Origin of the sequence: Acidobacterium sp. S8, assembly GCF_009765985.1 — a bacterium.
In the GTDB taxonomy this organism is placed as follows: Bacteria; Acidobacteriota; Terriglobia; order Terriglobales; family Acidobacteriaceae; genus Alloacidobacterium.
The window spans coordinates 1-46,057 of the sequence record NZ_LMUM01000025.1 but is presented as its reverse complement, the minus strand read 5'-3'; the positions used below and the strand labels follow the sequence as shown (position 1 = coordinate 46,057).

Genomic DNA, 46,057 nt, shown 5'->3' with positions numbered 1-46,057 from the left:
AGACCCGAAGGAAAACAGATGGTTGGATTCAGAAATTTCAACAATCCCTCGTGCATTGGTATCCCTCATTTTTTCAGGACATGGGCACCCATCAATCTTAACCGTGGGTGCCCCATGTCTCGCTTTTGAGACATGGGATCATCCCATCCCACATCTTTTCAAGATGTGGGGCACCCATGTGAGTTGTTACGTGACATTCCCGCCAGCGGCTCGCTCCCTCCGAGTAGCTGTCCATTCCGACTCAATCTCTACTGCTCCAACCTCTCCATCCAAGTGATGCCGGAAACTCGACCAGTGCCACTCATATGGTTTCTCCACCAACCCACGCTTCACCGGATTCCGATGCATATATCGCAGCTTCTCGATTCCAACGACTGCTCGAATAAATCCCGTGCCTCTTCTGTTCGCAAATAAGGCCGTCGGCCGTGACAACTGAACGTCACAAAATGCAGGTCTCCCGCTTCCTGATACCGAACCAGCCTCCTCGCCATGACGGTATCCTACAGCCCATCCCTTATATGAACGGAAAACCAAAGTACCTGGATACCGATTGCCACAATCTGCGAAGAAGAGCAAAGGTGGGAGAGCAATCCACTTAGCCCAGCATCAATCTTCGTTAGTCCGAAGCCAAAATAAATATCCACGTAAGCTATAAGGCAGAAGCCCCGGCCTTTAGGCCGGGAATAGAAACCCGGCTCGAAGAGCCGACCTCACGCAGCGACCTCACATCAACGAAGAGCTAACTCTGCCCATGAATCATCAAGGATGCGCGTGCCCCGGTCGTCCTAACGGCAAAGTTCCTATCGGGCTGGATAGGGAAAGACTGCGCAGGCGAAGGGCCGCCCCCAGCATGCAGATAGCGCTAAAACCAAAGTAGGCGCCGAGCCAAATGAAGTCTGCGTGTGACCCTGGTCCCAGCTTGATCCATTGAAATCCCAGAACATAAAAAGCCAAAGCAAAACCAACTGAGACCGCTCCGACCACGTCAAGTAGCCATCCGTTCATAACATGGCGCTCACGCCGCAGGGTTCGCGCAGCTGTAATTGCGAGAATACCGATGCTTATCGCAGCCAGCATGATCAGAAGCGCGATCGTAAGAAATTTCGTTTTGGTGCCAAAGACGCCGCTAAAGATTAGCCCCATCGCCCCCAGAGCAAGACCATGCAACACCAAAGGCCAGCATTTGCCTTGAGAGGATCGCCACACGCCGCCTGCGACTGCGCAAACGCCTGCCGCGACGGTGAGCTTGCCCATAAACGCAACCGCTGCGAACGAAACGAAACCCGTGCTTAACTTGCCTAAGTAAATAACTGAAATGATCGCGTCAAGGACGCCACACAAGGCTAGCAGCCACCAGTTCTTGATCAACGTCTGGGCCAAAATACACCTCCCATCTCGCGATACACGCCCTGCTCAATGGGCATCGAGGAGCTTCGGCCCAATCATACGCCGGAGAGCGGTAGATTGGCCGGCATCTCAGATGCTATGGATGGCGCGTGGTATATCGTTTTCTCTCAGGAAATCAATTCTTGCGCATCCACACGTCCCACGTAAGCGGCCCGACTTCCTGATCCACCATCGGAATTTCCGCCGCCTTGAGTGCCAGCTTGATCTGACCATGGTGGTAGCCCTCGTGCCAGATCATATGCTGTAGCAGAAGGATCGGGTGGTCGTAGTGAAGATTCATCTCCTGCCCCGTTTCCACCCGGCTCTTGACCGCCTCGCGCACCGCGTTGGCGCTCTCGTTCAGCATCTCAGCGATGCGGCCGGAATCGCGTTCGTCCACCCACTCGTTCTCGGGCAATTCTTTGGCGAACTCAGGTGCATCCTCGGAGAGAAACACCATTCGCACATAATGGATGTGCGTGAACAGCTCCGCAACCGAGGGGCTGTCCACCATCACCCTGGCCTCCAGTCCACCCACGGGCAGGGCGTGGAGCAGGTTGAGCAGGATGGTATTGTTCCGATCCCAGGAATCGAGCAGCGCTTCAAGCAGACTCTGGTCGGGTGTTTTCGACATCACAACCTCCATTCGCAGCCATCATAAACGCCGGCTGCTATCTCTCCTCCAGACATTCACTGAAGGCCCATTCTTACATCCGAAATCCCTGATATACCCTGAGATACAAGTAGTCCTTAAACGAACGGAGCTCCCAAAGATTGACAGATGCTTTAGAACGTCTCGTCGTGCAACTCGACAACGACGCGTCGCTTCTCGAACCGACTCAGCTCCGCCAGCGCCTCGAGACACTGGACATCCTCGACGCTCATTTCCCGGATATTCATCACTCGGAATCAGTCATCGAGCCGAAAACAGCTGCGCTCCATCGCCGGGCAAGCGCCATTCGCATCAGGCTCGAGTCCGCGAATCATGATCTCTACAAAGCCATTCGTAGTGAAATTCTGCGCGGCAGCCAGCCACACACTCTGCTTCGCTGGGCACGTTCATCCGTGGCGATGGAAGACGCAATTGAGCCGCTCAACGGAATCGGCTATGACTACCTCGACGAGCTGATCAGTGGAGTTTTTCAGTTCGAGGAGCCCAACGTCGCGCCAGTTCAACGTGATTCAGAGATAGTCTTTTATCAGCCCACCCCGGCGCGCCATATCTTCAGTCTCATCAGCCTCACCACGCTCAGCCCCGCCGATGTTCTCATCGACCTCGGCTCTGGACTGGGCCATGTGTCCTTGCTGGTATCGGTTTGTACTCTCGCTCGTTGCATCGGCATTGAGATAGAGGCAGCCTACGTCGAGCGCGCCCGACAATGTGCGCAGCAGTTGAATCTAAACCAGGCTACCTTCCTTCACCAGGATGTACGCGATGCTGATCTCTCCATCGGCACAATCTTCTATCTATACACGCCATTTACCGGATCCATTTTGCGCCAGGTGCTCAACCACCTCAGACGTGAAGCTGCGACACGTCCCATCCGAATCTGCACATATGGTCCCTGTACTTCTGTCATCGCTGAGGAATCCTGGCTTGAGGCCGCAGCAGCGCCCGCGACAAACCGGATAACACTCTTTCGTTCTCGCTCCTGACCCACCCTTATACCCGTCAGCGCCGGGTGCCCCCGGTTCGCGAAGCTAACCTGGGTTCTCAGCATTGCTCCCAGCGAACCAGCGATGCATGATGGAGACACACCATGAAGGACGCTCCGAAACACCTGGAACCTCGCTGGCCAGCCATGCTTGCTCTGTTTGCGGTAGGCGGATTGCGCCTCGCCCTGCCCGAATCCCTGTCTGTAGGCCCGGCGTGGCTGCTCATCGTCCTTGTCGCCGTGCTGATGATCCCCACGGTATGGGCGCGCTATCGCGGCATGGACAGCATAAACAGGATTCTGGGATACGTGCTGACCTCCATCGTGACGCTCGACATGGTCTGGTCGCTTTATCTGCTCATCGCCGCGCTGCCTTCTCATAAGGAAGCGCCGCCGGACCTGCTGCGTTCGGCAGCGGCGCTCTGGCTGGCGAACATCCTGGTCTTTGCCTCGTGGTATTGGCGGCTCGACGCTGGAGGACCGCGCGCCCGTGAGCTGCGCGGGGTCCATACCGATGGAGCTTTCCTCTTTCCACAAATGACGCTTAACCAGCAGGCCAAGCGCGAAATGGGTGAGCAATGCTGGAGTCCCGGCTTTGTCGATTATCTGTTTCTGGCCTTCAATACCAGCACCGCCTTCTCACCGACCGACTCGCCTGTTCTATCGCGGTGGGCCAAGCTGCTCATGATGGTGCAGGCGCTCATTTCATTCGCTACCGTCGCTCTGCTCGCGGCGCGAGCCGTGAATATTCTTTGAGAGAAGAGCATTCCCATCCAACCCTGCCCGAACGCAACAGACTCATACATGGCGATGCAGAGAACGTCTAAAATCTCTGCGTTGCGTCAAATTGGATGTTTGGAGGTTTTCTCTTGAAATCGTTCATTGGATCGCTGATCGTCGCCTCGCTTACCTTTCTCCCGGTCACTGCATCTGCCCAGGAGCACCCCCACGGCGACGCTCATCCCGCTCCCAGCCACGGCCCTGAGGAGTTTCACGGTACGCCAGACAACCAACATCCCCGTAACTTCGCCGACCAGCCCGGACACCCCAATGCCCCGCACGTCGACAACGATCACTGGGTAGGCCATGACACCGGCCACGACGATCCTCATTACCACATGGATCATCCGTGGGAGCATGGACACTTCAATGGCGGCTTCGGCCCCGAACACCGCTGGCATCTCGAAGGCGGCGGCCCATCACGATTCTGGTTTGGTGGTTACTACTTCAGCGTGGCGCCGTATGATCTCGGCTACGCCTCAGGCTGGCTGTGGAATTCCGATTACATCGTGCTCTACGAAGATCCCGACCATCCGGGTTGGTATCTCGCCTACAACACGCGCCTGGGAACTTATGTTCACGTCATGTATATGGGCTGAGGTCCATGCGAGTCCGCCGATTCTGGCGGACTCGCATCTGGCTTCACAAGTAACACGGCTTCTTTTACTTGGCTGGAGTAATCGTTGACGTCTTAGTTGTCACGCACGCCGGTGCTATTGCTGGCTCTGCCTTTACAGGCACAGCATCGCCTACTTCGTACGGTCGTTTTTGTTCGCGGTTCTCGCGTGATTTGGTGGACAAATGACGATGTACATCGGACTTCTTGATTAAGGTCATAAAAAGCTCCAATCGTTGACGGTGCCCCATGGATGGAATAGGAGTGAAAGTACAGCCCGTCTGGAGCGAGTTCAGATCTTGCCTGAGACGAGGAAGATGGCTGATCGAAATGTCAGCTCTCATCCGGCCGGCGGCCTAGGGAGCGAACCTCGGCCCGGAATAATATTCTTTCTGCACCAGCATCGGCCTTTCCCGTCGCAGGTAAGACACGTGTCCGTCTTCTGCGACAGAGAAGTCGAAGATCACATAGCAATCGCCGCATAACCAGAAATGCTGTATCTCAACATTGTCATCCACGTGTTTGATCGTGCGTATCACGCGTCCGTTATCGAGATAAAGGAGAGGCTTCCTGCAATCTGCGTTACTGCACTGCGAAATCATAATTTGCCTTGGCTCAGTTATTTTCCTTGTAGAGGCGATCGACCTGAAACAATATCAATCGGTACGATCGGGCCGCCGCCGGGTCGTGATCTGGCCTCCGTATCGCGAGGAATAGCGCCCACACTGCCGATTACCGGTTGCCGGCGAAATGCAAGTACGTTCTTTCCGGACTTGCTGACATGCTGTTTCCTGACGATTCCCATAAACACCACTCGTATGACTTGTTTGCTTGAAAGTTGCTCTCTGGTTGCAGCAATTCGAGCGGCTGGAGGCAGGGGAAATCTGAGCTACTACCTATAAGCATACGCTCAAAAAATCATATTTAGTACGTTCGAAGACTGGGTCTAAGTATTCTGAGGATCAATACTTTTGAATCCATACGTCTCATATCGAGTTGAAAGTTTTCCGCCTTTTACTTCAACCACGGTGAAGCCTTCCGGTGTGCCCATGCGCGTACCACGCCACCAGTTGCCGCTCACTGCCCCGCTCGTGATATAAGGCACACTTTTCCAGATTACCGTCTCGTTGATATGAGTGTGTCCCTGCAACACGCCAAGCACGTTGCGGCCTTCGAAAAGAGCGATCACTTCATAAGCATTGGCGACGCTTCCTCCGTGATGCTTCGGAGCGGTGGCGGGCACAGGCACATAGGAATCGAATGCTGTCACCAGCGGAATATGCACCGAGACAATGATCGGAGTCGCCGCTGGCAGCGCCTTCAGATCGGAGGCTAGCCATTGAAGCTGCGCTGCATCCACGCGGCCTTCATAGGCGCGGTCACTGGTGATTCCGATCGAATCGAGAACGATGAAGTGCACACCCTTGTGATTAAAAGAGTAGTAAGTCTTGCCGAAGCGGTCTTCAAATATCTTCTTGCCATAAAGCGAATCCGTCTCTGCAACACCGCTCGCCGGATAGACGCCCAGGCAATCGTGGTTGCCGATCGTGTGATAGAGCTTCACGCCGAGATCCTGCTCTGTTTTGCCATAGAGATCAAAGAGGCTCGTTGCCCGTTCGCGGCTTACAGCCAGCGAGTCGAAGACATGATCGCCTCCTTGAATCGCGAAGTCGCTCTTGATGTTTCGCGCCTTCTTGAAACACATGTCGCAGCCTTGTGCAGCATTCAACTCCGGTTGCAGATGCGTATCGGTCAGAAACAAAAAGGTGAAGTCAGCGGTCTTCTCTGCCATCGCTTCTCTTAAAAGCGACGAAGGGGCCAGGGACCCCAAACCAGCTGCGGCCGCCAATCCAAGAAATTTTCTGCGATTCAAAGAGGTCATTACTTCAGAATTTACTCCGCTCGCCCTGGCTGATTCATCAATATCCGTTGAACGAAACTCAGGATGTAATTTCCCCCGCCTGTTCCTCGACCTTCACCGCCGAACTCTTCGTGCTGTAGGCCGACAGCAACCGCGAGATCAGAACTGCAAGAAAGAGCACTCCAAGTAGCGTCTCGATGATGGTGAACAGCCGTGCTTCGCCGGAAACGGGCGTGATGCCAGCCGCCCCGAGTGATGTCATCGTGCCGAAACTGTAGTACACCGCATCGAGCCGATTGAGCACCTGATGATCGCTGACCACAGGATCCAGATAAAAAGCATGCGGCTCAAAATGGGTAAGCAACAGAAAGATGCTGGCGAAGCTGAAGCCAACGAAGAGATAGATGCACAGCGCTCCAAAGATAGACTCCGAGTCTGCATGTGTCTTGCTGAAGATCCGGCGGAAGATAACCACAACAATGAATATGTCGAAGGCCAAAGCAAGAAGTGAGTTCACCACGCCGATGGGACTCTTAGGATCAGCGACATAGACGGTGTGCTGAACGACGGAAGGCACAGCCAGCACCAGAGCGACGACCAGCAGAGACCGCCGCATACTAAGAGCGTAAACCGTAAAAAGAATGACCAGGCAGAACATCGCCCGATAGGAGTAATAACGGAAATTGCTGCCGAGCGAGTATGGATAATAGATCAACACGCACAGCATAAAAATGAACAGCCACATGAACTTGTTCTGATACCACACATGGCCGCCCTTGTAGGCCGCGCGAAGGAATCGGGCTTCTTTATCCATAGGCTCGCAAATACGCGCCCATGCTAGCACGATCGGAAAAGACGGTCAGTTTATTCTTTGGGGCGCATTACTGAATCCGGTGCAGCGTTCTACTCCATCGCGTCTTGTCGAAAAGGTGCAGCATCTCGTAAGCCATGGAAGTCACCTGCTCTGACAAAGCGGGCTTCAACTCATCGTTCTCCGCTGCCCCAAACGACCAGTACACAAACAGCGGCGATCCGATAATGTTCTCCCGCGGCACAAACCCCCAGAAGCGGCTGTCCATGCTGTGATCGCGATTGTCGCCCATCATGAAGTAGTGATCGGGAGGCACGACAACATCGCCGTTCTGCAGTGACTCCTGCAAAGTCAAAGTCCATGTCGCCTTTACATCGGGATGGCCATCTGGCGGCGCTGAGGGAAAGTCATCGACATAAGGATCGTAGAGGTCTGTGATTGGCTTTGCAGCGTAAGGCTCGCTCTGCGCCACACCATTCAGGCATACGACACCGTTGCGCAGGTGGATGCGATCCCCGGGAACGCCGACAACACGCTTGACCAGAAGAGTGTAGTCGCCGTCAGCCTCCACAACCGGCTTGTAAAATACGACCACGTCGCCCCGCTTTACCTCGCGATACGGCATTAGGGGCAACCGATGAGAGCCTGGCGCAAGCGATTCCCGATCCACCATGACATGGTCGCCGACCAGCAGAGTGCTGGCCATCGATGACGACGGAATCACGCAATTCTCGAAGATAAATGTCAGCGCAAAAAGACCAGTCACCAGAACGCTGCAAATCGATGCGAATCCTTCAAGCCGGGTCTCGTTCGGCTGCTTCTTCTTCATGGAAAGAATGATATCCGACGGCGCTTTACCTTCATCTATTTCCGATTCTGCGGAAGCGTTTTTCATCGCCGTCTCCCCATAAGAATGAGACAATGGCCGCTCAAATGGGCCTTCTGTGAAAGAGGTTCGACGATGAAGATCCAACTGCGCTCCTTGGCCGTATTGGCAATCTGCCTGCTCATCAGCATCCCTCCTGCAAATGCCTGGAATTCGATCGGCCACATGGCCGTGGCCTACGTGGCTTGGCAGCAGCTCACTCCGGCAACCCGGCAGCGCGCCATCACGCTGTTGAAGAAGAACCCCTTTTATAAGAAGAAATGGCTGACATACATTCCCAAGGGCACATCCGTCGACGACCAGAATCTCTATATTTTTATGATGGCGGCCACATGGCCCGACGAGATTAAAGCCAGCAATAGCGGCTATAAGCTCGACAGCGACACGCCCCCGAAAACCAGCGAAGCGACCAGGAATACCGGTTATGGCGATAAGTACATGCACAAGTACTGGCACTTCATCGACACGCCATTCAGCACGGACGGAACGCCGCTCCCGGCGATCCCCACACCGAATGCCGAGACCCAGATTGGTGTCTTCAGACAGGTGCTTAGCTCAAATGCAAGTGACTCGCTCAAGTCCTACGATCTTGTCTGGCTCATGCACCTGGTGGGCGACGTCCACCAGCCTCTCCACTGCGCAACTCGCGTGACCTCGGCAGATCACAATGGCGACGCCGGTGGCAATGACGTGAAACTTACGAATGCTCCCGGCGAATTGCACGCCTACTGGGACGACATTTTAGGAATGGGAACAACTCAGGACTATAAGATTGGGCTGACCGCAGCGCAATCGCTTCCCGCCGCCGGCTCAAACTCGAGCGATTCCAGTGAGGCGGACTGGGTGAGCGAAAGTTTCCATCTGGCGCAATCCAATGTCTATGTTGCACCTGTCGGCCCGGCTGCCGGCCCTTATACGACGGATGCGGCCTACCAATCAGCAACCCGTACTACTGCTCAACAGCAAATCGCGTTAGCCGGAGCACGTTTGGCCAATCTGCTGAATGCCGACTTGAAGTAATGTCCTAATTTGTCCCGGATGCACCAAAAGATCGCTCCAGAATTTCAAGAATCATCTGAGGCTCGTGGCTCGGAATGACGTAGTTCGCGCCCAGCGGGTCTTCATCAGGATGAGGGGACAACAGAATCACCGGCATATCTGGAGACTGCTCTTTAATTTCTCGGATGATTTTTTCAGCGCCCTCGCCATCCACGTGGCGATGCACGACAACTACATCGACATTCGGAAAGCGCTTAAGAAGTTCGACGCCGTAATCCCCGGAATACGCAGTTATGACGTTGTGTTTCGCCGTCTCAAGCACCAACTTGCGAGCGGAAAGTCCTTCCGGCTGCTCGACTTCGATCATCAGAACTATCAATTCCACGCTCAAGAAAAATTCTCCTGGTTATAAGATGCCGCAGACTCGCGGCGAAACCCGTCTCGCTGTCGGATTTCGCCCCTCGATCTTGATATAGGACTAAAAATGTCGTACTTTTAAGGAAGACGCATAAATTTCATCGAATATTCGATGGTCTGCAACAGAAAACCCCGTGACCAGTCTTTTGGCGAAGCGGATCGCGGGGCTCTCGTTTGACCGACAACCTGGCAGGCTGGCGATGTGCCTATAGCATAGGGCGCGCCGTCGGCTGCTTGCAAGAAAGGCATGACTGCATGGCTCGACCCTCTACCTCATTTCTGGTAGCTTTTTTTGGCTTAGGACTGTTTTTTTCGCCCGGGCATAAGGCTCTTGCCGACGATTCTCTACTTTTTGACAGCGAATGCCACGTGGACGCTTCCGCTCCCTCGCTTTCCTTCCGGTTGGCTATAACGGATAACTCTGGGGCCGCGATTCCCCAGGCTGCCATTGAATTGAGCTGCGGCTCTGCAACATTTTCCGCGCAGACAGGTGGCGATGGAGCGACAACGATTCGCCTTCATCCCGGGACTTACCATGCATCGGTACGCGCAGTGGGATTTTCTACCGTGGAGCGGCTGGTCACGGTTGATTCGGTGCAGAATGCGACAACAACAGTTGCATTGAACGTTGGCTCGGCGGCGGAGACAGTCAGCGTTACGGCTGATACGGGCTTTGTTCCCTACAGCAGCGATACGGGATCAAAAACCGATGCACGGTTGATTGAAGTGCCGCAATCGATTTCAGTGATCAATGAGCGAGAGCTGGAATCACGCAATGTGATTACCGTGAATGAGGCTCTGCGGTATACGCCCGGCGTGGAAGCCGATGAATACGGCGTGGAGCAACGCTACGATTGGATGAAGATTCGCGGCTTTACCTCCGACACCTACGGCGTCTTCCGCGACGGCATGCGCTGGAACTCTCTCGCCGGCAAGATGGACCCCTATGAGCTGGAGAGCATTGAGGTTCTGAAAGGACCCAGCTCCGTTCTCTATGGGCAGGCACCTCCAGGAGGGTTGGTGAACCTTGTCACCAAGCGTCCGACGTCCGAAGCGCACCGCGAGGTGGAAGCGCAGTTCGGCAGCTATGACCGGCGGCAGCTGCAGTTCGATTTCGGCGGTCCTATCGATGCGAATCAGGTATGGCGCTATCGTCTGCTTGGGTTGCTGCGCAACAGCGACACGCAGACCGATTACACGCCAGACAATCGTCGCCTGATCGCGCCGTCGCTCACCTGGCATACAAGCGAAAAGACCAACATCACCGCAATGGGCGACTGGCAACATGACAAGACGCGCTGGAGCCAATTCCTGCCGGCATCGGGCACGCTCTATAACAACAATCCGGACGGCATTATTCCTGTAAACACCTTCGTTGGCGAGCCCGGATGGGAGCATGTCTATCGCGATCAGGCGTCGCTCGGCTACTCTGCCGATCACGTCTTCGGCGATGGCTGGAATATTCATCAGAACTACCGTTACCAGCATGTGAACTTTGACGGCAGTACTGTATATGGCACCGGCTTTGTCGACGGCAGCAACGACATGCTGACACGGCTGGCGTACACGATGCCGAAGTGGGATGACATCAACACCATTGACACGCGCGCGGTACAGCGCTACTCGACTTTGAACTGGGAGCATACGATTCTGGCGGGCTACGACTTCGTTCACCTGAACGAGCGAATCAAAGGCGCGTATGGAGTTGTGGCTCCGATCAATGTGTATCAGCCGGTGTATGGAGCAGCCATTCCGGAACTGACTCCGGATACAAATACGAACGAACTTTCGCAACAACATGGCGTGTATCTGCAGGATCAGGTGAAGTACAAACGGCATCTGGTAATGACGCTTGGAGGACGTGAGGATTGGGCCATTGACGATCTCGATAATTTTCTCGTCTCGAATACGGACCACCAGAATGACTCGAAATTTACAGGGCGCGCAGGCGTGACCTACGTGACGGACATTGGAATCGCCCCGTATTACAGCTATTCGACTTCATTCCAGCCCACGACCGGCTCAACAACCTTCGATGGCAAGCTCTTTCTGCCGTCACTGGGAACCCAGCATGAAGCTGGCTTGAAGTTTCAGCCGCGGACGTGGAGCAGCTTTATTACGGCTTCGTATTTCAATATCGACCAGACCAACGTGTTGACGACGGATCCGGCGCATCCGCTGTACTCGGTGCAGACGGGCGAGGTTCGTTCGCGCGGCGCGGAGCTGGAAGGCGTGGCAAACCTCAGCCGTGGCTGGAATCTGCATGCCGGATACAGTCTTGTTTCGACCGCAATCACGAAGGCTTCGGCAGCGGATTCGGCTGAGCTTGGCAAGTGGTTTCCGCAGACGCCGCGCAACCAGACTTCGTTCCTCGCCGACTACACCGTGCCGGGCGGCAAGCTGAGCGGGCTGGGCGGAAACTTCGGTGTGCGTTTCGTTGGCGAGTCGGCGGCCGACACGCTGAATACGATCTTCATTCCCAACTACACCCTGCTGGATGGCGCGCTTCGCTTCAACTGGCGGTCAGCGTCGCTTGCAGTCAATGCGACAAACCTGACTGACAAACGCTACGTGGCTACCTGCACGGGGTTGGCGTATTGCGGCTACGGTTTTGCGCGGAATGTGATTGGGACAGTGAAGTACAACTTCTAATCATGTCGCTGGCTCGGAATTTCCTCCATCACCCGCGAAAACTATGGTTGCGCAGAGCGCTCTTCCAGGTACATCTCTGGGCGGGCGTCCTGCTGTCGCTGTACGTGATCGTGATCGGGCTTACCGGCTCGCTGCTGGTCTTCGAGGACGAATTCACAGAGATGGCTTCACCGCGCGTGGCGAATTACGATCCTGCGCATGTCGCCGGAATTCCAATTGTGCTCAAAACCGCGCAGGAAGCTCTTTCCACCAGCAAAGTCTTCTTCATCACGGTGCCGACAGCGAAAGAGCCGCTCTATCGTGTCTACATGCAGGACGCGGCAAAACATCGCACCATCCTCATCGCCGACCCTGCGACAGGTGCCGTCTTTCCGCGACACGGCAAACTCTGGATCGACTGGGTGCAGGACTTACACATTTACCTGCTGATGGGAGACTCGGGACTGATCGTGAACGGTATTGGCGCCACGGTTTTATTGCTGCTCGCAGCGTCGGGGCTGGTGCTGTGGTGGCCTGGCATCCGCATCTGGATGCGTGGGCTGAAGGTGAGTCTTCGGCACAACTGGCGGCGTATTAATTTTGATCTGCACAGCGCCGTCGGCATCTGGATGCTGGTGCTCATCAGCTGGTGGGCCATCTCAGGTGTGTATTTCACGTGGCCGTCGCAGGTGGCGCATGTGGTGCATACCTTCTCTGCCATTGAAGGTATGCGCGCGCCGATGCTGCCTGAGCAAAAGCCGGCTGAAGCTATGGCCCCCGTTGATCCGATGATTGAGAAGGCGCTTCAGCTTTCCGGGCGTGATTCTTTCAGCGGCATCGCTATACCTACAGACAAGACCGACAATGTGATCGTGTATGTGGACAGTCGCGCGCCGGGAGATTTTTCGCATCGGGACATTCACTACTTCAGCCAGTCGAGCGGCCAGTGGCTGGCGACGTGGCACTATGGGCAGAACCGCACCGTCGGCGACTGGATATTGTGGTCGATGCATCCGCTGCATTTCGGCACATTATGGGGATGGGGCCCGAAGGTGCTGTGGTTTTTGTTCGGGATGAGCCTCCCGGTGCTCAGCGTGACGGGATTGCTGATGTACTGGAACAGGTTTTTGTGGCAGCGAGTGAAGCGGGCTTAAGGATTGGGCTTTCTATCAGCATTCAACCGCCGTCATTTTGGCGACCGAAGGATCTACTTTCTTGTGATCTCCAATAGGGCAATGACTCGGAAAGAAAAGACAGGATCTTTCGCTATCAAGGGTAGAAGCACCGGGCTTCAGCCCGGTGAATACGAGCTTCATCCTGAAGGGCTTTAGCCCTGGGCTGTTCCCTGCGCCCGGTTTCTGAAAACCGCTTTAAGCACAGGATAACGGCATAACAAAAAGGGCGTGCGGATGACCGCACGCCCTTTGTTTTTGATTCAACGATGAAAGACTAGCTGGCGGTCAACTCTGCCGCGACCTTCTCAGTAACGAAGGCTTCGATAGTGTCGCCTTCCTTGATGTCGCTGAAGTTCGACAGCCCAACGCCGCACTCCATACCGTTGGTGACTTCCTTCGCATCGTCCTTGAAGCGCTTGAGCGAAGTCAGCTTGCCCTTGTAGACCTGCGCTCCATCGCGCATCAGGCGGACTTCCGCATCACGCCGCAGCACGCCATCGAGAACACGGCAACCGGCGATCGTGCCAACCTTCGGAATTCTGAAGACGTTGAGCACTTCGGCGCGGCCAAGGTAATTCTCCTTGAAGACCGGCTCGAGCAAGCCCAGCATGGCCTTGCGAATCTCGTCCTGCAGCTCGTAGATGATCGAGTGCAGACGAATTTCCACGCCTTCCTGCTCGGCCAGATCGGCCACCTTGCGCTCGGGGCGAACGTTGAAGCCAATGACGATGGCGTTCGATGCCGAAGCCAGCAGCACATCGCTTTCCGTGATCGCGCCCACGCCGGAGTGGATGACCTTGATGCGCACCTTCTCGGTCGACATCTTCTGCAGCGAATCGGCCAGCACTTCGACCGAACCGGTGACATCGCCCTTGAGGATGAGCGGCAGCTCCTTCATGCCGGCCTGCTTGATCTGCTCGGCCAGGCCTTCAAGAGAAACGCGTGAGGACTTCGCCAGCTGCGCCTCGCGCTCCTTCATCCTGCGGTACTGCGCAATACCCTTGGCCTTATCGCGGTCAGCGGTGACGAGGAACGTGTCGCCCGCATCGGGCATGCTTTCGAGGCCAAGAATTTCGACCGGCGTCGAGGGCCCGGCTTCTTCAATGGCGCGTCCGCGATCATCGAACATGGCGCGGATTTTGCCGAAAGTATTGCCGACGATGAAGCTGTCCTGGTTGCGAAGCGTTCCGTTCTGCACTAGGACGGAGGCGACAGCACCGCGTCCGCGGTCGAGTTTTGCTTCGATGACCGTACCAACAGCCGAGCGTCCCGGCGTTGCCTTCAGGTTGCCGAGATCGGCGACGAGGCAGATCATTTCGAGCAGCAGGTCAAGGTTCTGGCGCTTCTTTGCAGAGACATCGACGAAGACCGTCGAACCGCCCCAGTCTTCGGGAACGAGTCCGCGATCGCCTAGCTGCTTCTTCACGCGGTCGGGATTTGCATCTGGCTTGTCGATCTTGTTGACGGCCACAATGATCGGCACATTGGCCGCTTTAGCGTGGTCGATCGCTTCGAGTGTCTGCGGCATGACGCCGTCGTCGGCGGCGACCACGATGACAACAATGTCCGTAACCTTGGCGCCGCGTGCACGCATGCGGGTGAAGGCTTCGTGACCCGGCGTATCGAGGAAGACGATTTCGCGGCCAAATGCCGGAGAATCCTGCTTGCCGATGCGTACCTTGTACGCACCGATGTGCTGCGTGATGCCGCCGGCTTCGCCGCCAGCTACATCCGTCTCGCGGATGGCGTCGAGCAACGAGGTCTTTCCGTGATCGACGTGGCCCATGACGGTGACAACGGGAGGACGCGATACTTCGAGTTCGTCCGGGTTCTCCTGCTGAAGCATGCTCTCGATGGCTTCGTTGGCCATCTGATCTTCAAAGGTGATGAACTGCGTGTCCGCGCCGAACTGGTGCGACACATCCTTCACCAGCTCCGCATCGAGCGACTGGTTGACGGTAACGAAGACGCCGCGCATCAGCAAGGTCGCGATGAGATCTTTTCCGCGAACGCCGAGCTTTTCCGCCAGATCCTTCACGCTGATGCCTTCCGTCACGGTAATCGTGCGGGTGATCGGCAACGGCTCCGAGGGAACCTGCGCACCGCCGAAACGTGATGGCGGCGCAAAGCCCTTCATCGGGCCTTCCTTGGTCTTCGGATACTGCTGACGGCCACGGCGCTGCTGTCCACCTGGACGCTGCGGACGCGGTGCCTCACCTGGAGGCGGAACTAAACCGGGTGCTCCACCTGGACCGGGACGCGGGCCGCCAAAACCGGGGCGAGCGCCGAAGCCCGGACGCTGACCAAAGCCGGGACGCGCTCCACCTGGAGCTCCGCTGGGCTGGGTGCGCGTCGGGTGCATGGGACGGCGTCCACCGGGGAACTGTCCCGGAGGACCTCCTTGGGGTCGCGGCCCACCCGGCCCACCCGGCCCACCGCCGGGGCGGCGATCAAAAATTGGCCGACCGCGTTGCAAGCCACCCTGTGGTTGGCTGCCGGGCGCTGGTGGTGGAGGCGGCGGAGGTGGCGGTGGCGCGGTATAGACCGGGCGCGGGCCAGTCTGCGGCATAATCACGCGACGGGCGGGTGTAACCGGGGCAGTTGGGAGTGCCGGCGCAGCTGCCTTTGAAGGAGACGGTGTCGCTGCTTGCGGAGCGGCAGCAACTTGCCCGTAAGCCACCGGAGCCGACGGTGTCGGAGAGGTAGCGGCAGGCGACGGTGCTGATGGTGCCGCAGAGACTACAGTGGGTGCCGCTGGAGTAGCGATTGTCGGAGCGGCAGAAACTGGCGTAGCGGGCGGCTTCACCGCAACCGGAATTCCCGGCACAGCAGCCGCAATCGCCGGTTTCGCCTCAGTGGGAGGAACTGCTGACGGCTTGGCAACAACCGGACCCGCCGGGGGCTTGGCGGCAATTGCCGGAGCGGGAGGAGTCTGGGGTACGATGGCCGGTGCGGGACGCGGCAGGGGCACAATTCTGCGAGGCGCAGGCTTTGCGGCATCCACCGGAGGCGTCTGCTGCGCTGGCGCAGGAACAACCGGCGGCCTCGGGGGAGCAGGCGCTGTCACGGGAGCCGTTGTGACTGCGGGTCTGGTAGGTGCCACCGGAGGAGCGGGCGGCCGGCTCGCTGCGAGCGCTTCCTGTTCCTTGCGCTCTTGTATAGCCTTCAACACATCGCCTGGCTTCGATACGCGAGACCAGTCAATCTTTGGCTTATCGGCATCGCCGCGGGAGGTGTTCGCACCGCCGCCAGTCTTACCGCCACGGTTAAAGTGTGCACGCACACGCTCGGCCTCATCCCCCTCCAGTGAACTGGAGTGGGTCTTCTTCTCGGTTACGCCGACATCGGTCAATACGTCAAGAATCGCCCTGCTCTTAACTTCGAGTTCGCGCGCTAAATCGTTGATTCGAACTTTGCTCATCCGCCCCTTTTGCTTCTTTCCCAAGCGCTCAGCTGTTCATAGCAACCTCATGCCGATGGGAGTCAATCCTGTTTGTATTATCCCCTGAAATGGTGCGATATGCGCCCCCCATCTCAGGCCAATTCGTTTGCTGGCGGCGCATATTACGCGCCGCCCTCGTCATTCTTTCCGTTTTCGACTGCTTCATCCTTCGGCTCGTCGACGTTGCCTTCCAATACCGCATTGCTATCTGAATTCGGATGGTGCTCGGCTAATATTTCGCTGGTGTCTTCGCGGCCGGGAACGATGGCTTCAGCGCCTTCATCTTCCAGCGCGGGGCCATCTTCCGTGACCTCGGCCAACCGCTCTTCCGCCAACTCATCGTCGATCAACCCGGAACCGTCTTCGCTGGGCCGCTCTTCGCCAGCCTGCGTCAGATCCTGCTCGAGCGCGTCGATCTCTTCTTCCGCCTGGGCATCGGCGATGTGTTTCGCTTCGGCCAGACTGGGTTCCGCAGAGGCAGGTCGCTCTTCGCCTTCTTCGTACTGTCCAAAGTAGTGGCGTACCGCTGTTCCGATCTTTTCCAGGGTCTTTTCTCCAATTCCCGGGATCTCTTCCAGCTGTTCCGGCGTCATGTCGGCCAATCCTTCGACCGTAGTCACACCAGCCGCGACCAGCTTCTGGATGATCGATTCACCCAGTTCGCTGACCTGTTCGATCGGTGTGGACGGGCCGCCAGACATGGCCTGCATCTGCTGCTCGACTTCCTGGCGCTTCTCTTCCTCGCTCTTGATATCGATCTTCCAACCCAGGAGTTTCGCGGCAAGGCGAACGTTCTGGCCCTTCTTGCCAATAGCCAGCGAGAGCTGCGTGTCATCGACGATGACCTCCAGCTGCTTGTCGCCGAGGTCCGTAATGCTGACACGACTTACCTTGGCGGGTTGCAACGCCTTTTCGGCGAAGGTTGTGATCTCTTCGCTGAACTCGATGATGTCGATCTTTTCGCCGCGCAATTCACGGATGATCGACTGCACGCGCATGCCTTTCATGCCCACGCAGGCGCCGACGGGATCGACGTCCTTGTCGCGTGACATGACAGCGATTTTGGTGCGCTCACCAGCTTCGCGGGCAACGGCGCGGATCATGACCGTACCGTCGTAAATTTCAGGTACTTCACTCTGGAAAAGGTTCTGCACCAGCTCCGGCGCGGCGCGGGAGACGATTACCTGCGGGCCCTTGGCGGCGCGATCCACGCGCTGCAGAACGACGCGCACGCGCTCGCCTACGGCAAACTGCTCCAGCCGGGACTGCTCACGTTTGGGCATGCGTGCTTCCGCCTTGCCCAGGTCAAAGATCACATCCTGTGGCTCAAGGCGCTTTACCGTTGCATTGATCACTTCATTGACGCGGTGGTTATATTCCTGGAAAACCGTGTCTCGTTCCGCTTCGCGGACTTTCTGGAAAATGACCTGCTTGGCCATCTGCGCGGCAATACGGCCGAGCACATCGGTAGGCTTGTAATAGCGAATTTCGCCGCCCACTTCGACTTCAGGCGCAAGTTCGCGTGCCTGCTCGAGAGCGATCTGGTTCACCGGGTCTTCAATCTGCTCCGGCGCTTCCACTACCGTTTTGTAGACATAAGCGCGAATCTCGCCGCTTTCCTTGTCCAGCTCGGCGCGCATGTTTTCCTGCGTCTTGTAGTACTTGCGGGTCGCCAGCGCGATCGCATCTTCCACCGCGTTTACGACGACGCCGGGGTCGATGCCTTTATCACGGCTCAACGCCTCAATGCTCTGATACAGCTGACTTGCCATAGCTCTCTCTTTCCCTCTCCCTGGCGATGACGCGATCGCCTCAAATTTCGGGGACGAGGTTGGCTTTCTCAATGTTGGCGAATTCAATCTCGACGGTCTCGTTCGCCGAATTCTTTTTTTTGCCCTTCTGCCGTACCGCGGACAGATCGAGCGCTATCGCATGCTCTTTTACTTCTGTGAGCCTGCCCTGCCAGTGGCGGTTGCCCGCGACCGGGTCAAAGGTCTGCAACTTTACCATGCTGCCGGCAAAACGTCGGTAATCCGTTTCGCCGTAAAGCTTGCGATCCAGGCCCGGTGAGGAAACTTCCAGCGTGTACTCGGAGCCGGGAATCAATTCTTCGACATCGAGGACAGTGCCAAAGTCCTGGCTGAACACCTGGCAGTCATCGTGGGTGATGCCGGCCAGCTGATCAGTCCCGATCCCAGCAGGTACCGGTGTCTCCGAATCCGTACTTTTTTCAGCTAATTTTGTGCGTTCAGCTGCGTTTTTCTCGATAAAAACACGCAAAATGCGATGCTTTCCGCCGCCTTGATGCTCGAGTTCGACCACATCAAGGCCGTGCGAAGCGGCTACGCGCTGCGCGGTGGCGCGAATTTGGTCCAGATTCAAGGCCATATGCGATTGAATTTTGCAGCAAAAGAAAAGTGGGCTTTCGCCCACTCATTCCTTCCGTGCCCCGGCTGATTCACGACAGGCACGGACAAACTCGTCTGCTATTTCAGAATACTCCTCTTCCACCACGATTTCAAACAGAAGGCTGGAAGCAATTCTTTCTCTAGGGTTTGCAATCCCCGGCAAAGGCATCTACCATCGAGCCAGATGGCGCGAATCCTCACCATCGCCGTGGCTCTGCTCTGTGTAATCTGTGTGCTCGCGCTGTGTATCGCCCCTTCCGTCGATATCCCCCAGACCGTTCTCAAATCGCTCCAGGTGATCGCTCTTTTGATCTTCAGCCTGGTTGCCGGCACACTTTTGCTGGCCGATCTGGTGCGTTTGGCCTTTCTTGTCCGTAGTTTAGAAGACAACCGCGTAGTTGCTTCTATCCTGGGCCCTTTACTTCCTCTCGAGATAAGCTGCGTCCAGCAGTGCTAATTCTCTGCATTTCTTGTCGATTTCGTTGCGTCCTGGTTAAACGTCGATAAAAATGGCTTCCCCAAATGGGAGCATCAGAGGAATACATGAAGGCACAAGAACTGCTCCACTCCTGGTCCACCATCCTCAGCGGTCGAAAGCCTCTGATGTCCATTGAAATCACAAGAGAATGCCCCCTGCGCTGCCCCGGATGCTACGCCTACGATGACGCCCATCTGGGCGGAAACGGCGTTACTCTCCGCGTTCTCTCCGACTACAAACAGGATGAACTGGTCGTACGGATGCTCGCTCTTGTCGACGAACATCGCCCTCTCCACGTGTCCATCGTCGGGGGCGATCCCATGGTCCGTTACAGGGAACTAGAAAAAATCTTGCCAGAACTCGATGAGCGCGGTATTCATGTTCAGCTTGTAACTAGCGCGTTTCGCCCGATCCCAATGCATTGGACGAAGTTCACTCGACTCAACGTCGTGGTTTCCATCGATGGACTTCAACCCGATCACGATGAACGGCGCAAACCTGCTACTTACGAACGTATTTTGAAGAATATCCAGGGCAGCAGGGTGACGATTCACAGCACCATTACCGGCCAGATGATGAAGCGCGAAGGCTATTTTGAGGAATTTCTTGCCTTCTGGAGCAAGATACCGGAGATTAAACGCATCTGGATGAGTATTTTTACGCCCCAGCATGGCGCTGTAGGACCGGAAATTCTGACACCTGAAGAGCGCGTCCGGGTCATTGGAGAGTTGGGCAAGCTGCGCACCCGCTTCCCCGTGCTCGATATGAGCGAGAGGGTGCTGCGCGAATTTCTCCATCCACCTAAATCTCCCGACGAGTGCATCTTTGCTCGCACCACCGAGATCGTCTCCGCCGATCTTAAGACCCGCGTCACTCCCTGCCAGTTCGGCGGCAATCCTGACTGCTCGCAATGCGGCTGCATGGCATCGATGGGATTAGCGGCGGTAGGACATCTCGAAATCGGCGGTATCGGCCTAGGTAAGATCTTTCGCGCCTCCGAACGTATCGGCAGGGGCGTAGATAAGCTCAGAAATTCTCAAAAAGAGGTTGCGTAAATGACGTCCCAGCCTGCAATGACTCTCATGGAAACAGCTGCTCCGGCTCGTCAGGGCTCAGTCGTCAACATTGAGCGATCGGAACGTGAACTCCGACGGCAGCTGACTCGCTTCTCCAAATGGATGTATCGGCTGGGTTTTGCTCCTGGCACCTCAGGCAACCTCTCGGTGCGGCTTGATGAGGAAAGCATCCTGGCGACGCCGACCGGCTGCAGCAAATACCTGCTGCGTCCTTCGGACATGGTGATCGCCAATCTCAACGGCAAACTGCTTTCGGGCACACGCAATGTCACGAGCGAAATCGGTATGCATGTGGCGGTATATGCTGCCCGCCCGGATGTGCAGGCAGTCGTTCATGCCCACCCACCGATTGCAACGGCGTTCGCCTCCTGCGGAATGGCACTCGACCAACCATTGTGCGCGGAGCTGCTGATGACTCTCGGCAAGATTCCCCTTGCGTCCTATGCCACGACCGGGACAGACGAAGTGGGCGCAAGCCTGGAGCCTTACCTGCTCGATCATGATGCGATTCTGATGGCCAACCATGGGCTTGTTACCTATGGCCAGGACCTTCTCGACGCATTCATGAAGCTCGAAACCACGGAGCATTTTGCGCAGGTGTGTCTGGCCGCTCATCAACTGGGCTGCGCGACTCCGCTGGGCGAAGAAGCAATCGGCAAGCTGCAGCAAGCGCGTCTACGCTACCGTTCGAATTGCAGGATGTAATCCGGCCACAAAGACTGCTTTGAAAGTGTGTTACAACGGGGTAACCCACTCAGGCGGTGACTGTGCTGAATCCTTACGCAACATTTCTCGGTGACCGGGACCCGCAGGAAGTGCTCTCTTCCACTGCGGCAAGACTGGCTGAGTTCTACAAACAATTGGGACCCACGGGACTGGAAAAGTCTCCGGCGCCCGGCAAGTGGAGCCCGCGCGAAATCTTTGCGCACCTCGCCGATTGCGAAATCGCCTTTGCCTTTCGCCTGCGGCAGACGCTGGCGGAAGACAATCATGTCATCCAACCCTTCGATCAGGAGCACTGGGCACGCACGTATGCGTCGTATGATGCCAGCGCGGCAGTCGCCACTTTTTCAGCAGTGCGCCGCTGGAATCTTTCGCTCATCCACGGTCTGTCCGACGACGATCGCGGCAAAACTGTGAATCATCCAGAACGCGGACCGATGACTTTTGCCACAATTGTGGAGACGATGGCTGGTCATGATTTGAACCATCTGCAACAGCTGGAGAAGATACAACAGGCGTGATGAGGATCACTCCTGCACGACGTTCACATCGCCGATGCCCACAGTAGCGTGCAATTTATAGGGACCCTGCAATGAGATGCGCTTCGTGGCTGGAAAAAATCCATCGGAGCTCTGCCGGGAAATGGCGTCCCTCGCATCACCGATCTTTGTGCCGGTAGTGATTTCGTTGTATTTCGCTCCGTCGGTGACACCCACAACCAGATCACCGATGCCGACGTGCAATTCTTTATTCCCCTCAATTCCCTTTACCGACAGATCGCCGATGCCGAGATCGAGCTTTAGATTGGTTTGCGCGGGAAGACTGATGGTGACACTCGCGCCCTGATGGTTGCCTTCATGCTTCGGCAACTTCAAATCGATCGTGGCACGGTCGCCTGCGACATCGAAACGATGCACCCACGATTGCACGGTTGCGTCGTCGTAGAACGAACGCGGGTCGATGGTGAGGCGAATCGTCTTTTCGTCGTCGCTGTGCACCACGTGTACCTCACCGACATTCATCTGCATGACCAGGGTGCCGTTTGCAGGAAGGCTCTTGCTCACTACGAATGGCGCCGGTTTGGGCAAGTCAAGTTTCTGTCGCGGCGCCGTCTCCTGCGCGTGCAAAGCGCCTGCGCCAGCAAGAATGATGACCGACAAAGCTGCAAATTTCATAGTGCCTCTATTCCTGCGAGATATCCATGCTGCCCATGCCGACATTGACTTCAAGCGTGCCGTCGCCTGCGCCGCTGTAGTTTCTGCTGACGATAAAATGCCCGTCGTGGCCACCGGGGCGGTGATCATGCAATGAGCCCATGCCGATATTTACCTGCATGCTTGCATAGCTTTTGTCGCCTTCAACCAATAGCTTGGCGTGACCATAGCCGACGTTGATGTTGCGCTGTCCCGCGCTGCCAATCGCGTTGAAATTCAGATCGCCCTTGCCGAGGTTGAACTCGCTGTTCAATCCTTTGTTCATCGGAACGGTCAGCGTGACCACAGCGTGAGAGCCGTTCGGAAACTTCAGGTGAATCGCGGCATTGTCTGGCGTAACAACCAGCTTCTGAATGTACTCGGGAGCGGGGCTGGCGGTTTTCTCTTCCAATTCGACGGAGAGCTTCAGATCTTTGGCATCGGGTCGTGTAAGCACCCGCAACTGTGCATTGCAGACGTTTACGCTCAGTGTGCCAGCTCCCGAGAATGTTCGCGCAATTTCAAGATGGCGGGCGTCGAGCACATCTCCTGGCTGTTGCTGAAACTCGCGGTTCGTTACCGGTTCGCCATTGCAGTTCGAATCGTCCGCCCGAAGCGCCGTACAAGAGGCCAGCAGGGCAACAGCCAGCAAACATAACGTCCGGCGGATCAATACATAAGGGATGCGTTGGGCCATTTCGGCTCCTGATTTTCGTTCACTGGAGATACGGTTCGAGACAGGGCGCGGTTCCCCTAAAGTTTGCCCAGTTTCCACAACCCCACTACAATCGTAGGAACCATTTAGGAAATTGCCGTATACCCGGCCTCTAGCCCGCGAAGAAGCATCTTCGCACACGGAACACAATGATCGAACATCCCGTCCCCGAAGCCTTAACGTTTGACGACGTTTTGCTGGTACCCGCCTATAGTGAAGTTGTTCCTGCACTGGTAAGCACACAAACCAAGCTCACCAACCGTATCCTGTTGAATACACCGCTTTTAAGCGCTGCGATGGACACCGTGACCGAGTCGCGTCTCGCGATCGCCATGGCGCAGCAGGGCGGTATCGGCATCGTGCATCGCAACCTGACTATCGAACAGCAGGCCGGGGAGATCGATAAGGTAAAGCGCTCGGAAAGCGGCATGATCGTCGATCCGGTGACGATCACTCCCGACCAGCTCATCTCAGACGCGCTGGATGTGATGCGGAAGTACAAAATTTCGGGCGTGCCGGTAACGAAGGATCGCAAACTGGTGGGTATTCTTACCAACCGCGACCTTCGTTTTGAAACACGCACCGATATTCCTATTGCCGACGTGATGACGAAAGAGAACCTCATCACGGTTCCGGTGGGGACCACATTGGAAGAGGCCGAGCTGATTCTGCACAAACACCGCGTGGAAAAGCTTCTCGTCGTCAACGACCAGTACGAGCTCAAGGGCCTCATCACTGTTAAGGACATCCAGAAGAAGCTGAAATATCCGAGTGCTGCGAAAGACGATCAGGGCCGCCTGCGTGTAGGCGCTGCCATTGGTGCAACCGGCGACTTTCTGGAACGCGCCGCTGCTCTGGTGCAGAACCGCGTCGATGTGCTGTCAATCGATTCCGCCCACGGGCATTCTTCGCGCGTGCTCGAAGCCGTCCGCGAGGTCAAAAAGCGCTTTCCTGACGTAGATTTGCTTGCCGGAAATATTGCCACCTATGAAGGCGCAAAGGCGCTGATTGACGCTGGCGCGGACGGCCTCAAGGTCGGCATCGGTCCCGGATCCATTTGCACCACGCGCATGGTTACAGGCGCAGGCATGCCGCAGATCACTGCCATCAGCGAAGCCTACAAAGCTGGCCGCGAGCACAATGTTCCCGTGATCGCCGACGGCGGCATCAAGTATTCCGGCGACGTGGCCAAGGCGATTGCTGCAGGCGCCAGCAGCGTGATGATCGGTTCGCTTTTCGCGGGCGTGGACGAGAGCCCCGGCGAAACCATTCTTTACCAGGGACGGTCATTCAAGGCCTATCGCGGCATGGGATCGCTCTCCGCTATGTCACAGGGATCGGGCGAGCGTTATTTTCAGAGCAGCCGTGATCTTGAAGAAGCTCCGGCGAGCACCGAAGGGGTGGTCGCGCGGGAGCGCAACGGCCAGAACCGCCTGGCGAAGTTCGTTCCGGAAGGCATCGAGGGTCGCGTGCCGCATCGTGGACCGCTGGAAGCGATGGTTTATCAACTGGTTGGCGGACTGCGCTCCGGCATGGGCTATTTGGGTTGCGCAACCATTGAGGAGCTGCAGACGAAGTCGCGCTTTATCCGCATATCGAACGCTGGCCTGCGTGAAAGTCATGTCCACGATGTCATCATTACCCGCGAGGCCCCGAACTACCACGTCGAGTAATCCGGATGACTTCTCAAACTCTACAGCGTCTGAAGATCATCTTCAGGCGCTGTTTGCTTTCCGGCATAATTTTCATCATCGGAGCGTGAAGCCTTTTCGCATCATGGGCCGTCTTTCAGCCGTGTTGATACTTCGTCTGCTGCTATGCCTCTCGCTGTGCTGCCTGCCCCTGGCGGCTCAGGATGATGCTGCACCGCAACAACAGCAGACATATCCGGTGCGCGGAATTGTCATCAATAAATTCTCGGGGCAGCCGATTGCCCGCGCGCTGGTTACGATGCAGGGGCAGTCCTCCGATGCAGTGTTTACGGACAGCGAGGGGCACTTTGAGTTTCCACATGTTCCCGCTGGCTCCTGTCTTCTGACGGTCATGCGTCCCGGCTTTACCGGTTCCGCATCGGGGAGCCAGCAGGAGACGCAACATGTGCAGGCTGGCCCCAACGCGGAAGACGCGACCCTCGCACTTCTGCCTACCGGCGCGATCAGCGGCCAGATCACGCTCTCCACTTCCGATTCGGCTGAGAACATTCAGGTCCACCTGCTGAAAAAAGATATCCAGAATGGCCGCTCATTCTGGCAGCAGGGGCAGAGCCGCATGACGAACAGTGACGGTGGCTTTTTCTTCGGCAACCTGGAGCCCGGGGCCTATCGCGTCTACACGTCTGGTTCAGTCGATCCGGATCCGGAACCGATGGGAGACCATCCGCATTGGGGATATCCGCCTGAGTATTTCCCCGGCGGGGCGGATTCAAGCGGAGACGCAGCTCTCACAGTGCGCCCCGGACAGCATCTTCAGGCGGATATGCTGCTGACGCACGAGCCTTTTTATTCTGTAACCGTTTCAGTTTCAAATAGCGGGCGAGGTGCGAATGTGCAGATATACGACCTCGCTGGGCACCCTCTGCCCTATCCTTCGCGATACAACCAGCGCGACCGGGATGTGCATTTGAATCTGCCTAAAGGCATATACCGGTTGGAGGGAGAGTCGTTTGGATTGACGCCTCAATTCGGCAACGCGCAGATCACGGTGCAAAATGGGCCTGTAAGCGCAGGTCTGGTGCTGCTTCCTCTCAATTCGATCCCTGTGACTATCCACCGTGAATTTACAAACCAGAATCACACTACGGTGACTTTTGCTGACGGCAACCCGCCAGAGTGGTTCTCAGCGGGAGTCAATCTGACGCTGCAGCGTATCAGCGGAAACGTAGCCAACTTTGCAGGCGGCAATCTGCGTCACGCGCCCAACAGCACGGACAGCTCGGCTTTTATTCTTGAAAATGTTCGTCCCGGCAGCTACTGGGTGCAGACCAACAGCTTCCAGGGCTACGTCGCTTCTATCACCAGCGGCGGAGTCGATCTTACGCAGCAACCGTTGGTTGTGGGCCCAGGCGGCTCGTCGTCGCCCATTGACATTACGCTTCGCGACGATGGAGCCACTCTGAGCATCGCACTGCAACAGCCTGCGGGAACGGCTGGAAACGCCGAGCCTACGGCATATGTCTCCCTTATTCCCGAGTCTTCTGTAGCTGCGCAGGTGCCGCAAAACATGCGCATCACACAGGCGACGCAGATATCGAATCTACCTCCGGGATCCTATCGGGTGATCGCATTTGATGCACCACAACAACTGGACCTCAGCAGCCAGGATGCCGTTCGCGCACTGGTAGGCAAGGGTCAGACGGTCACTCTTGCCGCAGGAGCTTCAGCGCAGATCACGCTAGATATCACCGCCGCAAATGGTGGGAGCCAATGATCCGGATTGGCATGAGGCATCTTCTGCTCGCCTGTTGCGCGGCGATTGCGTGCTGCATCGGCGCGACCGCGCAGACATCCAGCAGTATTACGGGAAAAGCGGTGAATGCAGCTACCGGCTCGCCGCTCTCCCACGCTACCGTGTCACTGGAGCAGGCAAAGGACGGTTCTCTGTTCGCCTCTGTCACAACTGACGAAAACGGGAACTTTCAGTTCCTCCGTATACCTGCTGACAGATACATTCTGTGTGGCTCGCACCGCGGCTATATTACGACTGCCTATGATGCGCATGATAATTTCACGACGGCGCTGGTGACAGGCGCAGGTCAGGATTGCTGCGCGAATCTTCAACTGAAGCTGGTTCCTGGCGGTGTTATCGCCGGAACTGTGGCGGAAGATACCGGAGATCCGGTTGGACATGGAGTGGTTACACTTTACCGCGACAGCAATCGCACCGGCGAAGAGCGTGTACAACGAGTACGCGCGGCGAATGTAGACGAATCCGGAGCCTATGAATTTGCCGGTCTGGAGCCGGGGAATTACTTTGTGTCTGCAACCGGGCAGACCTGGTATTCGGTGCGTGCACGAATCCGCTCTATGGCTGCAAATCGAGACTCGACGGGTGGGAATACCAGCCTGACCCTTTCACCTATGGACCTTGTCTACGCGACGGAGTTCTATCCGGACACAACAGATGAAAAATCTGCCGCACCAATTCCAATCAAAGGCGGAGAACACTTAGTCATTAATTTCTCGCTGCACCCCATCCCTGCCTTGCACTTGACGGTGCAGACACCGCAGACGCCGGAGGGCGGACGATCCGGATTCTCTATGCCTCCGATCGAGCACCAAGTCTTCGGGCTAACCGAACCGCTTATCTTCTCGCCATTCATCGGGGCTCGGCGAGGAATGGAAATCAGCGTGCCTCCGGGCCAATATGAGTTGCGCGTACCTGAAAGAGATGGCAATCCCGGCAAAGTCGTTACTGTCGATGCGAGTACGGATCAGGCAATCGATCTTTCTACCGGCTCGGCGCTGGCGGACGTTTCGGGCAAGCTGGCACCAGCTTCCGGTGGTACGTTGCCAGATAATCTGTTCGTCTCCCTAGTGACGCTAGAGGATCGTGTCAGCGGTGGCACCCGACTCGAAAACGATGGCGGCTTCACCATCCACGGCGTTGCGCCGGGTGTCTACCGGTTGAATATCGCAGGCGGCGGCAAGCGTTTTCACGTATCAAAGATGATGGCAAATGGCGCACAGATTGGACATCGCCAGATAACGATCGGCAGCGGTTCGGCAACGCTGGCGGCAACTATCTATGAAGACCTCGGGCTGTCCGTCTCAGGCTTTGCCAAGCAAAACGGCGTCGTTACACCCGGAGCGATGATCGTCTTGATGCCGGCCGATCCGGTGCGCGACCGCGATTATTTCCGCCGCGCTCAATCCGATTCCGACGGTAACTTCGTGCTGAAGAATGTCGAACCGGGAAAGTACACTGTCGTCGCCATTCAGGATGGTTGGTCACTCGACTGGGCACAGCCGGATGTGATCCGGCATTACGCGCAGCGAGGACAGCAGGTCAGCATCACCGAGCAGAATCCACAGACGACCCAGTTGAGCGAAGCGCTGGAAGTCCAGCCCAAATAAAAACGCACCTCAGTATCGAGGTGCGTCGTGTCCGCGAACTTACGAGCGGAATTAAGCCTGTTCGTTGCCTTCGCCGCCAGCTGCCTGCTGCTCTTCGGCCATAGCCTTCTGCAGCTCTTCACGGCGCTTGGTGCGGGCTTCTGCGCGCTTCTGACGCTTCTCGTCGAGAATCGCCTCCGCTCCGAGCAGCTCGATGAATGCCTTCTCGGCGCCGTCGCCCTTCTGGAAGCCACGGCGCACAATGCGCAGGTAGCCGCCATTGCGGTCGCCGTAGCGCGGGGCCACGGTGTCAAACAGCCGCGTGACTGCATCGCGGGTCTGGAGGTAAGAAAGAGCCTGACGCCGTGCATGCAGGTCGCCCTTCTTGCCCAGGGTGATCAACTTCTCTACGTGAGGCCGCGCTGCCTTCGCCTTGGCGATGGTCGTCTCGACGCGGTCTTCCAGAATGATGGACGTGACCAGGTTGCGCAGCAGAGCGCGGCGGTGGCTGGTGTTGCGTCCGAGTTTGTATCCTGCATTGCGGTGGCGCATGGCAAATCTCTCTTATCTAATTCAGGTCTCAGGAGTCAGGTCACAGGGCACAGTCTTGAATCTGAGACCTGTGCCCTGAGCTCTGTGCCCTGTTAAAAGTTTTCCGTTTCAGACGGCAGCGGAAGATCCGCTTCGTCCAAACCTTCATCATCGTCGTCGTCGAAACGGCCGAAGCTGGCAGCTGCAAGCGTGGCCGAGGGCAGAACGCTCGTCGGTCCCGGCACCGCATTGCCATGTTCGTCAATCTTCATGCCGAGCGAAAGACCCATCTGCGCAAGGATTTCCTTGATCTCGTTCAGGCTCTTGCGTCCGAAGTTCTTGGTCTTCAGCATTTCGGCTTCGGTCTTCTGCACCAGCTCGCCGATGCTCTGGATGTTGGCGTTCTTCAGGCAGTTGTAGCTGCGAACGCTCAGTTCCAGTTCTTCCACCGAGCGATTGAGATTGTCGTTCCGCAGCAGCGGACGGCCATCTTCCGCCTGGGCTTCGGTCTCGATCTCTTCCTCGAAGTTGATGAAGATGCTCATGTGGTCCTTGAGCAGCTTCGCCGCGAGGCCAATCGAATCTGCCGGAACAACGGTACCGTTGGTCCAGACTTCGAGCGTCAGCTTGTCGTAGTCGGTGATCTGACCCAGACGGGCTGCCTCGACCGTGTAGTTCACCTTGCGCACAGGCGAGTGAACCGAATCGACCGGAATGAAACCAATACCGAGGTCGGAGTCGAAGTTCTTGTCAGCGGAGATGTAGCCACGGCCGCGCTTCAGGCGCATTTCCATGTCCAGCTTGCCGCCTTCGCTGACGGTTGCGATATAGACATCCTTGTCGAGAATTTCCACGTCGCCATCGGCTTCGATCATGCCCGAAGTCACCACGCCCGGCTGGTCCGCGCGCAGATACAGCGCCTTCGGGCCTTCGCCGTTCAACTTGAAGGGGATCTGCTTCAAGTTCAGGATGATGTCGGTTGCGTCTTCCACAACTCCAGTGATCGACTGGAACTCGTGCAGTACGCCTTCGATCTTGACTGCGGTCACGGCCGCGCCTTCGATGGACGAAAGCAGCGTGCGGCGCAGTGCATTGCCAATGGTTGTTCCGAAGCCGCGCTCAAAGGGCTGAGCGCTAAACTTCCCGTATTTCTCAGTCAGCGTTTCAGTATCAACCGCTAACCGTTTTGGCTTTTGAAATCCTCTCCAAAGCATATCGATTCGCTCTCCTGACACCGGGCCGCGAAGCATTTTGCAGCGTCGGCGTCTGTTATCTCCGTTGATTAAATTCACCGCATTCGGCGGTGTACATCTTTCGAGTCAAGGACTCGAAAATCTTTTATCCCGAGGAGCTATCTGAAACCCACGTTAGCTTCCGAACGTGGGGCACCCAGATTATGCCCCTCCAAAACTTGATTACTTGCTGTAAAGTTCGACAATCAGCTGCTCGTTCACCGGCAGGTTCACATCCTCGCGCTTCGGCAGCGACAGAATCTTGCCTGACAGGTTCGCATGATCCACTGAAAGCCATGCAGGAGCCGGCTGGTGGCTGGCGAACTCACGCGAGCTCTCGAGCACCGTCATCTTCTGGCTGTTCGGACGAATCTTGATCTCATCGCCAACATTCACCTGGAACGAAGGAATGTTCACCTTGCGGCCATTCACTTCGATGTGTCCGTGACGGACGATCTGGCGGGCCAGACGGCGCGAAGTGGCAAAGCCGAGACGGTAGGCCACGTTGTCCAGGCGGCGCTCAAGCTGCTGAAGGAGCAGTTCGCCGGTGACGCCCTGGGCGCGCGATGCTTTCTCGTAATATGCGCGGAACTGGCCTTCGAGGGTGAAATAGATGCGCTTCGCCTTCTGCTTTTCACGCAGCTGCAGGCCGTAGCCTACGATCTTCGCCTTGCGGTCACGGCCATGCTGGCCGGGGGCGAAGTTGCGCTTCTCAATGGGGCATTTATCGGAAAAGCACTTAGTGCCTTTCAGAAAAAGCTTGGTGCCTTCGCGGCGGCAAAGGCGGCATACTGGTCCGGTGTAACGTGCCAATTCATTTCTCCTAGATTTTCAGGGGCCGACTGGTTTACGCGCTGGCTGCGCTTCGTCCCAGTCCAAACCTTCTTATTTTAACGCATTTTCACCGCGCAGGCGAATACCTGCGCGATGAAGGCGAACTTACACTCTGCGGCGCTTCGGCGGACGGCAGCCGTTGTGCGGAATCGGAGTCGTATCACGGATCGAACGAACTTCAATTCCTGCTGCGGCCAGTGCGCGCACTGCCGATTCGCGGCCCGAACCGGGTCCGGAGACGCGGACATCGACCGAACGCAGACCATGATCGCGCGCCTGGTTGGCGGCATTGATCGCTGCCTGCTGCGCGGCAAACGGAGTGCCCTTACGCGACCCGCGGAAGCCGAGCGAACCCGAGCTCTTCCACGAGATCGTGTTGCCCTGACCGTCGGTGATGGTCACGATGGTGTTGTTGAACGAAGCCTGAATGTAGACCAGACCGTACGGCACATTCTTGCGTTCGCGCTTCTTGAATTTCTTGTTCTTGGTGGCTGCCTTGCCGGCGCCCTGTGCTTTTGCCATGACTAGGTCTTCGTCGCTTTCTTCTTGCCCGCAATCGTGCCCTTACGCGGTCCCTTGCGGGTACGCGCATTGGTGTGGGTACGCTGTCCGCGCACCGGGAGGCTGCGGCGATGCCGCAGTCCACGATAGGACTGGATGTCGATGAGACGCTTAATGTGCATCGAGACGTCTTTGCGCAGGTCGCCTTCGACCTGGCCTTCTTCCTCGATCACCTGGCGGATGCGGTTTACCTCGTCTTCGCCGAGATCCTGGATCTTCTTGAACGGGTCAACGCTCGCAGCTCCAAGGATACGCAGCGCACGCGGGTTCCCGATCCCGAAGATGTAAGTGAGCGCGATTCTTGCCTGCTTGTTGCGGGGCAGATCGACGCCAGCAATACGTGCCATGCTTGTCCTTCTTAAGGTATTCCGGGCAGCTTCACCGCTCGGAACGGTTAGGCTGGACTTGCTTCAGTCCAGCGGTTTTGACAGGCTTTTGTGAATCCTGGGGTTCATCGCAAGCCTTTATGGCTAACTAGCCCCACCACTTGCAGATTCTCGCCTGTCCGTATCAGACGCCTGAGCTTTAGCCCTGGCGCTGCTTGTGTTTTGCGTTCTCGCAGATCACACGCACCACACCACGGCGGTGAATGACCTTGCACTTGTCACAAATCTTCTTTACTGATGCACGAACCTTCATTTGAACTACTCCAATCCTACTTACTTGTAGCGGTAAACGATGCGCCCGCGCGTCAAATCATACGGGCTAAGTTCTACCGCAACCCGGTCTCCCGGGAGAATGCGGATAAAGTTTTTCCGCATGCGGCCTGAGACGTGCGCCAGAACCTGGTGCTTATTCTCAAGCTCAACCTTGAACATGGCATTCGGCAACGTCTCAAGGACAGTTGCCATTACCTCAATCGCGTCTTCCTTCGACAATCCGTATCCCGATTCTGCCCGCCTCTGGCAGGCTTCGCCTCAAAACTTTACTGCGTCAATACCACAGCACCGTTAGCGGTCACTGCCACCGTGTGCTCAAAATGCGCGCTCAAACTTCCGTCTTCCGTGACTGCAGTCCAGCCGTCGCTCAGCACCTGCACACCCGGTTTGCCCGAGTTCACCATCGGCTCAATACAGAAGACCATGCCTTCCCGCAGCTTCAAACCCTGTCCCCGGCGTCCGTAGTTCGGCACCTGCGGATCTTCATGCAGCCTGGTACCGATGCCGTGCCCAACAAACTCCCGCACTACGCTGAAGCCGTCAGCTTCGACCACTTCCTGCACCGCAGCGCCGATATCGCCCAGGTAAGCGCCAATTTTTACAGCGCGGATACCGCTTTCGAGCGATGCCTTCGTCACATCCAGAAGGCGCTGCGTCTTCGGCGCAATCTTCTCACCTACCGGCACGGTGATCGCCGAATCACCATAAAACCCATCGATAATCACGCCCGTGTCAATCGAAACAATGTCGCCATCGCGCAATACACGACTCGCCGACGGAATTCCGTGAACCACTTCGCTATTCACCGACGTGCACAGCACCGCGGGATATCCGTGATAACCCTTGAATGCCGGTGTTGCTCCCAACTCAGCGATCTTTGCTGCAGCTTCATTCTCAAGATCCATCGTGCTTGCACCCGGCTTCACGAAGCCACGCACATAATCCAGGATCTCTCGAACTACCGCTCCGCTACGCCGCATCTTCTCTACTTCCTGCGGCGTTTTAATCATGATCGCCATCAGCCGGTTATCCTCTTAAACGCAGAACAGCAGCCATCACTGCGGCTGCAACTGCGTCCACCGGCTGTTCTCCGTCCACTTCGTCAAAGCGTCCCAGAGCACGATAATGCTCCACGACCGGAGCCGTCAGCGACTCATAGGTCCGCATCCGCTCCTCAAAAACTTCTTCTGTGTCGTCTGAGCGCCGCGTCAAAGGCGTACCGTCGAGGTCACAAAGCTCGTCAACCTTCGGCGGCTGCAAGTAGATGTTGTAAATACTCTTGCAGACTGGACAGCTGCGCCTGCCGGTAATACGGCGCAGTAATTGAGTATATCCTACTTGGATGCTTACAGCAATGACCGGTAGGCTGCCCCTCTGCGCGGCAAGATGGCCATCCAGCCACTCAGCTTGGCCCAAAGTCCGCGGAAACCCATCCAGAATGTAGCCGTTAGCTGTATCCGGCTGCAAAAGTCGCGCCGCAACCATCTCATTCACAAGCTCGTCCGGAACCAGTTCGCCGCGATCCATGAGGATCTTAGCCTTTTTCCCCAGCTCAGCCCCGCCTGCGACGTTGGCGCGGAGAATATCTCCGGTTGAGATCTGCGGAATCGCCCAGGCGGCCATAATTTCCTTAGCCTGAGTACCTTTACCAACTCCGGGAGCTCCTAACAGAAGAATCGGACCGGGGACGATGCGAATGACTTTTCCGTCCTCGGTCCGTTTCTCGATGACTGCTACTGCCACTTACCAGGCCCGCCTTCCGCGAATACGTCCGCTGCGCGGCGAGAAGCCTTCATAGTGGCGCATGATCAGCTGAGATTCCACCTGGTTGACCGTATCCATGGCTACGCCGACCACGATCAGCAGCGACGTTCCACCGAAGTAGAAGTTGAAGCCCAGACCGTTCGTCACCCACAACGGCAGGCGCTCGAACATCGGGCCTACCAGGAATAGATGGTTCAGATGGATACCGCTGATAAGAATCTGCGGGATGATCGAAATGATGATCAGGTACAGTGCGCCGACCAGAGTAATGCGGGTCAGAATGTCGTTGATGTAATCCGAGGTGCGCTTGCCGGGACGGATACCGGGAATGAAGCCGCCGTACTTGCGCATATTGTCTGCAATGTCATCCGGACGGAAGACAATCGAGATATAGAAATATGCGAAGAAGACAATGGCGACAATGTACAGCAATTCGTACCAGGGCTCGCCTGCATGCAGCGCGTCAAATACGCGCGTAAGGAAAGCGCTGTTGCGCACAAATGCAGCCTGTGAAAAGAGCAGCGGGGCCGACAGCACCGAAGCCGCAAAGATAACCGGCATAACGCCGCCGGAGTTGACCTTGAGTGGCAGGTGCGTCGATTGGCCGCCCATCAGCCTGCGTCCGACAATGCGCTTGGCATACTGCACCGGAATGCGCCGCTCGCTGCGCTCGACGTAGACGATGAAGGCCACGACAGCAATCATGGCTACGACAAGAAGAACCAGCGCTGGAACCGTGAATGCGCCAAACTTCTCGGTGCGTGCCGTCTCAACCAGCTCCTCAATAGCGCGTGGCAAGCCTACGACGATACCAGCGAAGATCAGCAAGCTCATGCCATTGCCGATGCCGCGATCGGTGATCTGCTCACCGAGCCACATGATGAAGGCCGTGCCAGTCGTCAGCGTCAGGACCGTCATGATGACGAAACCGGGTCCAGGGTTAAGTACCAGCTGTAGTCCGCCCGAGCCGTGCAACAGGGTCAGCGCAATGGCCAGCGACTGCACGATGCCGAGGACGACGGTTACGTAACGTGTCCACTGCGTAATCTTCCTGCGGCCCAGCTCACCTTCTTTTTGAAGGCGGGCCAGCGGCTCATAGACCACGGTCAGCAACTGGAAGATGATCGACGCCGTGATGTACGGCATAATACCCAGCGCAAACACGGTCAAGCGGCGCAGGTTGCCGCCGCTGAACAGGTTGACCAGGCCCAAGGCGCTGCCACTCTGTGAATCGAAGAAGTGCTCAAGTGCCGTCGCGTTGACACCGGGGGTAGGAATAAAGGCGCCAAGACGGTAGACGGCAAGCATCGCCATCGTGAAGAGAACCCGCTTACGCAGGTCAGGAACGCGGAAGATATTGGCGAATTTTTCAAACATGAAGAGTCGGATTCCCGGATGGCCCTCTTCCCGAGGGCCTCTCGTCTTACGCTACCAGAATAGCCTTGCCGCCGGCCTTCTCGATTTTCTCCTGTGCGGATTTCGAGAATTTGTGCGCATGCACGGTGATCGCCGCGGTGAGCTCGCCATTACCCAGAATCTTAAGCAGCCCTTCGTTCTTCTTCAGCAGCCCCTTGGCGGAAAAGAATTCGATGGTCAGCTCGTTCTCGCCCAGCTCGGCGAGACGGTCCAGGTTCAGGACGGTGTATTCCGTGCGGAAGATGTTGGTGAAGCCGCGCTTCGGCAAACGGCGGTGCAACGGCATCTGGCCGCCTTCAAAACCGCGCATCAGGCTCGAACCCGAACGGGACCCCTGTCCCTTGTGTCCACGGGTGGAGGTTTTGCCGTGTCCGGAGCCCATACCACGGCCGACGCGCTTTTTGTTCCGATTCGCCTTCTTCGGCGCTCTAAGACTGGAAAGATTCATGATGTCCTCGCTATACGCCGGTCAGGCTTGCCCTGACCGACTCGCATTTATGACGGCTGTGCCGCTTAAGTTTTACGCCGAAGGCGTCGCCGCCTGAACGGCTAGTTCTCTACAATTCTAACAAGGTGGGGAACAGTCTTCACCATGCCGCGAATCGAGGGAGTATCCTCACGCTCGACGATCTGGTTCAGGCGCGTAAAGCCGAGGCCCTTGACGACCCTCTTGTGCTTGAACGGAGCCTGAATGGACGAGCGGTAGTACTGAATTTTGATCTTCGCTTGAGTTTCTGCCATGACTATAACTCCTGTACCTGCTTGCCGCGAAGCGCCGCCACTTCCGCGCGGTCGCGCAGTTGGACGAGAGCGTCAAACGTAGCCTTGATGACGTTGTGCGGATTCGCCGTGCCCAGGCTCTTGGTCAGAACATTCTGCACACCAGCCGAGGTCATTACCGCGCGCACTGCGCCGCCTGCGATCACGCCTGTACCTTCGGGAGCCGGCTTCAACAGCACGTGGCCCGAACCGAAGCGGCCCAGCACCTGGTGCGGAATCGTGGTCTGCGTCAGGTTGATGCGGACCAGGTTCTTCTTGGCCGCTTCAATACCCTTGCGGATCGCCTGCGGCACTTCCTTCGCCTTGCCCGAGCCGTATCCCACCACGCCGGCACCGGGATCGCCTACGACGACCAGCGCGGCAAAGGACATGTTCTTGCCGCCCTTGACCACCTTGGTCACGCGGTTGATCGCAACAACCTGATCCTTCAGGTTGAACTGCCCGGCATCCAGTTTCTTTTTCAGTGTTGCCATTCGCTTCCTGATTTCCTTCTGGCCGGCCTTACGCCGCGCCTAAACACTTAGAATTCGAGACCTGCTTCGCGCGCCGCATCGGCCAGAGCCTTGATGCGTCCGTGATACAGATAGCCGCCGCGATCGAACACAACCTTCTTGATGCCCTTTTCCTGCGCGCGCTCAGCCACCAGCTTGCCGACTTCCTTGGCCGCGGAGACGTTGCCGCCGGTCTTCAGCTTCGAAGCCTTGCTCGATGCCGATACCACGGTGATGCCCTTGCCGTCGTCAATAACCTGGGCATAGATGTGGTTCAGTGAGCGGTACACATTCAGGCGCGGACGCTCTGTTGTGCCAGCAACCTTGGCGCGGATGCGGTCATGGATGCGCTGGCGAATTTCATTTCTGTTTCTCTGCGAAATCATTCTCGTCTTCCTTCCTAATAGCGGAGCCGCCTTGCGGCCCCGTTCGGTTTCAATTCGTTTTGTCCAGAGATCCTTCGCGCTAGGCGCTCAGGATAGCCGCGCGAGGCTCAGACGCCTCGCAAACGCGGCTACTTCGCTCCGGTCTTACCAACCTTCTTCTTCAGCTTCTCGTCGGAGTAGCGCACACCCTTGTTCTTGTAGGGATCCGGCTTGCGCAGCGAACGCATATCGGCGGCCACCTGGCCGACCTTCTGGCGATCGATGCCGCTCACCGTTACGCGCGTTTGCTTCGGATCGATCGTTGCCGTAATGCCGGTAGGCAGCGGGAACTCAATCTGATGCGAATAGCCAAGAGTGAACACGACCGTATCCTTGCCCTTGAGCTCGGCGCGGTAACCGATGCCGACAATATCCAGATCCTTAGACCAGCCCTTGGTCACGCCTTCGACGGCGTTGAAAACCAGTGCGCGGGTCAAGCCATGCACGGCAGCCTGCGACTCATTCTCACGGCTGGCGATGATGTGGCCGTCCTTGGTCTCAAGCTTGATACCGGAAGGAATCACCTGCTCGACCTTGCCCTTCGGGCCTTCTACGACGATGGTGTTGCCGTTGACGGTGTACTTCACACCCTGCGGCAACGGAATCGGCTGTTTTCCAATACGCGACATTTCTAATCCTTTATGGCTTGCGAGTCCCGCCCGGAATTTCAATTCCGTAGCGTTCCACTGCAGCCCGCGAGTTTTTGCTCGCATATTTCAGCACTACATACGCGCCAACGGCGCGGCTAAAACATCCGCGATCGGCAGGTATGGCGCCAAAGGCGCGCCCGCCCGATGCGGCCAGCATCACCAGACTTCGCAGAGAATCTCGCCGCCTACGCCTTCTTTGCGAGCCTGGCGACCGGTCATGACGCCGCGAGGCGTGGTCATGATGCTGATGCCAAGTCCACCCTGCACACGCTTGATCTCATCGCGGCCGATGTAAACACGGCAACCGGGGCGCGATACGCGAGAGAGGTCACGGATAGCAGCTTCGTTATTGGCGCCATATTTCAGGTAGACGCGCAGCACGTTGCGGCCATTCTCTTCAGCGGCCTTGTAGTTGGCGATATAGCCCTCTTCCTTCAGAATGCGGGCGATCTCGGTCTTCAGTTTCGAGGCCGGAACATCCAGCTTCTGGTGGCGCGCACGGATGGAGTTGCGCAGGCGCGTCAGGAAATCTGCTACTGGATCGGTAAAGCTCATCGTTTCTCCTTCATCCCCCGTTCGCTCTGCTTCTCAGAGAACCTGCGGGAATGTCTATGCGTTGCGCATGGTGCAGCAACGCGAATTTGTTAGGCGCCGAAGGCGCGAGTCGCTGGACGCGTATTCCTTACCAGGAAGACTTCACTACGCCGGGGATCTCTCCCTTGAGCGCCAGCTGACGGAAGCACAGGCGGCAGACGCCAAACTTGCGCAGATAAGCGCGCGGGCGTCCGCACAGCTTGCAGCGATTGTGCTGGCGGCTGGAAAATTTCGGCTTGCGGGCGTCTTTTACCCTTTTTGCTGTCGTTGCCATAATCTAAAGTCCTCTAACTTCCTTACGCCGTCTGGCGGAACGGGATGCCGAACTGCTTCAGCAGCGCGCGCGCCGAGTTGTCGTCCTTGGCCGAAGTCACAATCGTGACATTCATGCCCTTCAGCTTTTCGACCTTCGAATAGTCGATCTCAGCAAAGATCAGCTGATCGCGCAGGCCAAGCGTATAGTTGCCGCGTCCGTCAAAGCTCTTGGTCGAAACGCCGCGGAAATCACGCACGCGGGGCAGCGCCACAGAGATCAGGCGGTCAAGAAATTCGTACATCGCTTCGCCGCGCAAAGTGACCATCGCGCCAATCGACATGCCTTCGCGCACTTTGAAGGCGGCGATCGACTTCTTCGCCTTCGTCAGTACCGGCTTCTGTCCGGTGATCGAGGCGAGATCGCCAACGAGCGGATCGATCAGCTTGTTGTTCTGCGTCGCTTCGCCCAGACCCATGTTCAGAACGATCTTTTCCAGACGCGGAACCGCCATCGTGTTCTCAAGGCCCAGCTCCTTCTGGAGTGCCGCCCTGATTTCCTGGTTGTACTTCTCTTTCAGTCTTGCTGCCATTGCCTTTTCTCTTTTCTTCTCCGGTCTTCGGAGTGGCTTGTGAGCCGTGTACCGTTACGGAGGGGATTCAATTTGGGACTTGCCGTCCAGGCAATCGCGCCTTGCGGCGCAAAAGCTTATTTCTTCTTCGTTGCCAGCGTCTGATCGCACTTCTTGCAGAAGCGAACTTTCTTGTCGCCCTCAAACTTGAAGCCGATGCGGGTAGGCCCACAGTCCGGGCAGACCACGGCAACATTCGAGATGTGCAGTGGAGCTTCCTGTTCTGCAATGCCGCCCTTGATGTTCCGCTGCGGATTCGGGCGGACATTCTTCTTGATCATCCGCACATGCTCGACCAGTACGCGGTTCTCGTCTGCCAGGACACGCAGAACGCGGCCACGCTTGCCCCTGTCGCTGCCTGCGATCACTTCCACCGTGTCATTGCGCTGTATGTTCAAACTCATAGGATTCCCTTTACCTGCCGGGCCGAATTAAAGAACTTCGGGAGCCAGCGAAACAATCTTCAGAAACTTCTTCTCACGCAGCTCGCGAGCCACCGGCCCGAAAACGCGTGTTCCCACCGGCTCACCGGCTTCGTTGATCAGCACGGCAGCGTTCGAATCGAAGCGGATGTAGGTTCCATCGCGACGGCGCGTTTCCTTGCGCGTGCGAACCACCACAGCCTTCACCACTTTGCCCTTCTTCACCTGGCCATCCGGCGAGGCTTCCTTCACCGCAGCTGTGATGACATCGCCAAGACCGGCCTTCTTGCCGCTTGCGCCACCCAGCGGCAGAATCATTTGCAGCTTGCGGGCGCCGGAGTTATCGGCTACCTCAAGCATAGTTCTCATCTGCACTGCCATCGTAATCTCTACCTTTCAGGGCCCCGCGGTAAACCGCTCCACCCTCTTGCTATGCTCGCGCGATTCCGGCGCTCGCTCCGCAATTCACCCGCACAAAATTCGTGCGGCTATTACTCAGCAACCGGCGCGGCAGCTGCTTCTGCCTGTGCCAGCGCAGAGCGGCGGACAATCTCTTCCAACTGCCAGCGCTTCAGCTTGCTCAACGGACGAGTCTCGCGGATGCGGACCACATCGCCCACGCGCGCCGAGTTCTGTTCGTCATGCGCATAGAACTTCTTGCTGCTCTTCACGATGCGCTTATACTTCGGGTGCGCCTTGCGCATCTCTACTTCCACCACGATGGTCTTCTGCATCTTGGTCGAAACGACCTGACCGACCTTCTCGTTGCGGCGCGATTCTACTGTGGCTTCGCTCTGTACATCTGCCATGGCTTAGCGAGCCTCCTTCTTCTTTGTCGTCTTCTTGGCCTTCGCGGACTTGACCGGCGCAGCGGATTCAGCCTTCGGGGCCTCGCCATGCAGCTTCAGCTCGCGCTCGCGCGTGATCGTCTTGATGCGGGCAATGTCCTTCTTCAGCTCGCGCAGCTTCTTCACGCCTTCGTTCTGGCCGAGCTTGATCTGAAAGCGCAGGCGAAACAGCTGTTCAGCCGCCTTGTGCTCCTCGACATTCAGCTCGCTGTCGCTCAGGTTGCGAATCTTTTCCAGTTCCATCTCTTCTTCTCTCCGGGACAGCGGTCACAATCTGCAACCGAGTCTCCCTGAATATCTCTCTCGCCTTACTTCGCCGCGACTACGGCCTTCACCGTATGACGCTGCACGAAGCGCGTCTTGAGCGGCAGCTTGTTTGACGCCAGACGCATGGCTTCCTGCGCCACTTCCGGCGCTACGCCTTCCATCTCGAACAGGATCTTGCCCGGACGAACGACCGCGGACCAGTGGTCGAGCGCGCCCTTGCCGGAACCCATTCGGACTTCGGCCGGCTTCTTCGTGACTGGCTTGTCCGGGAAAACCCGCAGCCAAACCTTGCCGCCGCGCTTGATGAAGCGCGTCATGGCAATACGGCTGGCTTCGATCTGACGGTCGGTGATGTAACCGCACTCCATGACCTTCAGGCCGAAGTCGCCGAACGACAGCTCGGAGCCGCGCCATGCCTTACCGCGCATCTTGCCCTTCTGCTGCTTCCGATACTTGACCTTCTTTGGCATCAACATAATGAAACCCTCAATCGTTGCCGGCTTTTGAGCCGGCTCAATTTCTTACTTCGGCCGTCAGTTTAGAAAACCGACGTGCCCACCGCAGCCTGGGGCTCGCGCCGTTTCTGCTGGTAAATATCTCCGCGATAGATCCACGTCTTCACGCCGATGATGCCGTAGGTGGTGTGTGCTTCGGCAAAACCGTAGTCGATGTCCGCGCGCAGCGTGTGCAGCGGCAGACGTCCCTGCAGATACCACTCGGAACGCGCGATTTCGTTGCCGTTCAGGCGGCCCGAAACGCGAACCTTGATACCCTTGCAGCCGAAACGCAGAGCCGAATCCACAGCCTTGCGCATGGCGCGGCGGAAGCCGACACGCTTCTCAAGCTGCAGAGCGATGTTCTCGGCCACCAACTGAGCGTCAAGCTCAGGCTTGTTGACTTCGAGAATATCGATGAAGACTTCGCGGTTGGTGCGCTTCTGCAACTCAACCTTGAGCTTCTCGATCTCGGCGCCCTTGCGGCCGATGATGATGCCCGGACGCGCGGTGCGGATGATGATCCGAAGCTTGTTGCCTGGACGCTCGACTTCAACTGAGCTGACGCCGGCGGCCTTCAGCTTGTCCTTGAGCTCGCGCTTCAGGTTCACATCTTCGATAAGCAGCTTGTCATAGTCGCGCTCAGTGAACCAGCGTGAGCGCCACGGCTTGTTGATGCCGAGCCGAAATCCGTAAGGATGGACTTTCTGTCCCATAGTTTCCTCTAATCCCCTACTTCGCTGCCTTCTTGGCAGGCGTTTTCTTTGCCGCAGGCTTCTTGGTTGCAGTCTTCTTGGCTGCGGCCTTCTTTGCGGGAGCTTTTTTCTTGGCAGGCTTGGTCGCTGCAGACGCTTCCGCGTCTACCTTCTGGACCAGGCCTTCCTGCGAACGCTCGGCCACAGAAATGATGATGTGGGCCAGACGGCGCTGATACCGGTACGCGCGACCCATCGGAGCCGGGCGAATACGCTTCATGCGCGGGCCTTCGTTCGCGATCGCATTCTTGACGTAGAGATTGTCCACATCCACGTCGAGCCCTTGTTCCTGGCTCAGATAGTTGGCGTTCTGGAGCGCCGAGCGCAGCACCTTCTCGACCAGCGGCGCGACCGACTTCTTGGTGAACGCCACCGTGTTCAGTGCTTCTTCCACGCGGCGGCCCTTAATCAGATCGAGCACCAGCCGCGCCTTTTGCGGCGATACCCGCTGAAACTTGGCTTCAGCCCGAAATTCCCGTGTGTCCAATTGCATTGGCTTGCCTCAAATCCTTCTAAAAAACTCTATGCGCGCCACACTGGAGCGCAAAATCTCTTACCGCGGCTTTGCCGAAGACTCGGCAGCCTTCGCCGAGTGGCCCTTGAACGTGCGCGTTGCCGCAAACTCACCCAGCTTGTGCCCCACCATGTTCTCGGTCACATAGACCGGCACAAACTTCTTGCCGTTGTGTACCGCGATCGTGTGCCCGACAAAGTCGGGGTGGATCGTCGAGCGGCGCGACCAGGTGCGGACAACTTTCTTATCGTTCGCCTGGTTCAGCGCATCAATCTTCACCGTCAGGTGCGTATCAATAAACGGGCCTTTTTTCGTCGACCGTGCCATCAGAGATCCTCTTAATCCTTATTTGCTGCGGCGGCTGACGATGAATGCGTCGGTCCGCTTGTTGTTACGCGTCTTGTAGCCGCGTGTCGGCTGGCCCCACGGAGTCACCGGGTGACGTCCGCCTGAGGTCTTGCCTTCACCACCGCCGTGCGGGTGATCGACCGGGTTCATGGACACACCGCGGTTGGTCGGGCGGATACCCTTCCAGCGGTTGCGTCCGGCCTTGCCGATGGTCACGTTTTCGTGATCGGTGTTGCCCACCTGGCCAACCGTCGCCATGCACTCTACCAGCACCTTGCGGGTTTCGCCGGAAGGCAGCTTCAACAGCGCGTAGTCGCCTTCTTTTGCAACCAGCTGCGCCGATGAACCGGCCGAGCGCACCATCTGCGCACCCTTGCCCGGACGAAGCTCCACATTGTGCACCGTCGTACCGGCAGGAATATTCTTGAGCGGCAGCGCATTGCCGACGAGGATGTCGGCCTCAGGGCCGCTCATCACCGTCTGGCCAACCTTCAGGCCAACCGGCTGAATGATGTAGCGCTTCTCACCGTCCTCGTAGCTGATCAACGCGATCCGCGAAGAGCGGTTCGGATCGTATTCGATCGTCGCCACCTTGCCCGGCACGCCGTACTTGTCACGCTTGAAGTCAATCAGGCGAAGCTTCTGCTTGTGGCCGCCACCGTGGTGACGGATGGTCAGGTCGCCCGAGTTGCGGCGTCCGCCGGTACGCTGCTTAATGGTCAACAGCGGTTTATACGGCTTATCCGTCGTGATGTCGTCATTCACCAGCGTGGTCTTGAACCGCAGCGATGGTGTGATCGGTCTGTATGTCTTGATCGGCATCGTTATCTTCTCTCTCGCCGCCGGCTCACTTTCACCGGCGTTTGCCCAGATAATTTATTCCTGAGCAGCAATCAATCTTCTTACTGAACCTGGGTCCGTCTTCCGACTACAGGTTGTTCACGTAATCCGGCATCTTCTCGCCCGACCGGAGGCGCACATACGCCTTCTTCCAGTCCGGACGGAAACCGGCAAACTTACCGCGACGACGCTCTTTTCCAACAACGTTCGCCGTGCGTACCGCGGAAACCTTCACCTTGAAGAGAGCCTCAACCGCCTGCTTCACTTCGGTCTTGGTCGCCTTGGCGGCCACTTCGAACACCAGGGTGTTCTCGGTTTCCTTGACGCCCAAACCTTTTTCGGTGATCAGCGGGCGGCGAATGACTGTATAGGTTGTCGGCATTAGGCCACCTCCGCCTTTCTACGCTTTGAAACCGTCTTCTTCAGAGCTTCCTGCAGCTGCTCGAGTGCGGGCCGTGAGAAGATCGCGCGCTCGTAGCGCAGCAGATCGTACGGATGCACTTCGTTGTTCAGCATCAGCTCGACGCCCTTCAGGTTGCGTGCGCCCAGAACAACATTCGGGCTCAGCTCCTTGCCATTCTCGACCAGCAGAGCGGTCTTCTTGACTTCGAGCTTGTTGAGCGCCTGACGGTACAGCTTCGTCTTCGCTTCCTTCAGCTCAAAGCTCTCGACCACTGTCAGCTTGCCATCCTGCAGCTTTGCAGCAAGCGCGGAGCGCAGCGCGCCCAGCAGCTTCTTCTTGGGGAAGGCATAGTCATAGGAGCGGGGCTGCGGTCCGTGAACCGTGCCGCCATGCCGCCACAGGGGCGAACGCACTGAGCCGACACGCGCACGGCCTGTGCCCTTCTGCTTCCAGAGCTTCTTGCCCGAACCGGAGACCAGCTTGCGATTCTTGGTCGCAGCCGTTCCCTGCCGCAGCGCCGCACGGTAGTGCTTCACCGCTTCCCACAGAAGCGCCTCGTTTACCTCGCTCGGCGCAAAGACTTCGTCAGCCAGCTCAAGCGAGCCAACCTTCTGTCCACCGAGATCGAATACGTCAATGTTTGCCATCGTTTTTCTCTTTCAAGCCCGAGACTCTCATCCCAGCTCTCAATACCTGTAAACCGCTAACCATGATTTGGCGCCTGTTAGGGCGCGTATCGCTGGACGCGCAGTCCCTATTTCTTCTTACCCGAAGCCTTCTTCGAAGCCTTCAGCGGATCGACCGTGCCCGAACCAGCAAACCCACGACGCTCGCGCGGCGGAGCCTTTGCCTTCGAGATCAGCACATAGCCATCGCGAGGACCGGGTACTGCTCCCTCGACCATGATCAGGTTCTCGTCGAGATCAATCCCGCGAATACGCAGGTTGCGAACCGTCACGCGATCCACGCCCATGTGGCCCGGCATGCGCTGCCCGGGAAACACACGCGAAGGAAACGACGATGCACCGATCGAACCCTGCACCTGGAACATGTGTCCGTGCGACTTGGGACCGCCACCGAAGTTATGGCGGCGAACAACACCGGCAAACCCACGGCCCTTGCTCGTTCCCACCACATCGACATACTTCTCATCAGAGAAGATATCGACCAGAACCTTATCGCCAGCCTTCACCACGCCATTCGAAGCTTCTTCGCCGTCTCCGGACTTCTTCGCGGCTCTGAGCTCGACCGGAACTTCCTTCACAAGCTTGACCGGAGGAACATTGTTCTTGGCGAAGTGGCCAGCCTGCGGTTTGGTCACCTTCGAGGCCTTCACAAACTCGACCAGGCCAATCTGCGCCGCGTCGTAGCCGTCCTTCGCAGCCGTCTTCAGCTGCGTAATCACGCAAGGACCAGCCTGCAGGACAGTGATCGGGTGAACTTCACCCTTCTCATCAAACACTTGCGTCATGCCGATCTTCTTGCCTAAAATCCCTGTAACTGCCATCGTCTTCTCTCCCCATCATGTCTGCGCTGTTTCCGCAGCCACTGAAGGTTTCTTACTAGCCGTTATTCTCGAGCGCCGCAAGGCGCAATCGCCTGGACGGCCAGTCCTACTTCTCGAAAGCCTTGATCTCGACATCCACACCGGCGGGAAGATCGAGCTTCATCAGAGCATCGACCGTCTGCTGGGTCGGCTCAAGGATGTCGATCAGCCGCTTGTGCGTGCGAATCTCAAACTGCTCACGCGATTTCTTGTCGACGTGCGGCGAACGCAGCACGCAATACTTGTTCTTGATCGTCGGCAACGGAATCGGCCCGGCTACCTGTGCACCCGTACGCTTCGCGGTATCTACAATCTCGCCCGTCGAAGTGTCGAGCACCCGGTAGTCATAAGCCTTGAGCCGAATGCGAATTCTCTGTCCAACCATGAGCTTCGTTTCTTTCTTCGCCGGAGAACCTCAGTTCTCCGGCGAATTAAATTTGTCCTTAGTTCAAAATCTCAGTGATGGTGCCGGCGCCTACGGTGCGTCCGCCTTCAC

The 46,057-nt window shown here is 57.1% G+C and carries 56 protein-coding genes; 13 read left to right on the top strand and 43 right to left on the bottom strand.

Annotation, left to right across the window (positions count from 1 at the left end; genetic code table 11):
- Positions 1–759: 759 nt before the first annotated feature.
- Entirely contained in the window at positions 760–1,380 is a 621-nt protein-coding gene (locus GSQ86_RS09490) for a hypothetical protein (RefSeq protein WP_158749714.1), read from the bottom strand.
- 142 nt (positions 1,381–1,522) lie between these two features.
- A complete protein-coding gene (locus tag GSQ86_RS09485; protein WP_158749713.1) occupies positions 1,523–2,020 on the bottom strand; it encodes a DinB family protein in 498 nt (165 codons plus the stop codon).
- A 140-nt stretch (positions 2,021–2,160) separates the two neighbouring features.
- Between GSQ86_RS09485 and GSQ86_RS09480 the strand changes: the two genes are divergently transcribed.
- The 3 genes from GSQ86_RS09480 to GSQ86_RS09470 all read left to right on the top strand — a co-directional run bounded on the left by GSQ86_RS09480 (position 2,161) and on the right by GSQ86_RS09470 (position 4,420).
- Positions 2,161–3,042: a class I SAM-dependent methyltransferase gene (locus tag GSQ86_RS09480; protein WP_158749712.1), complete on the top strand. Its 882-nt coding sequence runs from the start codon at positions 2,161–2,163 to the stop codon at positions 3,040–3,042.
- Between the two features lie 104 nt (positions 3,043–3,146).
- On the top strand, positions 3,147–3,797 hold the full coding sequence (locus GSQ86_RS09475; protein WP_158749711.1) for a hypothetical protein: 651 nt from the start codon (positions 3,147–3,149) through the stop codon (positions 3,795–3,797).
- Between the two features lie 113 nt (positions 3,798–3,910).
- Complete coding sequence (locus tag GSQ86_RS09470; RefSeq protein ID WP_158749710.1) at positions 3,911–4,420, top strand: hypothetical protein; 510 nt, start codon at positions 3,911–3,913, stop codon at positions 4,418–4,420.
- Positions 4,421–5,383: 963 nt separating this feature from the next.
- On the opposite strand, the gene GSQ86_RS09465 is transcribed toward GSQ86_RS09470, so the two are convergent.
- The 3 genes from GSQ86_RS09465 to lepB all read right to left on the bottom strand — a co-directional run bounded on the left by GSQ86_RS09465 (position 5,384) and on the right by lepB (position 8,004).
- Positions 5,384–6,229 carry a metallophosphoesterase gene (locus GSQ86_RS09465; RefSeq protein ID WP_254062271.1) on the bottom strand — a complete coding sequence of 282 codons (846 nt, stop codon included), beginning with the start codon at positions 6,227–6,229 and terminating at the stop codon, positions 5,384–5,386.
- Positions 6,230–6,377: 148 nt separating this feature from the next.
- Positions 6,378–7,112: an ion channel gene (locus tag GSQ86_RS09460; protein WP_158749708.1), complete on the bottom strand. Its 735-nt coding sequence runs from the start codon at positions 7,110–7,112 to the stop codon at positions 6,378–6,380.
- Between the two features lie 67 nt (positions 7,113–7,179).
- Complete coding sequence (lepB, locus tag GSQ86_RS09455; protein WP_254062270.1) at positions 7,180–8,004, bottom strand: signal peptidase I; 825 nt, start codon at positions 8,002–8,004, stop codon at positions 7,180–7,182.
- 66 nt (positions 8,005–8,070) lie between these two features.
- Here lepB and GSQ86_RS09450 point away from each other — a divergent pair, with 66 nt between their 5' ends.
- A complete protein-coding gene (locus GSQ86_RS09450) occupies positions 8,071–9,015 on the top strand; it encodes a S1/P1 nuclease (protein WP_158749707.1) in 945 nt (314 codons plus the stop codon).
- 4 nt (positions 9,016–9,019) lie between these two features.
- Here the strand turns inward: GSQ86_RS09450 and GSQ86_RS09445 are convergent, their stop codons facing one another.
- Complete coding sequence (locus GSQ86_RS09445) at positions 9,020–9,379, bottom strand: hypothetical protein (RefSeq protein WP_158749706.1); 360 nt, start codon at positions 9,377–9,379, stop codon at positions 9,020–9,022.
- 287 nt (positions 9,380–9,666) lie between these two features.
- On the opposite strand from GSQ86_RS09445, the gene GSQ86_RS09440 reads away from it, so the two are divergent.
- Together GSQ86_RS09440 and GSQ86_RS09435 are read left to right on the top strand one after the other, a co-directional pair.
- Positions 9,667–12,063, top strand: coding sequence for a TonB-dependent siderophore receptor (locus tag GSQ86_RS09440; protein ID WP_158749705.1), 2,397 nt, complete (start codon positions 9,667–9,669; stop codon positions 12,061–12,063).
- A 2-nt stretch (positions 12,064–12,065) separates the two neighbouring features.
- Positions 12,066–13,196 (top strand): PepSY domain-containing protein, encoded by a 1,131-nt coding sequence (locus GSQ86_RS09435; protein WP_158749704.1) that lies wholly within the window; start codon positions 12,066–12,068, stop codon positions 13,194–13,196.
- Between the two features lie 295 nt (positions 13,197–13,491).
- Here the strand turns inward: GSQ86_RS09435 and infB are convergent, their stop codons facing one another.
- The 3 genes from infB to rimP all read right to left on the bottom strand — a co-directional run bounded on the left by infB (position 13,492) and on the right by rimP (position 19,047).
- Positions 13,492–16,638, bottom strand: coding sequence for a translation initiation factor IF-2 (gene infB / locus GSQ86_RS09430; RefSeq protein WP_158749703.1), 3,147 nt, complete (start codon positions 16,636–16,638; stop codon positions 13,492–13,494).
- Positions 16,639–16,781: 143 nt separating this feature from the next.
- Positions 16,782–18,431, bottom strand: a complete 1,650-nt coding sequence (gene nusA / locus GSQ86_RS09425; RefSeq protein ID WP_158749702.1) for a transcription termination factor NusA — start codon at positions 18,429–18,431, stop codon at positions 16,782–16,784.
- Positions 18,432–18,471: 40 nt separating this feature from the next.
- On the bottom strand, positions 18,472–19,047 hold the full coding sequence (rimP, locus tag GSQ86_RS09420) for a ribosome maturation factor RimP (protein WP_158749701.1): 576 nt from the start codon (positions 19,045–19,047) through the stop codon (positions 18,472–18,474).
- Between the two features lie 204 nt (positions 19,048–19,251).
- Between rimP and GSQ86_RS09415 the strand changes: the two genes are divergently transcribed.
- The 4 genes from GSQ86_RS09415 (at position 19,252) to GSQ86_RS09400 (ending at position 21,865) form a co-directional block, all read left to right on the top strand.
- The gene (locus tag GSQ86_RS09415; protein ID WP_158749700.1) at positions 19,252–19,524 is read left to right on the top strand and encodes a hypothetical protein; all 273 of its coding nucleotides are present in this window, start codon (positions 19,252–19,254) and stop codon (positions 19,522–19,524) included.
- Positions 19,525–19,610: 86 nt separating this feature from the next.
- Positions 19,611–20,600, top strand: a complete 990-nt coding sequence (locus GSQ86_RS09410) for a radical SAM protein (RefSeq protein WP_158749699.1) — start codon at positions 19,611–19,613, stop codon at positions 20,598–20,600.
- Positions 20,601–21,326 carry a class II aldolase/adducin family protein gene (locus GSQ86_RS09405; protein WP_254062269.1) on the top strand — a complete coding sequence of 242 codons (726 nt, stop codon included), beginning with the start codon at positions 20,601–20,603 and terminating at the stop codon, positions 21,324–21,326.
- 62 nt (positions 21,327–21,388) lie between these two features.
- Positions 21,389–21,865 (top strand): DinB family protein, encoded by a 477-nt coding sequence (locus tag GSQ86_RS09400; protein ID WP_254062268.1) that lies wholly within the window; start codon positions 21,389–21,391, stop codon positions 21,863–21,865.
- 6 nt (positions 21,866–21,871) lie between these two features.
- On the opposite strand, the gene GSQ86_RS09395 is transcribed toward GSQ86_RS09400, so the two are convergent.
- Both GSQ86_RS09395 and GSQ86_RS09390 read right to left on the bottom strand, forming a co-directional pair.
- Positions 21,872–22,519 (bottom strand): hypothetical protein, encoded by a 648-nt coding sequence (locus GSQ86_RS09395; RefSeq protein WP_158749698.1) that lies wholly within the window; start codon positions 22,517–22,519, stop codon positions 21,872–21,874.
- Between the two features lie 7 nt (positions 22,520–22,526).
- Complete coding sequence (locus GSQ86_RS09390) at positions 22,527–23,234, bottom strand: hypothetical protein (RefSeq protein ID WP_158749697.1); 708 nt, start codon at positions 23,232–23,234, stop codon at positions 22,527–22,529.
- A gap of 167 nt (positions 23,235–23,401) precedes the next feature.
- Between GSQ86_RS09390 and guaB the strand changes: the two genes are divergently transcribed.
- The 3 genes from guaB to GSQ86_RS09375 all read left to right on the top strand — a co-directional run bounded on the left by guaB (position 23,402) and on the right by GSQ86_RS09375 (position 28,324).
- Positions 23,402–24,925, top strand: a complete 1,524-nt coding sequence (gene guaB / locus GSQ86_RS09385; protein WP_158749696.1) for an IMP dehydrogenase — start codon at positions 23,402–23,404, stop codon at positions 24,923–24,925.
- Between the two features lie 103 nt (positions 24,926–25,028).
- Complete coding sequence (locus GSQ86_RS09380) at positions 25,029–26,678, top strand: carboxypeptidase-like regulatory domain-containing protein (protein ID WP_158749695.1); 1,650 nt, start codon at positions 25,029–25,031, stop codon at positions 26,676–26,678.
- An 11-nt stretch (positions 26,679–26,689) separates the two neighbouring features.
- On the top strand, positions 26,690–28,324 hold the full coding sequence (locus GSQ86_RS09375; protein ID WP_158749694.1) for a carboxypeptidase regulatory-like domain-containing protein: 1,635 nt from the start codon (positions 26,690–26,692) through the stop codon (positions 28,322–28,324).
- Between the two features lie 51 nt (positions 28,325–28,375).
- Here GSQ86_RS09375 and rplQ read toward each other — a convergent pair whose 3' ends face one another.
- The 32 genes from rplQ to rpsJ all read right to left on the bottom strand — a co-directional run bounded on the left by rplQ (position 28,376) and on the right by rpsJ (position 45,946).
- Positions 28,376–28,855: a 50S ribosomal protein L17 gene (gene rplQ / locus GSQ86_RS09370; protein ID WP_158749693.1), complete on the bottom strand. Its 480-nt coding sequence runs from the start codon at positions 28,853–28,855 to the stop codon at positions 28,376–28,378.
- 92 nt (positions 28,856–28,947) lie between these two features.
- On the bottom strand, positions 28,948–30,048 hold the full coding sequence (locus tag GSQ86_RS09365; protein WP_158749692.1) for a DNA-directed RNA polymerase subunit alpha: 1,101 nt from the start codon (positions 30,046–30,048) through the stop codon (positions 28,948–28,950).
- Between the two features lie 201 nt (positions 30,049–30,249).
- Positions 30,250–30,879, bottom strand: coding sequence for a 30S ribosomal protein S4 (gene rpsD, locus GSQ86_RS09360; RefSeq protein WP_158749691.1), 630 nt, complete (start codon positions 30,877–30,879; stop codon positions 30,250–30,252).
- A 126-nt stretch (positions 30,880–31,005) separates the two neighbouring features.
- On the bottom strand, positions 31,006–31,422 hold the full coding sequence (gene rpsK / locus GSQ86_RS09355; protein ID WP_158749690.1) for a 30S ribosomal protein S11: 417 nt from the start codon (positions 31,420–31,422) through the stop codon (positions 31,006–31,008).
- 2 nt (positions 31,423–31,424) lie between these two features.
- Positions 31,425–31,808 carry a 30S ribosomal protein S13 gene (gene rpsM / locus GSQ86_RS09350; RefSeq protein ID WP_158749689.1) on the bottom strand — a complete coding sequence of 128 codons (384 nt, stop codon included), beginning with the start codon at positions 31,806–31,808 and terminating at the stop codon, positions 31,425–31,427.
- Positions 31,809–31,986: 178 nt separating this feature from the next.
- The gene (gene rpmJ / locus GSQ86_RS09345) at positions 31,987–32,100 is read right to left on the bottom strand and encodes a 50S ribosomal protein L36 (protein ID WP_013581269.1); all 114 of its coding nucleotides are present in this window, start codon (positions 32,098–32,100) and stop codon (positions 31,987–31,989) included.
- Positions 32,101–32,120: 20 nt separating this feature from the next.
- Positions 32,121–32,339 carry a translation initiation factor IF-1 gene (gene infA, locus GSQ86_RS09340; RefSeq protein ID WP_026442745.1) on the bottom strand — a complete coding sequence of 73 codons (219 nt, stop codon included), beginning with the start codon at positions 32,337–32,339 and terminating at the stop codon, positions 32,121–32,123.
- A 47-nt stretch (positions 32,340–32,386) separates the two neighbouring features.
- A complete protein-coding gene (gene map, locus GSQ86_RS09335; RefSeq protein ID WP_158749688.1) occupies positions 32,387–33,139 on the bottom strand; it encodes a type I methionyl aminopeptidase in 753 nt (250 codons plus the stop codon).
- A 7-nt stretch (positions 33,140–33,146) separates the two neighbouring features.
- Complete coding sequence (locus GSQ86_RS09330; protein ID WP_254062267.1) at positions 33,147–33,863, bottom strand: adenylate kinase; 717 nt, start codon at positions 33,861–33,863, stop codon at positions 33,147–33,149.
- Entirely contained in the window at positions 33,864–35,261 is a 1,398-nt protein-coding gene (gene secY, locus GSQ86_RS09325; RefSeq protein WP_158749687.1) for a preprotein translocase subunit SecY, read from the bottom strand.
- Positions 35,262–35,307: 46 nt separating this feature from the next.
- Complete coding sequence (gene rplO, locus GSQ86_RS09320; RefSeq protein ID WP_158749686.1) at positions 35,308–35,748, bottom strand: 50S ribosomal protein L15; 441 nt, start codon at positions 35,746–35,748, stop codon at positions 35,308–35,310.
- Between the two features lie 101 nt (positions 35,749–35,849).
- Positions 35,850–36,041, bottom strand: a complete 192-nt coding sequence (gene rpmD / locus GSQ86_RS09315) for a 50S ribosomal protein L30 (protein WP_158749685.1) — start codon at positions 36,039–36,041, stop codon at positions 35,850–35,852.
- 2 nt (positions 36,042–36,043) lie between these two features.
- Positions 36,044–36,553: a 30S ribosomal protein S5 gene (gene rpsE / locus GSQ86_RS09310; RefSeq protein ID WP_158749684.1), complete on the bottom strand. Its 510-nt coding sequence runs from the start codon at positions 36,551–36,553 to the stop codon at positions 36,044–36,046.
- Positions 36,554–36,600: 47 nt separating this feature from the next.
- Positions 36,601–36,957, bottom strand: a complete 357-nt coding sequence (rplR, locus tag GSQ86_RS09305) for a 50S ribosomal protein L18 (RefSeq protein ID WP_158749683.1) — start codon at positions 36,955–36,957, stop codon at positions 36,601–36,603.
- A gap of 128 nt (positions 36,958–37,085) precedes the next feature.
- Positions 37,086–37,625, bottom strand: coding sequence for a 50S ribosomal protein L6 (rplF, locus tag GSQ86_RS09300; RefSeq protein WP_158749682.1), 540 nt, complete (start codon positions 37,623–37,625; stop codon positions 37,086–37,088).
- Between the two features lie 10 nt (positions 37,626–37,635).
- On the bottom strand, positions 37,636–37,803 hold the full coding sequence (locus GSQ86_RS09295) for a hypothetical protein (RefSeq protein WP_158749681.1): 168 nt from the start codon (positions 37,801–37,803) through the stop codon (positions 37,636–37,638).
- A complete protein-coding gene (gene rpsH / locus GSQ86_RS09290) occupies positions 37,803–38,201 on the bottom strand; it encodes a 30S ribosomal protein S8 (RefSeq protein ID WP_158749680.1) in 399 nt (132 codons plus the stop codon). Before rpsH ends, GSQ86_RS09295 begins: the two co-directional genes overlap by 1 nt.
- 127 nt (positions 38,202–38,328) lie before the next feature.
- Positions 38,329–38,514, bottom strand: coding sequence for a type Z 30S ribosomal protein S14 (locus GSQ86_RS09285; protein ID WP_158749679.1), 186 nt, complete (start codon positions 38,512–38,514; stop codon positions 38,329–38,331).
- 22 nt (positions 38,515–38,536) lie between these two features.
- Entirely contained in the window at positions 38,537–39,085 is a 549-nt protein-coding gene (gene rplE, locus GSQ86_RS09280) for a 50S ribosomal protein L5 (protein WP_158749678.1), read from the bottom strand.
- 116 nt (positions 39,086–39,201) lie between these two features.
- Entirely contained in the window at positions 39,202–39,528 is a 327-nt protein-coding gene (rplX, locus tag GSQ86_RS09275; RefSeq protein ID WP_158749677.1) for a 50S ribosomal protein L24, read from the bottom strand.
- A 27-nt stretch (positions 39,529–39,555) separates the two neighbouring features.
- Entirely contained in the window at positions 39,556–39,927 is a 372-nt protein-coding gene (gene rplN / locus GSQ86_RS09270; protein ID WP_158749676.1) for a 50S ribosomal protein L14, read from the bottom strand.
- Between the two features lie 110 nt (positions 39,928–40,037).
- Entirely contained in the window at positions 40,038–40,355 is a 318-nt protein-coding gene (rpsQ, locus tag GSQ86_RS09265; RefSeq protein WP_158749675.1) for a 30S ribosomal protein S17, read from the bottom strand.
- Between the two features lie 3 nt (positions 40,356–40,358).
- The gene (gene rpmC, locus GSQ86_RS09260) at positions 40,359–40,637 is read right to left on the bottom strand and encodes a 50S ribosomal protein L29 (protein ID WP_158749674.1); all 279 of its coding nucleotides are present in this window, start codon (positions 40,635–40,637) and stop codon (positions 40,359–40,361) included.
- Positions 40,638–40,702: 65 nt separating this feature from the next.
- Positions 40,703–41,137 (bottom strand): 50S ribosomal protein L16, encoded by a 435-nt coding sequence (gene rplP / locus GSQ86_RS09255; protein WP_158749673.1) that lies wholly within the window; start codon positions 41,135–41,137, stop codon positions 40,703–40,705.
- 62 nt (positions 41,138–41,199) lie between these two features.
- Positions 41,200–41,871, bottom strand: coding sequence for a 30S ribosomal protein S3 (rpsC, locus tag GSQ86_RS09250; protein ID WP_158749672.1), 672 nt, complete (start codon positions 41,869–41,871; stop codon positions 41,200–41,202).
- A gap of 16 nt (positions 41,872–41,887) precedes the next feature.
- The gene (gene rplV, locus GSQ86_RS09245) at positions 41,888–42,403 is read right to left on the bottom strand and encodes a 50S ribosomal protein L22 (RefSeq protein WP_158749671.1); all 516 of its coding nucleotides are present in this window, start codon (positions 42,401–42,403) and stop codon (positions 41,888–41,890) included.
- Between the two features lie 60 nt (positions 42,404–42,463).
- Positions 42,464–42,751: a 30S ribosomal protein S19 gene (gene rpsS / locus GSQ86_RS09240; RefSeq protein WP_158749670.1), complete on the bottom strand. Its 288-nt coding sequence runs from the start codon at positions 42,749–42,751 to the stop codon at positions 42,464–42,466.
- Positions 42,752–42,769: 18 nt separating this feature from the next.
- On the bottom strand, positions 42,770–43,594 hold the full coding sequence (gene rplB / locus GSQ86_RS09235; protein ID WP_158749669.1) for a 50S ribosomal protein L2: 825 nt from the start codon (positions 43,592–43,594) through the stop codon (positions 42,770–42,772).
- A gap of 106 nt (positions 43,595–43,700) precedes the next feature.
- Positions 43,701–43,994 carry a 50S ribosomal protein L23 gene (locus tag GSQ86_RS09230; RefSeq protein WP_158749668.1) on the bottom strand — a complete coding sequence of 98 codons (294 nt, stop codon included), beginning with the start codon at positions 43,992–43,994 and terminating at the stop codon, positions 43,701–43,703.
- Complete coding sequence (gene rplD, locus GSQ86_RS09225; protein ID WP_158749667.1) at positions 43,994–44,662, bottom strand: 50S ribosomal protein L4; 669 nt, start codon at positions 44,660–44,662, stop codon at positions 43,994–43,996. The genes GSQ86_RS09230 and rplD overlap by 1 nt, the downstream gene beginning before the upstream one ends.
- Positions 44,663–44,769: 107 nt before the next feature.
- Positions 44,770–45,522 carry a 50S ribosomal protein L3 gene (rplC, locus tag GSQ86_RS09220; protein WP_158749666.1) on the bottom strand — a complete coding sequence of 251 codons (753 nt, stop codon included), beginning with the start codon at positions 45,520–45,522 and terminating at the stop codon, positions 44,770–44,772.
- A gap of 106 nt (positions 45,523–45,628) precedes the next feature.
- Positions 45,629–45,946 (bottom strand): 30S ribosomal protein S10, encoded by a 318-nt coding sequence (gene rpsJ, locus GSQ86_RS09215; protein ID WP_114209006.1) that lies wholly within the window; start codon positions 45,944–45,946, stop codon positions 45,629–45,631.
- Positions 45,947–46,057 lie beyond the last annotated feature (111 nt).

Coding starts and splice junctions, on each gene's coding strand:
- rplX (WP_158749677.1), bottom strand. CDS start 39,528: ATGAGTTTGAACATACAGCGCAATGACACGGTGGAAGTGATCGCAGGC.
- GSQ86_RS09410 (WP_158749699.1), top strand. CDS start 19,611: ATGAAGGCACAAGAACTGCTCCACTCCTGGTCCACCATCCTCAGCGGT.
- map (WP_158749688.1), bottom strand. CDS start 33,139: ATGGCGATCATGATTAAAACGCCGCAGGAAGTAGAGAAGATGCGGCGT.
- GSQ86_RS09295 (WP_158749681.1), bottom strand. CDS start 37,803: ATGCTGGCCGCATCGGGCGGGCGCGCCTTTGGCGCCATACCTGCCGAT.
- rimP (WP_158749701.1), bottom strand. CDS start 19,047: ATGGCCTTGAATCTGGACCAAATTCGCGCCACCGCGCAGCGCGTAGCC.
- infB (WP_158749703.1), bottom strand. CDS start 16,638: ATGAGCAAAGTTCGAATCAACGATTTAGCGCGCGAACTCGAAGTTAAG.
- nusA (WP_158749702.1), bottom strand. CDS start 18,431: ATGGCAAGTCAGCTGTATCAGAGCATTGAGGCGTTGAGCCGTGATAAA.
- GSQ86_RS09405 (WP_254062269.1), top strand. CDS start 20,601: ATGACGTCCCAGCCTGCAATGACTCTCATGGAAACAGCTGCTCCGGCT.
- rplV (WP_158749671.1), bottom strand. CDS start 42,403: ATGCAATTGGACACACGGGAATTTCGGGCTGAAGCCAAGTTTCAGCGG.
- rplD (WP_158749667.1), bottom strand. CDS start 44,662: ATGGCAAACATTGACGTATTCGATCTCGGTGGACAGAAGGTTGGCTCG.
- GSQ86_RS09435 (WP_158749704.1), top strand. CDS start 12,066: ATGTCGCTGGCTCGGAATTTCCTCCATCACCCGCGAAAACTATGGTTG.
- rpsM (WP_158749689.1), bottom strand. CDS start 31,808: ATGGCACGTATTGCTGGCGTCGATCTGCCCCGCAACAAGCAGGCAAGA.
- rplQ (WP_158749693.1), bottom strand. CDS start 28,855: ATGCGCCACCGCAATGCAGGATACAAACTCGGACGCAACACCAGCCAC.
- rplN (WP_158749676.1), bottom strand. CDS start 39,927: ATGGCAGTGCAGATGAGAACTATGCTTGAGGTAGCCGATAACTCCGGC.
- rpmC (WP_158749674.1), bottom strand. CDS start 40,637: ATGGAACTGGAAAAGATTCGCAACCTGAGCGACAGCGAGCTGAATGTC.
- GSQ86_RS09415 (WP_158749700.1), top strand. CDS start 19,252: ATGGCGCGAATCCTCACCATCGCCGTGGCTCTGCTCTGTGTAATCTGT.
- GSQ86_RS09285 (WP_158749679.1), bottom strand. CDS start 38,514: ATGGCAACGACAGCAAAAAGGGTAAAAGACGCCCGCAAGCCGAAATTT.
- rplP (WP_158749673.1), bottom strand. CDS start 41,137: ATGTTGATGCCAAAGAAGGTCAAGTATCGGAAGCAGCAGAAGGGCAAG.
- rpmJ (WP_013581269.1), bottom strand. CDS start 32,100: ATGAAGGTTCGTGCATCAGTAAAGAAGATTTGTGACAAGTGCAAGGTC.
- rpsH (WP_158749680.1), bottom strand. CDS start 38,201: ATGAGCTTTACCGATCCAGTAGCAGATTTCCTGACGCGCCTGCGCAAC.
- rpsC (WP_158749672.1), bottom strand. CDS start 41,871: ATGGGACAGAAAGTCCATCCTTACGGATTTCGGCTCGGCATCAACAAG.
- rplF (WP_158749682.1), bottom strand. CDS start 37,625: ATGTCGCGTATTGGAAAACAGCCGATTCCGTTGCCGCAGGGTGTGAAG.
- GSQ86_RS09485 (WP_158749713.1), bottom strand. CDS start 2,020: ATGTCGAAAACACCCGACCAGAGTCTGCTTGAAGCGCTGCTCGATTCC.
- rpsE (WP_158749684.1), bottom strand. CDS start 36,553: ATGGCAACACTGAAAAAGAAACTGGATGCCGGGCAGTTCAACCTGAAG.
- lepB (WP_254062270.1), bottom strand. CDS start 8,004: ATGAAAAACGCTTCCGCAGAATCGGAAATAGATGAAGGTAAAGCGCCG.
- GSQ86_RS09390 (WP_158749697.1), bottom strand. CDS start 23,234: ATGGCCCAACGCATCCCTTATGTATTGATCCGCCGGACGTTATGTTTG.
- GSQ86_RS09375 (WP_158749694.1), top strand. CDS start 26,690: ATGAGGCATCTTCTGCTCGCCTGTTGCGCGGCGATTGCGTGCTGCATC.
- rplB (WP_158749669.1), bottom strand. CDS start 43,594: ATGCCGATCAAGACATACAGACCGATCACACCATCGCTGCGGTTCAAG.
- GSQ86_RS09380 (WP_158749695.1), top strand. CDS start 25,029: ATGGGCCGTCTTTCAGCCGTGTTGATACTTCGTCTGCTGCTATGCCTC.
- rpmD (WP_158749685.1), bottom strand. CDS start 36,041: ATGGCAGAAACTCAAGCGAAGATCAAAATTCAGTACTACCGCTCGTCC.
- rpsK (WP_158749690.1), bottom strand. CDS start 31,422: ATGGCAAAAGCACAGGGCGCCGGCAAGGCAGCCACCAAGAACAAGAAA.
- rplO (WP_158749686.1), bottom strand. CDS start 35,748: ATGAATCTTTCCAGTCTTAGAGCGCCGAAGAAGGCGAATCGGAACAAA.
- GSQ86_RS09465 (WP_254062271.1), bottom strand. CDS start 6,229: ATGGCAGAGAAGACCGCTGACTTCACCTTTTTGTTTCTGACCGATACG.
- secY (WP_158749687.1), bottom strand. CDS start 35,261: ATGTTTGAAAAATTCGCCAATATCTTCCGCGTTCCTGACCTGCGTAAG.
- GSQ86_RS09460 (WP_158749708.1), bottom strand. CDS start 7,112: ATGGATAAAGAAGCCCGATTCCTTCGCGCGGCCTACAAGGGCGGCCAT.
- GSQ86_RS09395 (WP_158749698.1), bottom strand. CDS start 22,519: ATGAAATTTGCAGCTTTGTCGGTCATCATTCTTGCTGGCGCAGGCGCT.
- GSQ86_RS09475 (WP_158749711.1), top strand. CDS start 3,147: ATGAAGGACGCTCCGAAACACCTGGAACCTCGCTGGCCAGCCATGCTT.
- GSQ86_RS09365 (WP_158749692.1), bottom strand. CDS start 30,048: ATGCTTTGGAGAGGATTTCAAAAGCCAAAACGGTTAGCGGTTGATACT.
- rplR (WP_158749683.1), bottom strand. CDS start 36,957: ATGATTTCGCAGAGAAACAGAAATGAAATTCGCCAGCGCATCCATGAC.
- rplC (WP_158749666.1), bottom strand. CDS start 45,522: ATGGCAGTTACAGGGATTTTAGGCAAGAAGATCGGCATGACGCAAGTG.
- GSQ86_RS09440 (WP_158749705.1), top strand. CDS start 9,667: ATGGCTCGACCCTCTACCTCATTTCTGGTAGCTTTTTTTGGCTTAGGA.
- rpsQ (WP_158749675.1), bottom strand. CDS start 40,355: ATGGCAGATGTACAGAGCGAAGCCACAGTAGAATCGCGCCGCAACGAG.
- rpsJ (WP_114209006.1), bottom strand. CDS start 45,946: ATGGTTGGACAGAGAATTCGCATTCGGCTCAAGGCTTATGACTACCGG.
- GSQ86_RS09230 (WP_158749668.1), bottom strand. CDS start 43,994: ATGCCGACAACCTATACAGTCATTCGCCGCCCGCTGATCACCGAAAAA.
- rplE (WP_158749678.1), bottom strand. CDS start 39,085: ATGGCAGCAAGACTGAAAGAGAAGTACAACCAGGAAATCAGGGCGGCA.
- guaB (WP_158749696.1), top strand. CDS start 23,402: ATGATCGAACATCCCGTCCCCGAAGCCTTAACGTTTGACGACGTTTTG.
- GSQ86_RS09450 (WP_158749707.1), top strand. CDS start 8,071: ATGAAGATCCAACTGCGCTCCTTGGCCGTATTGGCAATCTGCCTGCTC.
- rpsS (WP_158749670.1), bottom strand. CDS start 42,751: ATGGCACGGTCGACGAAAAAAGGCCCGTTTATTGATACGCACCTGACG.